This is a genomic window from Cellulomonas pakistanensis (genome assembly GCF_016862755.1).
Taxonomy (GTDB): domain Bacteria; phylum Actinomycetota; class Actinomycetes; order Actinomycetales; family Cellulomonadaceae; genus Cellulomonas; species Cellulomonas pakistanensis.
Genome location: NZ_BONO01000024.1, coordinates 1 through 56,208, shown reverse-complemented (window position 1 = coordinate 56,208; position 56,208 = coordinate 1). Strand labels below are relative to the sequence as shown.

Below are 56,208 nucleotides of genomic sequence, written 5' to 3'. Positions count from 1 at the left end.
GCCGCGGCGTTCGGCCCGGGCAACACCGCGGGCGGCGTCGACGGCGACCACACCGGCGACGCGCCGGGCGAGGTCGCCGGGGGCGACCAGGCGCTCTCGGTCACCGTGCCGGAGCAGCGGGCGGGCGAGCTCGTCTGGTCGCTCGAGGGCTCGTCCGGCCTCGTGAACCTCGGCGTCGCCGAGGAGCTCGAGGACCGGTACCGGGCGACCGGCGAGATCGTCCCGGTCCGGGTGCAGGACACCCGCGCGGGCGACCCGGAGTGGTCGATCACCGCGCAGGTCAGCGACTTCGTCGCCGGGGGCGAGACCCTGTCGTCGAAGTACCTGGGCTGGACGCCCGAGGTGCTCGAGAACGGCGGCGACGCCGTGGCCGGGCCCGCGGTGCCGTCCGGGTTCGAGGAGGGCGAGGGCCTGTCCGTCGCCCGCACGCTCGCCGAGGCCGAGGCCGGGCACGCCCGCGGCTCGTCCCTCGTCGGCGCGGACCTCGACCTGCAGCTCCCGCTCGACGCCCCGCAGGGCACCTACACCGCCACGCTGACGCTCACCGCGCTCAGCTGACGGACCCGCAGTCCCCGCTCCCGCCCGCCCGGTCCTCGTCCCGGGCGGGCGGGGGCGGACCCACCCGCTCCGCCGCGCGCCACCCGCGCCGAGCACGCGCCACCCGCACCTCGCACCACCCGCACCCGTCGTCACCGTCGACCCGGAGGCCCCGCCGTGACCCCGTCCCGCGTCCCCGCCGCCCTCGCCGCGCTGCTGGCCGCCGCCGCCCTCGGGCTCGGTGCCTCCGCGCCCGCCGGGGCCGCGCCCGCCGATGCCGCCGCGCGGGCGGTCGCCGTGCGGGCCGTCGGGCCGGTGCCGGCCGTGCCCGCCGCCGCCGTGCCCGCCGCCGTGCCGTCGGCCGCCGACCCGGCCGCGGACCCCGCAGCGCCGGCCGCCGATCCGGCAGCGCCGGCCGCCCCGGACCCGAGCACCCAGGTCACCTGGGGCGTGCGACCCGCGGACACCGTGCACGGCGCCGAGCGCCCCAACTTCGCGTACACCCTCCCGCCCGGCGGCACGCTCGCGGACGCGATCGTCGTGACCAACAAGGGCGACGCCCCGCTGTCCCTCGACGTGTACGCCGCCGACGGCTTCCTCACCGCGGACGGCACGCTCGACGTGCTGGAGGCGGGGGAGGAGTCCACCGCCCTCGGCGCGTGGGTCCGGGTCGAGACCCCCGAGATCGTCGTGCAGCCGGACGCCGCCGTCGAGGTGCCGTTCACCCTGACCGTCCCGGAGGACGCGCAGCCCGGCGACTACGCCGCGGGCGTCGTGTCCAGCCTGCTGGTCGAGAACGCCGAGGGCGTCTCCGTCGACCGGCGGCTCGGCTCCCGGGTCCACCTGCGGGTGTCCGGCGACCTCGCCCCGGCGCTCGCCCTGTCCGACGTGCGCGTCGACTACGACGCCGGCGGCAACCCCGTCGCCCCGGGCGCCGCGACGGTCTCGTTCACCGTCACCAACACCGGCAACGCGCGGGTCGCGCCGACCGAGGCGGTGCAGGTCGCCGGCCTGTTCGGCTGGGGCCGCGCGCGCGCCGAGGCCGTCGAGGTGCCGGAGCTGATCCCCGGCGCGTCCGTGCAGCGCAGCGTGCGGGTCGAGGGCGTCTGGCCGCTCGTCCGCACCTCCGCCCGGGTCGCGCTCGGCGGCGAGGTCGTCGCCCTCCCCGGCGCCGCGGCGACCGACGCCGCCCCCGCCGTGCCCGCCGTCGCCGCCTCCGCGGCCGCGTGGGCCGTCCCCTGGGCCGCCGTCGGCGCGCTCGCCCTGGTCGTCGCGCTGGTCGCCCTGCGGGTCGCCGCCGGCAGACGACGGAAGGTCCGGCACCAGCGCGCGGTCGACGCGGCCGTCGCCGACGCCCTCGCCCGGCAGGGGGCGACGACGTGACGTGACGACCCCGCGCCGGCGCACCACCCGCACCACCGAGCTCTCGACGAGGAGACGCACCATGACCCGCCCGATCACCCTGTTCACCGGCCAGTGGGCCGACCTGCCGTTCGAGGAGGTGGCCCGCCGCGCGTCGGAGTGGGGCTACGACGGCCTCGAGATCGCCTGCTGGGGCGACCACCTCGACCCCTGGCGCTGGGACGACGACGCCTACGTGCAGAGCCGGCTCGAGGTCCTCGACCGGTACGGCCTGAAGGTCTGGGCCATCTCGAACCACCTCAAGGGCCAGGCCGTCTGCGACGACCCGATCGACTTCCGGCACCAGGACATGCTGTCCGCCCGGGTGTGGGGCGACGGCGACCCCGAGGGCGTGCGGCAGCGCGCCGCGGAGGAGATGCAGCACACCGCCCGGCTCGCGGCGAAGCTCGGCGTCGACACCGTCGTCGGCTTCACCGGGTCGTCGATCTGGAAGTACGTCGCGATGTTCCCGCCGGTCCCGGCGTCCGCCATCGACGCGGGCTACCAGGACTTCGCGGACCGGTGGAACCCGATCCTCGACGTGTTCGACGAGGTCGGCGTGCGGTTCGCGCACGAGGTGCACCCGAGCGAGATCGCCTACGACTACTGGACGACCGTCCGGACCCTCGAGGCGATCGGGCACCGCGAGGCGTTCGGCCTCAACTGGGACCCGAGCCACATGGTGTGGCAGGACGTCGACCCGGTCGCGTTCCTCTGGGACTTCCGGGACCGGATCTACCACGTCGACTGCAAGGACACGAAGAAGCGGATGGGCAACGGCCGCAACGGGCGGCTCGGCTCGCACCTGCCGTGGGCGGACCCGCGCCGCGGCTGGGACTTCATCTCGACGGGCCACGGCGACGTCCCGTGGGAGGACGCGTTCCGGACGCTCAACAGCATCGGCTACACCGGCCCGATCTCGGTCGAGTGGGAGGACGCGGGCATGGAGCGGTTCCGCGGGGCGCCCGAGGCGCTGGCGTTCGTCCGCGGCCTGGCGTTCGACGCGCCCGAGGCCGCCTTCGACGCCGCGTTCTCCACCAAGGACGAGGCGTGACCGCCGACGCCCGCGCGCGCACCGGCCTGTGGCTCGTCGGCGCGCGCGGGTCGGTGGGCACCACCGCCGCGCTCGGCCTCGTGGCGCTGGCCGCCGGCCACGCGGGCGCGGCCGGCTGCGTGACGGCGTCGCCCGCGTTCGCGGGTCTGCCGCTGCCCGGCTGGGGCGACCTCGTCGTCGGCGGGCACGACGTCAGCGACGTCTCGCTCGCCAAGCGCGCGGAGGCGCTGGTCGACGCCGGGATGATCCCCGCGCCGCTGCTCGCCGCGACCGCGCACGCCCTCGACGTCGCGGACGCCGAGGTGCGGCCGGGACACCGCGGCCCGCTGGTGCCCGGCGGTTCGCAGCAGCAGGTGGCCGAGCGCCTGGCGGAGGACATCACGGCCTTCGCCGCGCGGCACGGGCTCGCCCGCGTGGTGGTCGTCGACGTGTCGTCCACCGAGCCGCCCGCGCACCCGAGCGCGGCGCACGACGACCCGGCCGCGCTGGCCGCCGCGGTCCGCGAGCCCGGGCGGGTCGTGCTGCCGCCCTCGTCGGTCGCGGCGTACGGCGCGGTGCTGGCGGGCGCCGCCTACGCCGGCTTCACGCCGTCCGCCGGGATGGGCCTGCCCGCGCTGCAGGCGCTGGCCGCCGAGGCGGGTGTGCCGGTCGCCGGGCAGGACGGCAAGACCGGCCAGACCTGGCTGCGCACGGTGCTCGCACCGGCGTTCGCCGACCGCGGGCTGCGGGTGCTGTCCTGGGCCGGGACGAACCTGCTCGGCGGGGGCGACGGGGCCACCCTCGCCGACCCGGAGGCGGTGCGGTCCAAGCTCGCGTCCAAGACGCGCGGGCTGCGCGACCTCACCGGGTCGGACGTCACCCCGCTGCACATCGACCACGTGCCCGACCTCGGCGACGTCAAGGTCGCGTGGGACCACGTGCACGCCGAGGGGTTCCTCGGGTCCCGGATCACCCTGCAGACCACCTGGTCCGCGTACGACTCCATGCTCGCGGCGCCGATGGTCCTGGACCTGGCGCGGCTGCTCGCGCTCGCGCACGCCGGCGGGGTCGCCGGGGTCGTGCCGGAGCTCGGGTTCTTCTTCAAGGACCCGTGGGGCTCGGACCGGCACGCCGCCGCGGACCAGGCGGACGACCTCGTGCGCTGGGCCCAGGGGCTGGCGGCGTGAGGCCGGCCACCGGCGGGCCGGCGGTGCTCCCGCGCGAGGTCGTCGGTTCCGCGCTCGGGGCCCCGGCGCGACCGACGACCTCGCGCGGAACCGACGACCTCGACGGGGCCTCGCCCGGTGCGGCCGCGCGGGGCACCCTGCGCGACCACCTCGAGCTCGTCCGCGCGCCCGCGGTGCTGACCGTGCTGGGGGACACCGTCGCGGGGGCGTCGTCCGCCGGGCTGCCGCTCGCCGGCCGGCGGGCGCTGCTGCCGCTGGCGTCCGCGTGCCTCTACGCGGGCGGCATGGCGCTCAACGACTGGGCCGACCGCGAGGTCGACGCCGTCGAGCGGCCCGAGCGCCCGATCCCGTCGGGGCGGGTCACGCCGGGGCGCGCCCTGGGCGTGGCGGCGGTGCTCGGCGCCGCGGGGCTGGCTCTGGCCGCGGCCGGCGGCGGCCGTCGCTCGCTCGCCGTCGCGGTCCCGCTCGCGGGGTGCATCTGGCTGTACGACGCCCGGCTCAAGGACACCGCCGCCGGACCGGTCGCGATGGCGGCGTGCCGGGGCCTCGACGTCCTGCTCGGCGCGGGTGTCGCCCACCTGCGCGCCGCGGCGCCCGCGGCCGCCGCGCTCGCCGCGCACACCGCCGGCGTCACCGTGCTGTCCCGCGGCGAGGTGCACGGCACGACCCGCGCGGTCGCCGGTGCGGTGGCGGCGGGCTCGCTCGCGGTGGCGGGCGCGGCCCTGGGTTCGCGCGCCGTCGAGTGGAAGATCCTGCTCGACACACCCGCGGCGTGTCGGGCAGGATCGTCCACTCGACCCCCGGTCGGCACCCGCGCGACGATCGCCGCCGCGCTGGCCGCCGCCGCGTACCTCGCGCAGTGCCTGCCCGCCCAGGTGCGGGCCGCGCGGACGCCGACGGCCCCGGCCGCCCGCGCCGCCACCGGCGCCGGCATCCGGGCGATGATCCCGCTGCAGGCCGCGTGGGCGGCGCGCGCCGGGCGGCCCGGTGCCGCGCTGGTGCTCGGCGCCGTCGCCGCCGCGGGCGCGCTGCTGCGCCGGGCCACCGGCCCGCGGGCGGTGAGCGAGACGTGACCGGCCTCCCGTTCGCCCTCGGCTACGGCACCAACGGCCTCGGCGACCACCCGCTGCCCGCGGCGCTCGACCTGCTCGAGGAGTCGGGGTACGACGCCGTGGCGCTGACCCTCGGCTTCCCGCACCTCGACCCGTGGGCCCCCGCCGCCGACCTCGCCGCCCTGCGCGACCGGCTGGCCCGCGCGCACGGCGGCCGCGGGATGCGGGTCGTCGTGGAGACCGGCACCCGGTACCTGCTCGACCCGCGCCGCAAGCACGCCCCGGCGCTCGTCGACGCCGACGCCACGCCCCGGGTCGCGTACCTGCGCCGGGCCGTCGAGGTCGCCGCCGCGCTCGGCGCCCCGGCGGTCCAGCTGTTCTCCGGCGTCCGGGGCGCGGACGTGCCCGCGACCGCCGCCGACCACCGGCTGCGCGAGCGCCTGCCCGGGCTGGTCCGGCACGCCGGGGACCACGGCGTCCGGCTGGCCCTCGAGCCGGAGCCCGGCATGCACGTCGAGACCGTCGCGGACGCCCTGCGGCTGCGCGCCGACCTCGGCGACCCGGCCGCCCTCGGCCTGACCGTCGACGTCGGGCACTGCCTCGTCGTCGAGCCCGGCGGCGTCGCCGGCGCCCTCGCCGCCGCGGGGCCGCACCTCGCGCACGTGCAGATCGACGACATGCCGCGCACCCACCACGACCACCGGCCGTTCGGGGAGGGCGACCTCGACCTGCCGGCGGCCCTGTCGGCGCTGGCGACCGCCGCGGCCGGGGCGTACGCGGGGGTCGTCTCCGTCGAGCTGCCCCGGCACTCGTGGGACGCGCCGCGGCAGGTCCGCGCCTCGTCCGCCGCGATCCGGGCGGCGTGGGTGCGGGCGACCGACCACGCGCCCGACCCCGACCCCCTGCCCGAACCCGCTCGCTGAGAGGGAGTGACCCCGTGACGCCGATGACGTCGTCCGACCCCGCCGCACCACCCGCCGCCCCGACGGGCGCAGTCCCTGCCGCCCCGTCCGGCGCGGGCGTCGCGGCACGACCGCCCGCGGCCCCGCCGGCGGCATCTCCGTCGCCCGCCGGCCCGCCGGCCGCAGCCCCGCCGGCCGCAGCCCCGCCGCCCCCAGCCCCGTCCTCCGCCGACTCGCCGGCAGGCCCGCGCGCCGCGACGCCCACCGCCGTGGTCGCCGCCGCGCGCGCCCCGCACGCCGGCTGGCTCGCCGACGCCCTCGCCGAGGTCCGGCGTGACCCCCGCGCCGCCGACGGCGTGTTCCCGCTCGCCGGCCGCCGGGTCGGCCGCGACCCGCTGCGCCCCGGCACCGACCCGGCCGGCGTCGTGCACGGCACCGTCGACGACGCCGCGCGCGCGGCGGTCGTCCTGGCCCTGGACGCCGCCCACCGCGGCGACGCCCAGCGGCTCGCCGAGCACCTCGCCGACCTGTACCGCGAGGGCGACACCGCCGAGCGCCGCGGGGTCCTCCGCGGCCTGGACGTCCTGACCCTCGCCGCGGGGCGCGACCTGCCCGGGCCGCTCGTCGCGGTCGGCCGGGACCTGGCCGCGGACGCGCTCCGGGCCAACGACACCTCCCTGGTCGCCGCCGCGGTCGGGCCGTTCGCCGCCGCGCACCTCGACCAGCACACCTGGCGGCACGCCGTCGTGAAGCTGGTGTTCCAGGGGACCAGCCTCGACGCGGTCGCCGCGCTGGACGAGCGGGCCGACGACGAGCTGGCCCGGATGGCCCGCGACCTCGCCGCCGAGCGCCGGGCCGCCGGCCGCGCCGTCCCCGACGACCTGGCCCGCCTGACCGCCCCGGCCCCCGCCGCCGACCGCGGCCCGGGCGCCGACGACCCGGGCGGCTTCGTCCCCGCCCCGACCCGCACCGCCGAGACCGAGGAGCCGTGATGCGCATCTTCGACCCGCACGTCCACATGACCAGCCGGACCACCGACGACTACGAGGCGATGTACGCCGCCGGCGTCCGCGCGATCGTCGAGCCCGCGTTCTGGCTGGGGCAGCCGCGGACCAGCGTCGGCTCGTTCGTCGACTACTTCGACGCCCTGCTCGGCTGGGAGCGGTTCCGCGCGGCGCAGTTCGGCATCCGGCACCACGCGACGATCGCCCTCAACCCGAAGGAGGCGAACGACCCCCGGTGCACCGAGGTCCTCGACCTCATCCCGCGGTACCTCGCGAAGGACGGCGTCGTCGCGGTGGGCGAGGTCGGCTACGACGCGATGACGCCCGCCGAGGACGAGGCGTTCGCCCGGCAGCTCGCCCTCGCGCGGGACGCCGGGCTGCCCGTCCTCGTGCACACGCCGCACCGGGACAAGCAGGCCGGCACGCGGCGGACCCTCGACGTCGTGCGCGAGTCGGGCCTGCCGCCGGAGCACGTGCTGGTGGACCACCTCAACGAGACCACCGTCGCCGCGGTCCGGGACGCGGGCGCGTGGGCCGGGTTCTCCATCTACCCCGACACCAAGATGGACGAGCACCGGATGGTCGCGATCCTGCGCGAGTACGGCACCGAGCGGATGATCGTGAACTCCGCCGCCGACTGGGGCCGGTCCGACCCGCTGAAGACCTGGCGCACCGGGATGACGATGCTCGAGCAGGGCTTCACCGAGGACGACGTCGACCGCGTGCTGTGGCGGAACCCCGTCGAGTTCTACGGGCAGTCCGGCAACCTCGTGCTCGACCCGGTCCCGGGCTTCGTCGCGGAGGCTCCTCCCGCGCCGGCGACGTTCGAGGGCTCCTCCGTGCTGCGCGGGGTACGCGCATGACCATGCCGCTGTCCTACTGCACCAACGTCCACCCGGCCGAGGACCTCGACGGCGTGCTGGCCCAGCTCGACCGGTACGCCGGGCCCGTGCGCGAGGCGGCGGGGCTCGACACCCTCGGCGTCGGGCTGTGGCTGCCCGCCGACCTCGCGCACCGGCTGGCCGCGAGCCCGGCCGACCGCGACCGGCTGCGGGCGGCCCTCGCCGCGCACCGGCTGACCGTGCACACCCTGAACGCGTTCCCGTACGGCGGCTTCCACGCCGAGGTCGTCAAGCACGCGGTGTACTCGCCGACCTGGGCGGACCCGGCTCGTGCGGCGTACACGCTGGCGTGCGCCGAGGTGCTCGCCGACCTGCTGCCGGACGGCGTCGACGGGTCGATCTCCACCCTGCCGCTCGCCTGGCGCGAGCCGTGGTCGGCGGCCGACGACGCCGCCGCGACCGGCGCGCTGGCCGAGGTCTCGGCCGGCCTCCGCGACCTCGCCGCGCGCACCGGGCGGACCGTGCGGCTCGCCGTCGAGCCCGAGCCCGGCTGCGTGCTCGACACCGTGGCCGACGTGGTCGGCTGGCTCGAGCCGCGCCTCGGCACCGCGCCGGGGCGGATCGACCCCGAGCACGTCGGCGTCTGCCTGGACACCTGCCACCTGGCCGTGTCGTTCGCCGACCCGGTCGCCGCGGTGCGCCGCATCCGGCAGGCGGGCCTGCGGGTCGTCAAGGTGCAGGCGTCCGCCGCCCTGCACGTCGAGCAGCCCGCCGACCCGGCCTCGCGCGCGGCGGTCGCCCGGTTCGCCGAGCCGCGCTACCTGCACCAGGTGCGCGAGCGCAGCGGGGGAGTCGTGCGCCGGGCCGACGACCTGCCCGACGCGCTCGCCGAGCCCGGCGGGCTGCCCGGGGACGGCCCCTGGCGGGTCCACGTGCACGTGCCGCTGCACGCCCGCCCGGCACCGCCGCTGTCCGCCACCACCGACGTCCTGCGCGACGCCGTCACCGCCGTCCTGCGCGGCCCGCACGGCGACGCCGCGCACCTCGACGTCGAGACCTACACCTGGGCCGTCCTGCCCGACGACCTCGCGGCACGCGCCGCGGACGACCTGGTGGCGGGGATCGCCGCCGAGGTCCGGTGGGCCGCCGACCACCTCGACCGCGCGTCCTGGTGGGACGAGGACCAGGACGCCCACGAGGGTCCCCACGAGCACCGCACCGTCCACCGGAGGACCGCATGAGGCCCCTGCTGCTGCTCGACGTCGTCGGGCTGACCCCGCGCGCCCTGACGCACATGCCGCGCCTGTCCCGCCTCGCCGACGGCGGCTGGCGGGCCGGCCTGCGCACGGTGCTCCCGGCCGTCACCTGCTCCGTGCAGTCGACGATGCTGACCGGCCTCGCCCCGGCGCAGCACGGCGTCGTCGGCAACGGCTGGTACTTCCGCGAGCTCGGCGAGGTGCACCTGTGGCGCCAGCACAACCGGCTGGTCGCGGGGGAGAAGGTCTGGGAGACCGCCCGCCGTGCCGAGCCGGGGTACTCCGCCGCGAACGTCTGCTGGTGGTACGCGATGGGCATGTCCACCGACGTCACCGTCACGCCCCGGCCGGTCTACCACGCCGACGGCCGGAAGTCCCCGGACGCCTACGTCCGCCCGCCGGCCCTGCACGACGAGCTGGTCGACCGGCTGGGCGACTTCCCGCTGTTCCAGTACTGGGGTCCGACGGCGTCGATCGCCTCGACCGAGTGGATCGTCGCGGCCACCCGGCACCTCATGGCGACGCGACCCGCGGACCTGACGATGGCGTACGTCCCGCACCTCGACTACGACCTGCAGCGGTTCGGGCCGCTCGACCCGCGGGCCGACGCCGCGGCGGCCGAGCTCGACCGGGCGCTGACCCCGCTGCTGGACGACGCCGAGGCCCGCGGTGCCACCGTGCTCGCGGTGTCGGAGTACGGCATCGAGCCGGCGTCCCGACCGGTGCACCTCAACCGGCTGCTCCGCGAGGAGGGCCTGCTGCACGTCTACACCCAGGCGAACGGCGAGCAGCTCGACCCGTGGACCTCCCGGGCGTTCGCCGTCGCCGACCACCAGGTGGCGCACGTCTACGTCGCCGACCCGGCCGACGTCCCGCGCGTCGCGGCGCTGCTGCGGGGCGTGCCCGGCGTCGACGAGGTGCTCGACCGCGCCGCGCAGGCCCGGTACGGCCTCGACCACGAGCGGTCCGGCGAGCTCGTCGTCGTCGCCGAGCCGGGCGCGTGGTTCACCTACTACTTCTGGCTCGACGACGACCGGGCGCCCGACTACGCGCGGGGCGTCGACATCCACCGCAAGCCGGGCTACGACCCGGCCGAGCTGTTCTTCGCCGACGGCGCCGCCAAGGCGCGCGCGGGGCTGAACCTGCTCAAGAAGAAGCTGGGCCTGCGGTACGCCATGTCGACCACGCCGCTCGACCCGGCCCGGGTGGCCGGCAGCCACGGGCGGCTGCCCACGTCGGTGGTCGACGCCCCCGTCGTGCTGTGCTCCGACCCGGACGTGCCGCCGACCGTCGCGGCCGCGCTGGCGGCGGGCGACGCGGTGCCGGCGGCGGCGATCCGCTCGGCGGTGCTCGAGCTGCAGGGCCTCGGGGCGGCGGCCGCAGTCTGACCTGCCCACCGCCCGGTTCTCGCGCCGCCGGATCGATCGGCCGGCGGCGCGAGGGTCCGGGGGCCGCGGACCGCGCGGACCCCGACGTCTGACCGGGGCCACCGCCGGGCACCCGCCCCGGTCCGGCCCTAGGCTCGCGGCGTGCCCCGACGCCACGTCCGTCTCCGCCCCGCGCCGACCGCCGCCGACGACGCCCGCCGGGTCGACGCCGCCGTCCGCGGGGGCCTCGACGCCCTGCGCGCCGAGCTCGACGTCCCCGCCGCGTTCCCCGCCGACGTGCTCGCGGAGGTCGACGCCGTCCTCGCGGAGGGCCCCGCGCCGGTGCCCGGCGGGGCGCCCGCCCGCGTCGACGCCACGGACGTCCCGTTCGTGACGATCGACCCCGAGGGGTCCCGCGACCTGGACCAGGCGGTGCACCTCGAGCGGCGCGGCGCGGGCTACCGGGTCCGGTACGCCATCGCGGACGTCGCCGCCTGGGTCCGCCCGGGCGGGGCGGTCGACGCCGAGGCGCGGCGGCGGGTCGTGACGCTGTACGCGCCCGACGGCCGCACCCCGCTGCACCCGCCCGCGCTGTCCGAGGGCGCCGCCAGCCTGCTGCCCGGCCAGGACGCGCCCGCCCTGCTGTGGGAGATCGACCTCGACGCGGACGGCGCGCCGACCGACGTCGGCGTGCGCCGGGCGACGGTCCGCAGCCGCGCCCAGCTCACCTACGACGGGGCGCAGCGGGCGCTCGACGACGGCAGCGCCGACGAGACCCTCGTCCTGCTGCGCGCGGTCGGCCGGCTCCGACAGGCCGCCGAGGTCGCCCGCGGTGGCCTGACGCTCCCGACGCCCGAGCAGGTCGTCGAGGTCGACGCCCGCGGGCGCTGGTCGCTCACCAGCCGGGCGACCCTGCCGGTGGAGGAGTGGAACGCCCAGATCTCGCTGCTCACCGGCATGTCGGCCGCGCGGCTCATGCTCGACGCCGGCGTCGGCGTCCTGCGCACCCTGCCGCCCGCCGACCCGCGCGACGTCGAGCGCCTCCGGTCGACCGCCCGCGTGCTCGGGGTGGCGTGGCCGGACGGCGCGGACCACGCGACCGTCGTGCGCGGGCTCGACGCCGCCGTCCCGGCGCACGCGGCGCTGCTGACCGAGGCGACCACGCTGCTGCGCGGCGCCGCGTACGTCGCGCTCGACGGCGGCGCGCCCGAGCAGCCGCTGCACGCCGCGATCGCCGCCCCGTACGCGCACACCACCGCGCCGTTGCGGCGGCTCGTCGACCGGTTCGTCGGCGAGGTCTGCCTCGCGGTGTCGGCCGGTACCGAGGTCCCCGCGTGGGCGCGGGACGCCCTGCCGGACCTGCCGGGCCTCATGACGGCGGGGGACCGGCGCGCCTCGGCCTACGAGCGCGGTTGCGTCGACCTGGTGGAGGCCGCGCTGCTCGGCGACCGGGTGGGCGAGGAGTTCGACGCCGTCGTGGTCGACGTGCGGGACGACGGCGGCACAGGAGTCGTGCAGCTCCGGGACCCGGCGGTCCGCGGGCGGGTCGCCGGCGCGGCGCTGCCGCTCGGGACGGACGTCCGGGTCCGGCTGGCCGAGGCGTCGGTGGCGGAGCGCACCGTGCGGTTCGCGCTCGACGGCGCGGCGCACTCGGGCTGACGCGCGCCCACCGGGGTGCCGGGGCCGCGCGTCGGGGCTAGCGTCGACGGCGTGCCGAAGTCCGCCTCCGTGGCCGCCTCCAGCCGGTGGACCGACCCCGACGGGGTCCGCGTCCCCGCCGGCGAGGTGCACGCCTGGGAGCCGGGCCGGAACGAGACCGTCTGCGGCCTGTCGCTGCACAAGTCGGGGCTCGAGAGGTTCGCGCACGTCCGGTGGGCCGACGTCCAGCCCGCGACCGGCCGGCACGCCGACGAGGTCGGCCGGGTGTGCCCGCGGTGCGCGGCGGGGATGGGGCAGCGGCGGGACGAGAAGCGCTGGCGCCGGGTCGACCCGCGTCCGTAGGAGGGCACCGGGTACCGCCGGGGCACCGTGGCCGCGGGCACGCGCGCCGCCTGCGCGACGCAGCGCTCGCGCACGCGGCGGCGCACGGCGTGACGGCGGTCGGCGTGGACACCGCCGAGCCCGCCGGGGATCTCCTCGGCCTCTACCGGCGGTGGGGCTTCGCGGACCGCGACGTGATCCGGTGGCCGGGGAAGACGTACGACAGCGTGGTGCTGGTCCGGGACCTCGCCGCGGCGTGACGCGGCGCGGTCAGGACGGGTCGGCCGCGCGTGCGGTGGCGTCCGCCGCGGGCCCGGCGCCGGGACGGGCCGCGCGGGCGCGTCGCTCCGCCGCCTCCTCGGCGTCGATCCGCCGGGCGTCGAGCATCCCGTCGCGCACGCCGCGGCGCACGACCGCGTACAGGAGGAACGCGACGACGACGGCCGGGACGACCCACAGCAGGAGCGGGAGGACCAGCGGGGTCAGCGAGCCGAACATGCGGCCACGCCAGCGCCCGGCGGCCCGGCCGGGCGGGCGTTTCCCGCCGCCACGTCCGGGGCGCCGCGCGTCGCCCGATCCGCGTTCTCGGGGCCCGGGGCGTCAGCCCGTCAGCAGCGGGGTGAGCGCCACGACGACCCCGTCGGCGGGGCGGGTGGCGCCGTCGGCGGTCGCGCGGTCGGCGGCCACCGCCTCCTGCAGGTCGTCGAGCGCCTGGGCCAGGTCGGCCGCGGCCCGGTCGGCGGCCTCCGCGTCCTCGGTGCCGGCGCCGGGTCCGTCGGGGCGCAGCGCGCGCACGAGGGCGGCGCCGGCCTCGATCGCCCTCGCCGTGCCCTCGCGGACGGCGTCCGCCCGCTCCTGGTCGCCGGCGCGCGCGAGGATCGGGACGTGCACCTCCCGCTCCTCGGGCGGGGTCGCGCCCGCGTCGGCGACCGTGCGGGCGGTGGCGACGGCACGCCGGACGTCCAGCGCCACGACGGCCGCGGCGTCCAGCGAGGCGGCGTGCTTGTCCTGCCGCTGCCGCCAGGACCGGTAGTGCCGGGCGGTCCAGTTGCCCCGCGCGGCCTCCTGCGCGTCCGCGACAGCCGCCGACGCCGCGGCCCGCGCGGTGCGGAGCGCTCCGTCCGCGGGCACGGGCTCGTCGTCGTCGCGGACGGCGGCGGCGAGGGCGTCCAGGTGCTCGGCGGTGGCCGTGCGCAGCCGGTCGAGCGACCGCTCCGCCGGGGTGAGCGGCAGCGGCGGGATCAGCAGGTTGACCCCGACGCCGACCAGCGCGCCGAACAGCGTCAGGCCCACGTACGCCGAGATGTACCCCACGGGGTCGGAGTTCCCCAGGATCAGTACGAACAGCGCGGCCGTCGGCACCCAGGACCCCATGTCGCCGAGCAGCCGCCAGCCGCTGAGCAGGACGCCCGCCAGCACCACCACCGCGATGCCGGCGACCCCCGGGAGGTCGACCGCGTCCGTGACCCGCGCGATCACCGCGCCGAGCGCGATCGCCACCACCGCCTGGACCGACCGCCGGGTGGTGCCGCGCACCGTCACGGAGGTCGCGATCACGGCGCCGAGCGGCGCGTAGTACGGGTACTCGCTCCACGGGCCGGGGATGAAGCGCACGAGCACCCAGGCGATCACCGCCGCGCCGGTGGTGCGGACGGCGCGGGTCAGCCACGGCCGCGCGGCGAGGAACCGGGACGCGGCGGTGCCGGCGGCGCGGAACCGCGGCAGGCGGCGGGCGGGGGGTCGGGGCTCGGGCTCGGGCTCGAGGGCGGTGCGGGAGGTCATCGTCCTCAGCGTCGCCCGCGGCGCCGCGCCGCGCACCCGGGGGGCACGGCGCGCGGACCCGCTGCCCGGGTCAGGGGGTGAGCACGGTCGCGCGGCGCCGGCGCAGGCGCGCGCGGACCAGCGCGTGCAGCCCGACGTTCAGCCACGCGGCTCCGACGGCGACGGCGACCAGCGCGGCCCCCGGCCACGACGTGGGCGCGGCGAGCAGGCCGAGCGTCCACGGCAGGCCGAACGGCAGGGTGGCGAGGAGCGCGATCCCGGCGCCGATGTTGGCGTCCTCGGTCGGCTGCAGCGCGAGCACGAGCAGCAGCACCGTGACGGCGGCGGCGACGGCCGCGTGGGCGACGAGCAGGCGAGGGACGCGGCGCGGGCCGGGAGCGGTCATGCCGCCATCATGCCCGGCCCGCGCCGCGTCGCCGCACGTCAGTACGTGAACGCCCCGACGCGCTGCCGGAGCTCCGCCGACATCCCGGCCAGGTCGCGCACGGCCTGCTCGACCTCCTGCAGCACCTCGGTCGACCGCTCGGCCGCGCCCGCGACGCCGGTGATGCTGGTGGCGATCTCACCGGAGCCGGTCGCCGCCTCGGCCACCGAGCGGGACATCTCGGTCGTCGTGGCGGTCTGCTCCTCGACGGCCGACGCGATCGTCAGCTGGTAGTCGTTGATGCTCGCGATGATCGAGGCGATCTCGCCGATCGCCGCGACCGCGCCGGTCGTGTCGCCCTGGATCGCCTCGATCCGGCGGGCGATGTCCTCCGTCGCCTTCGCGGTCTCCTGCGCCAGCTCCTTGACCTCGCCCGCGACGACCGCGAATCCCTTGCCGGCCTCCCCGGCCCGCGCGGCCTCGATCGTGGCGTTCAGGGCGAGGAGGTTCGTCTGCTCCGCGATCGAGGTGATGACCTTGACGACGTTCCCGATCTCCTGGGACGAGGTGCCGAGCCGCGCGACCTGGTCGTTCGTGACCGCCGCGGCGTCGGTGGCCTGACCGGCGACCTTCGCGGCCTGCGACGCGTTCTGCGCGATCTCCCGGATCGAGGCGCCCATCTCCTCCGCGCCCGCCGCGACGGTCTGCACGTTGCGGGAGACCTGCTCGGCCGCGGCCGCGACGACCCCGGCCTGCGCGGAGGTGTCCCGCGACCGGCCCAGGACCGCTCCGCTCGCGCCGCTCATCTGCTCCGCCGCGGCGGCGATCGTGGTCGAGACGCCGGCCACCGAGGCGAGCGTCGTGCGCAGCGACTCCTGCGCGGTGGCGAGCGAGCGGGCCATCCGGCCGAGCTCGTCCTCGGACCGGACCTCCGGGACCACGGTGAGGTCGCCGCGTGCGAGCGCGTCGAGCGAGCGGCCGACCTCGGCCACCGTGCGGACGATCTGCCGCGTCACCAGCCAGGCGAGCAGGAAGGCCGCAGCCACGCCGACGACGAGCGCCACGACCAGCGTGGTCCGGGTCGAGGAGACCTGCTCCTGGCCGGCGGCGAACTCCGCGGCCGCTGCCTCGGCCTTCGCCTGCGACTCGCTCGAGATCTCCTCGAGCGCACCGTCGGCGTTCGGGTAGACCCCGTCGGCGTAGATCGCGCTCAGCGCGGCGGGGGAGGCGTCCGCCTCCACCGCCGGGGCGAACTCCGTGACGAACGCGGCGTGGAAGTCCGCGGCGAACGCCCGGGCCCGCTCCACGCGTCCCGGGTCCGAGGCCAGCGGCTCGTACTCCTCCAGCAGGTCGGCCAGCGTGTCCTCGCGCGCCGCGATCTCGTCCGCCAGGGCCGGGCGGTCGGCCGCCGGGGTGAACGCGTACTGGTTCACGCGCACCCGGCTGCCCTGCAGCGTCCGCTGCACCTCGTCGAGCATGTCGAGCGGCCGGACGTCCTGCTCGTACAGCGCGGCCTGGCCGGCGCCGAGCCGCTGGACGCCCGCGATCGCCAGCACCCCCATGACGGCGGCGACCGCGGTGAGCACGGCGACGATCGCGCCGATCTTGACGGCGACGGGACGGCCGGCGAACCACGACGAGCGGGGCGCGGACAGGGGCGTGCGGGGCACGGGGTCTCCTGGGGTCGGTCGGGGCCACCGGGGGAGCGGGCGGCTTCGTCCTCCCGTTCGGCCGCGCGCCGCCTAGCATGACGGCGGGGCCCGGTGGGTGTCGTCACAGGGTGAAAGCCCTGGCCAAGCGCCTTCCCGGCTGGCGGGCAACCGGTTCCGCGTGCGTGCGGTGCAGGATCCGCGCAGGCGCCGGGCGCGTCCCGTGGAGCCGGCACCGGGCGCCGGTGCGCCGCCCTAGCGTCCGACGCATGACCTTCGACGCCTGGCTCGACCACTTCCGCGCCAACCCGGCCCGCCAGCGCGCGATCGAGGCGCAGGTCGACTGGGACGTGCCCTGCGCGCTCGACGAGCGGAGCCGACGGGCGTTCGTCCGGTCGTTCCAGCGGTTCGCGCTCGGGGAGGACGGCGACGGCCGGCGGCTGCTCGCCGAGGCGGAGCGGGCGGGCGACCTGGTCTACCTGGCGGCGCTGCGGCTGCTGGTGGCCGAGGAGCAGCGGCACGCCGCGCTGTTCCGGCGCGGGCTCGCGCACCTCGGCGGGGAGCCGCTCACGGCCCACTGGTCCGACGGCGCGTTCACCGCGCTGCGCCGCGCGCTCGGCCTGCGCACCGAGATCGCGCTGTTCCTGGTCGCCGAGGTGGTCGCGATGCGGTACTTCGTCGCGCTCGAGCGGTCGGCGCCCGACCCGGTGCTCCGCGGGATCGGGCGCCGGATCGCCACGGACGAGCGGAACCACCTGCGGTTCCAGATCGACCGGCTGCGGGAGGGGTTCGCGCGGACCCCGGGGCCGGTGCGCGCGTGCGTGGGCGCGGCGTGGGTCGCCGTGGCGGCCGGGGCGACCGTCGTCGTGGTGATCGACCACCGGGCGGCGCTGCGGGCCTGCGGGCTGCGCCCGGCCGCGTACGCCCGGACGGCGCTCTGGGACGCGCGGGCGGCGGTCCGCTCGGTGCTGGGGTCGCGGCGGCACGAGCGCCTCGGCCCGGCGACGGTGCGCTGACGGCGCGCCGCCCCGTGCGCGCAACCGGTGGTTGCGCATCCGTGCGCGGCGGTCTAGCGTGATGCGCAACCGATCGTTGCGATGACGCGAGGAGGCACCGTGGAACGCCGAGACACCGAGCCGGGCACCATCGAGCGCGAGATCCACGTGGCGGCGACGCCCGAGGTCGTCTACGAGGTGGTCAGCCGGCCCGAGCACCTGCGGGAGTGGTGGCCGGACGACGCCGAGCTGGGCGAGCCCGTACCGGGCGCGGAGGGGGAGATCGTGTTCGGCCGCCGCGGCGAGCCGGACGCCGTGGTGGAGCGCCTGACCGTCGTCGAGGCGGACCCGCCGCGCACCTTCTCGTTCCGCTGGACGCACGCCCCCGGGGAGGCCGCCACGGCGGCGACCTCGCTCCTGGTGACGTTCGCGCTGGAGGGGACGGCGACCGGGACGCGGGTCCGGCTCACCGAGACCGGGTTCCGCGAGCGCGGCTGGGAGGTCGCCGTCCTCGAGCAGCGGTACGCCGAGCACGTCGAGGGCTGGGACCACTTCGTCCCGCGGCTCCAGGCGTACCTCGACCGGCTGGTCCTGGCCCCGTGACCGTCGACGACGCCCTCTGGTCGGCCGTCGGCGACCCGACCCGGCGCCGGCTGCTCGACGCGCTGCTCGCCCAGGGCGGGGGCACCGCGACCTCGCTGAGCGCGGCCGTGCCGGTGACCCGGCAGGCCGTCGCGAAGCACCTCGCCGTGCTGGACCGGGCCGGCCTGGTGCACGGCGTCGCCGAGGGGCGGGAGCGGCGGTACCGGGTGGACGACGCGCAGCTCGCGCGGGCGGCCGCGCAGCTCGACGCGGTCGGCCGGACCTGGGACGCGCGGCTGCGGCGGATCGCGTCGCTGGCGGAGCGGATCCAGCAGGAGCGGGACCAGGAGCAGGGTCGATCCGGCCCTGCCGCGGCGCAGGAGGGGGACTGACGTGGTGGACATCCGGCACCGGGTCGGCGTGCGGGCTGCGCCCGCGGACGTGTCCGCGGCCCTCACCACGCGCGCGGGCGTCGCGGGCTGGTGGACGGACCGGGCGGCGGGCGACGGCGGCGCGGGCGGGCGGCTCGTCCTGCCGTTCCGCGGCGCGGCGGAGCCGTACGCGATGGACGTCCTGACCGCCGAGCCCGGTGCGCACGTGCGCTGGCGCGTGGCCGCCGGCCCGCCCGAGTGGCTCGGCACGCACGTCGACTTCCGGCTGCGGCCGTCGGGCCCGGGCACGGTCGTCCTGTTCACGCACCAGGGCTGGGCCGAGCCGGTCGAGTTCCTGCACCACTGCAGCACGAAGTGGGCGACGTTCCTGCTCAGCCTGCGCGAGCTCGTGGAGACGGGTCGCGGCCGGCCGCAGCCGCACGACCTCCGGGTCGACGAGTGGGGATGACGCCTGGCGCGCCCGGTGCCGTCCTCCGCGCACGTCAGGAGGGCGGCGCCGGGCGCGCCCGCACCGAGCCCGGCGTGCGGCCGACGGTGCGGGTGAACGCACGGCTGAACGCCGCCTCGGAGCGGTACCCCAGCGCGTCCGCGAGCGCCGCGACCGTCGCGTCGCCCGTGCGCAACCGGTCGTGCGCGAGCGCCATCCGCCACCGGGTCACGTACCGCATCGGCGGCTCGCCCACGAGGTCGGTGAACCGCGCGGCGAACGTCGTCCGCGACATCGCCGCCTCCCGGGCGAGCCCGTCGAGCGTCCACCCGCGCCCCGGTTCGGCGTGCACCGCGGCCAGCGCCCGGCCCACCTGCGGGTCGGCCAGCGCGCCGAGCCAGCCGGTCCGCGCCGCCGGGTCGCGGTCCAGCCAGGCGCGCACCGCCTGCACCACGAGCACGTCCGCCAGCCGGGTCGCGATCGCCTCGCCGCCCGGGCGGACCTCCGCGAGCTCCGCTGCCATCAGCCGCACCGTGTCGGCGACGGGGGTCGGCCCCGGGTCCGCGGCCGAGACGTGCACGACGGGCGGCAGCAGCGCCAGCAACTCGCGCGCAGCCGGCTCGTCGAACGCGACGACCCCGCACAGCAGGATCGTCGTGCCGGTGCGCCCGTCGCCTGCCGGACCGTCGCCGGACGGACCGCCGCCGGCCGTGCCGCCGCCGGCCGCACCGCCGCCCCCGTGGCGCAGGACCGAGAAGTGCGGGCTGACGTACCGCTGGGGGAGCAGGTCCACCCGCGGCGCGGGACCGTCGCCCGGCCCGCCGCGGAGCACGTGCCCCCGCCCGTGCGGCACCAGGGCGAGATCGCCCGGCCCCAGCGCCGACGACGTCGTGGCGTCGGGGCCCGCGACCTCGACCCGGCAGGAGCCGGCCACCAGGACGTGGAAGCTCACGGAGTCCGGCACCGCCGGCATCTCCAGCGCCCACGGGTCGGCGAGCGTCGCGTGGCAGTAGAACGTCCCGCGCATGCGCAGCCGGTGCAGCGTCTCGCCGAGCCGGTCCCGGGCGTCCCAGGGTGGCGTGCTCATGCGCACCTCCTCGGGGCGGACGCCGCCCGGGGTTCGAGCGGCGTCCGCCCGAGCCTGGCACGGGACGGGACGAACGAGCAAGGACCGCGCACCAGCGGGCATGGATCGTCCTGGACCGGCTCCGTAGCGTCGGTGTCTGGCGGGCGCACCCGCCCGCCGACCGCACCGACCACCAGGAGGCAGCCATGCACGTCGTCACCGGAGCCACGGGCCGCGTCGGGGGCGCGACCGCCGCCGCCCTGCTCGCCGCGGGGGCCGGCGTCCGCGTCGTGGTGCGGGACCCGGCGCGCGCGCCGCGCTGGGCGGCCCGCGGCGCGCAGGTCGCCGTCGCCGACCTGCGGGACCGGGCCGCGCTCGCCGCCGCGCTGGACGGCGCCGACGGGGCCTTCGTGCTGTCCCCGTTCGACCTCGACGCCGCGGACCCGCTCGCGCACGCCGCCGCGGTCGCCGACTCCGTGGCGGGCGCCGTCGCGGACGCCGGCGTCCCGCACGTCGTCGCCCTGTCGTCCGGCGGGGCCGACCTGCGCGCGGGCACGGGGCCGGTGCTCGGCCTGCACCGCCTCGAGGAGGCCCTGGGCGGCACCGGCGCGGTCGTCACCGCCCTGCGCGCGTGCCACTTCCAGGAGAAGGTCGGCGACGTCCTCGACCTCGCCCGCGAGCAGGGGGTGCTGCCGGTGCTCGGCGGCTCCGCCGACCACGCCCGCCCGCAGGTCGCGACGCGGGACGTCGGCGCCGTCGCGGCGCGCGCCCTGCTGGCGCCGCCCGCCCGCTCCGAGGCCGTGGACGTCCTCGGGCCGGCGATCTCGGAGCGCGAGGTCGCCGAGGTGCTGACCCGCGCGCTGCGCCGCCCGGTCCAGCCGGTCGTCGTCGCCGAGGCGGCGTGGGTGCCGGCCCTGGCCGACGCCGGCCTGCCGCCCGCCGCAGCCGAGCTCGTCGCCGAGCTGTACCGCGCCGACGAGCGCGGCCTGCTCGCGCCGCGCGGCGACCGGGTCGTCGTCGGCACCACGTCGCCCGCGGACACCGTCGCGGCGTTGGGCGCCGTGGCGGCGGTGGCGTGATGCCGGGCTGGCTGCCGGGCGCCGTGCTCGGCGCGGCGGCCCTCGCCTCCGGGCTGCTCGCCGGCCTGCTGTGGGGCTTCGCGTGCGCGGTCGTCCCGGGGATGCGGCGCGCGGGTCCGGACGCGGCCGTCGCGGTGTTCCGGGGCGTGAACGCCGTCATCGTCCGGCCGGTGTTCCTGCTCGTGCTGCTCGGCGCCCCGGTCCTCGCCGCCGCGGGCGTGGGGCTGGCCGCGGCGGGCGCGCCCGTCGCCGTCCCGTGGGCCGCCGCCGGGCTGGCCGGGGTCCTGGCGACTCTGGCGGTCACGAGCGCGGTCAACGTCCCGATCAACGACCGGCTCGCGCGGGCTGCGCTCGACGGCGCCGACGCCCGTCGGTCGGCGTGGGCGCAGGTGGACGGCGCCTGGCACCGGGCGAACCGCGCGCGCACGGCGACCGCGACCGCAGGCACCGCGCTGCTCCTGGTGGCGGCGCAGCTCGCCGCCTGACGCGGAGGCGCACGCGACACGCCCCGGGTGCCCCCCGGAGGGCACCGCCGACGTGCCCGTGCACCCCGGTGGCGTCCGACCCGCGCCGCTACGGTGGCGGCATGGGCGGGCGGATCACGGCGGAGGAGTTCCGGGCGGCCGAGGGGGTCGCCGACTGGCGGGTGGGGCCGGGCGGGGTGCACGCGCGCTTCCGCACCGGGTCGTTCGCCGCGGGGGTCGAGCTGGTCGACGCGATCGGCGAGCTCTCCGACGCCGCGGACCACCACCCGGACGTCGACCTGCGGTACGCCACGGTGGCCGTGCGGCTCGTCTCGCACGACGTCGCCGGGCTCAGCCACCGGGACGTCGCCCTCGCCCGTCGGATCTCCGCAGCGGCGCGCGAGCTCGACCTGCCCACGGAGCCCGTCGCGGACGCCGCGCCGGTCATCGACGACGAGGGGCGCCCGGAGCCGCCGACCGCCGGCGACGAGGTCGACACGCTGCTGGGCTTCCTCGAGTTCCACCGCGCGACCCTCGAGTGGAAGACCCGCGGCCTCGACGCCGCCGGCCTCGCCACGACCGTCGGCACCTCCACGATGACGCTGGGCGGCCTGCTCAAGCACCTGGCCTACGTCGAGGACGACTGGTTCTCCCGGTCCCTGCACGGCCGGGACCGTGCCGAGCCGTGGGCGTCCGTCGACTGGGCGGCCGACCGGGACTGGGACTGGCACTCCGCCGCCGACGACGCCCCGGACGACCTGCGGGCGCTGTGGCTCGCGGCGGTCGAGCGGTCGCGCGCGGACCTCGCCGCGGCACTGGCGGCGGGCGGCCCGGACGCCCCGGCGCGCCGGGCCTGGCCGGACGGGCGTGCCCCGAGCGTGCGCTGGGTGCTCACCCACATGGTCGAGGAGTACGCCCGGCACAACGGGCACGCCGACCTGCTGCGCGAGGCGGTCGACGGCCAGGTGGGCGAGTAGCCCGGGCCTCCCGCTCGCTGCCCCGCGCGTGGCCGGGCCGGTGCTCAGGCCGTCGCGACCGCCGCGGTGAGGAGCGCGAGCACCAGGCACGTCGGCGCCATCGTCCGCGCCTCGGCGCGGCTGCGGGAGACCGCGTTGAGCAGGACGCCCACCGCGAAGTAGCCGACCAGCACCCAGGTCGCCGCGCGCGCGAAGCCGTCCGGCAGCACCGTCACGAGCCCGGAGCGGTCGAGCACCACGACCGCCATGCCGGCGTACAGCGCCACCGACACCGCGCTGCCCACCCTCAGCCGGGCCGGCAGCACGTCGTGCCCGCCGCCCCAGACGAACCGCCCGAGCGGCGCACCGAGGGCGACCAGCACCTGCAGGACGCCGAGCGCGCCCAGCACCACGACCACGAGCACCGCCGCTACCTCCGCCATGCGGTCACCGTCACCTATCTGGCAGATATAGTCAAGCCATGCCCCGGCCGCCCGCGCAGACCGACCTCGCCGTCCTCGGCGCCCTCTCGCTCGCGCCCATGTCGGGCTACCGCGTGCGCCAGGAGATCGTCAGCACCCTCGGCCACTTCTGGACGGAGAGCTTCGGGCAGATCTACCCGGCGCTCGCCCGGCTCGAGGCGCGCGGGGACGTGGGCCGCGACGACGCCGGACGGTTCACCCTCACCCCGGCGGGTCGCGGCCGGCTGCGCGCGCTGCTGCAGACGCCGCCCGAGATCGGACCGCCCCGCAACGGCCTGCTGCTGCGGCTGTTCTTCGGCCGCGAGGCGGGCCGCCGGACCTGCCTCGACCTGCTCGCGGAGACCGAGCAGGAGGTGACCCGACGCCTGGCCGGGCTCGCGGAGACCCGCGCGACGCTCGACCCGACGGACCCCGACGAGCGGTACGCCCTGCTCACCCTGTCCGCCGGCGAGCACCAGGGGCGGGCGACGCTCGCCTGGATCGCGGAGACGCGCGCCGCGCTGGAGTCCTGGCCCGACTGACGATTCGCACGACGGGTCCCGGAGGCAGGCCCGACGGGCCGGTCCCGGTCGACCCCCTTGGGCGACCTCTGGGCGGCCCCCGGGGCGACACCCGCCGTTCACCGCCGTTCACCCGCGCCGGGTACCGTCGAGGGAGCACCCGCCCGCACCAGCCTGGAGCCGCACGCCGTGAACGACGCCCGTCCCGCCCTGCCCGCCGCCGTCCTCTGGGACATGGACGGCACGCTGGTGAACACCGAGCCGCTCTGGATGGCGGCGGAGACCGAGCTGGTCGAGTCGTGGGGCGGCACCTGGACGCACGAGGACGGCCTCACTCTGGTCGGCAACCCGATGAAGGTGTCGGGCGCGGTCCTGCAGGGCCGCGGCGTCGGCCTGTCCGTCGACGAGATCGTCGACTTCCTCAACAAGCGCGTCGCAGCCGCCGTCGCCGAGGACACCCCGTGGCAGCCCGGGGGCCGCGAGCTGCTCGCCGCGCTGGCCGAGGCGGGCGTGCCGCAGGCGCTGGTCACGTCGTCGTACCGGGAGCTCGCCGACCCGTTCGCCCGGGTCGCCGGCGTGTTCGCCACGGTCGTCGCCGGCGACGAGGTCCAGCGGCCCAAGCCCGACCCGCAGCCCTACCTCCTCGCCGCCGAGCGGCTGGGCGTCGACATCGCCGACTGCGTCGTCGTCGAGGACTCGCCGACCGGCATCACGTCGGGCGTCGCCTCGGGTGCGCGCGTGCTGGCGGTCGAGGTGTTCCGCGAGCTGCCGCAGATCGAGGGCCTGAACAAGACCGGGAGCCTCGCGGACGTGTCGCTCGACGACTTCGCCCGGATCCGCTCGGGCGCGGTTCTCGACCTGCTGGGCTGATCCGCCCGGGGTGCCCGTCAGGAGGCCTGCGCCACCGGCACGACCCCGATCGCCCGCTCCACCGCGCCCTCCGGCACCTCAGGCGGCGTCCCGCCCCACGCGGGGCACACGGCCCGGTGCGCGCACCAGTCGCACAGCCGGGACTTCCGCGGCCGCCACTCGCCGGTGCGCGCGGCCTCCTCGACCTGCGCCCACAGCGAGCGCAGCCGCAGCTCCAGCGTCCGCATCTCCGCCTCGGACGGGGCGTGCCGGAGCACCTGGCCGTCTCCGAGGTAGACGAGCTGCAGCATCTTGGGCAGCACCCCGCGCTCGCGCCACAGGACGTACGCGTAGAACCGCATCTGGAACAGGGCCGACCCCTCGAAGCCGGGGTTCGGCGACCTGCCGGTCTTGTAGTCGACGACCCGCAGCGCCCCGTCGGGGGCGACGTCGAGCCGGTCGACGATCCCGCGCAGCTGCGGCCCGTCCTCCATCAGCGTCCGCACCGCGAGCTCCCGGTCGCCGGGCTGCAGCCGGTTCGGGTCCTCGAGCGTGAAGTACGTGTCGAGCAGCAGCCGCGCGCTCCCGATCCACGCCTCCCGCTCGTCGTCCGTGGCGAACATGGTCACGACCTCGGGCGACCGCTCCAGGAGCGCGTCCCAGGCCGCCGGGACGAGGCCGTGCGCCGCTGCGGGCGTCCGCTCGCCGAGAGGCAGGTCGTACAGCCGCTCGAGCACCGTGTGCACGAGCGTGCCGCGCGCGGCGGCGAGGCTGGGCGGTTCCGGCAGCTTGTCGACCACCCGGAACCGGAACAGCAGCGGGCACTGCTGGAAGTCGTTGGCGCGCGACGGCGACAGACCCGGGACGCGCGGCTCGGGCGCGGCCTCGACGTCGCCGGCGTCGGCGCCGTCGGCGGACACGGGGGCGAGCAGCTGCGGGTCGGTGGTCGTCACGGTGACAAGGCTAGGCGCCACCACCGACACGCCCGCCCGCCACGCGGCTGTCCGCGTCGCACCCGACGAACCCCCGCGGGGCCCGGCGCCGGCACCGCACGCGCCGCACGCGGGCCAGCGCCGCGGCGCACCCACCGCGGCCACGTAGCCTTCCACCCGTGGCAGAGAGAACGCGGGGCTGGGTCGTCGGGCGCGTGGCGGGGACGCCGGTCGTCCTGAGCCCGAGCAGCCTGCTCGTCGTGGCGGTCATCGCCCTGGTGTTCGCCCCGTCGGTGCGGTACCGCGCGCCGGGCCTCGGCACGGGCTCGACCTACGTCGTCGCGCTCGTCGTCGGCCTGCTCCTGCTGCTGTCGGTGCTGGTGCACGAGCTCGCGCACGGTCTCACCGCCCGCGCCCGCGGCCTGCAGGTGCGGGAGTACGCGCTCACGCTGGTCGGTGGCCACACCGCGTTCCACGGCCGGATCACCCCGCTCACCGAGGGCGTGGTGGCCGTCGTCGGCCCCGTCGCCAACCTCGCCCTCGCCGGCGTCTTCTGGGTGGTCGCCCAGGGCGTCGACCCCTTCGGCCTGCCCGCGCTCGTGCTGTTCGCCGCCGCGTACAGCAACGCGTTCGTCGGTCTGTTCAACCTGGTGCCGGGCCTGCCGCTGGACGGCGGCATGGTGCTGGAGTCGATCGTGTGGGGCGCGACGGGGGACCGGCGGCGCGGCTCGCTGGTCGCCGGCTGGGTCGGCCGGGTGTTCGCGGTCGGCTTCGCCGCCTGGGTGATCCTGCTCCCGATGCTCCGCGGCGGCCGGCCGGACCTGTGGGCGGTCGCGTGGGCGGCGATCGTCGGCGCGTTCCTCTGGTCCGGCGCGTCCGAGGCCATCAAGGGCGCCCGCGCGGGCCGCGCCGTCGACGCCCTGCACGTCGGCGCGGTCGGCACCCGCGCGGTCGGCGTCCCGGCGACCGCCGTGCTCGCGGAGGCCGACGCCGCGCGCGGGCGGGCGGGCGCCGACGCCGTCGTCCTGCTGGCCCCCGACGGCCGCCCCGCCGCGTACGTCGACCCGCAGGCCGCGAACGCCGTGGCGGCGGCCGACCGCGCGCGCGTCCCGCTCACCGCGGTGGCCGTCACGCTGCCCGCGGGCGCGGTGGTCGACGCGGACCTCCGCGGCCCCGAGCTGGTCCGTGCCGTCGCCGCGACCGCGCAGTTCTCGCCGGTCGTGGCGGCCGTCCGGGACGGCCAGGTGGTGGCCCTCGTGCGCAGCGCGGACGTGGCGGCGGCGCTGCGCTCCTAGACTCGACCCCCGTGACCGAGCAGACCCCCGCGCCCGAGCCCGCCGCCGACCCCGCCCCGACGGGCGCCGACCAGCGCCGCGGGCCCCTGCGCGTGGGGGAGCGCGTCCAGCTCACCGACCCGCGCGGCCGGCTGCACACGATCACGCTGGCCCCCGGCGCGACGTTCCACACGCACAAGGGCTACTTCCGGCACGAGGAGCTCATCGACCAGCCCGAGGGCACGGTCGTGACGTCCAACGGCGGGGTCGAGTACCTCGCGCTGCGGCCGCTGCTGTCCGACTACGTCCTGTCGATGCCGCGCGGCGCAGCCGTGGTGTACCCGAAGGACGCCGGCCAGATCGTGCAGATGGCCGACATCTACCCGGGCGCCCGCGTGGTCGAGGCCGGCGTCGGCTCCGGCGCGCTCACCATGTCGCTGCTGCGCGCCGTCGGCGACGGCGGGCGCCTGCACTCGATCGAGCGCCGCGAGGACTTCGCCGCGATCGCCCGCGGCAACGTCGAGACGTTCTTCGGCGGCCCGCACCCCGCGTGGCGGCTGTCCGTCGGCGACCTGGCGGACGTCCTGCCCGTCGCCGAGGGGCCGGGCCAGGTCGACCGCGTCGTGCTCGACATGCTCGCGCCCTGGGAGAACCTCGACGCCGTCGCCACCGCCCTCGCGCCCGGCGGCGTGCTCATCGCCTACGTGGCCACCGCCACCCAGCTGTCCCGGCTCGCGGAGGACCTGCGGGCCGACGGTCGCTACACCGAGCCGCAGGCGTGGGAGTCGATGGTCCGCGGGTGGCACCTCGAGGGGCTCGCCGTCCGCCCGCAGCACCGGATGATCGGCCACACCGGCTTCCTGCTCACCACGCGCCGGCTCGCCGACGGCGTCCTCCCGCCGCTGCGCAAGCGCCGCCCGGCCAAGGGCTCGCAGCCGGGCCAGACCGCCGAGGCGGCGCTCGTGGACGAGGTCGGCGACGTCGTGACCAGCAGGTCCTTCCAGGAGGTGCCCGACGCGGAGTGGACACCCGAGGCGCTCGGCGAGCGCGCCGTGTCCGACAAGAAGGTGCGCCGCGTGCGCCGCGACGTCGGGCAGGCGCCCGAGGCCGAGTGAGGCCGGCGCGGGCAGGACTCCGCGCCGGGGTCGACTCCCGTCGGCCCCGGCGAGGCGCCGCCGCTGCGATTGACACGTGTGGTTAGGGTCTCCCCACGACAGCCCCACAGCGCCGTGAGGTCGACCCGCGATCGGAGGTACCGGCGATGACGGAACCGACACCACGCGACCTGCAGCGCGAGCTCGCGCTCCTGGCCGCCAAGAACGAGCGCATGTCCGACGCGCTCGTGGCGGCGCGCGACCAGATCATCGAGCTCAAGCGGCAGATCGACGACCTCGCCAAGCCCCCGGGCACGTTCGCCACGTTCCTCGCCGCGCGCGAGGACGGCACGGTCGACGTCGTCTCGTCCGGCCGGAAGATGCACGTCGGCGCCAGCCCGGCGATCGACGTGCACCGCCTGCGCCCGGGCCAGGAGGTCATGCTCAACGAGGCCCTCACGGTCGTCGAGGCCGGCGGCTACGAGCAGGTCGGCGAGCTCGTCACGGTGAAGGAGCTCCTCGGGCGCGACCGCGCGCTCGTCGTGGGCCGCGGCGACGAGGAGCGCGTCGTGCGCCTGGCCGGCCAGGTCCTCGACGGCTCCGTGCGGGTCGGCGACGCGCTCACCGTCGAGGCGCGCAGCGGATTCGTGTTCGAGCGGGTGCCGCGGGCGGAGGTCGAGGACCTCGTGCTCGAGGAGGTCCCGGACATCGACTACGCCGACATCGGCGGCCTCGGCCCGCAGATCGAGGCCATCCGCGACGCCGTCGAGCTGCCCTTCCTGCACCCCGACCTGTTCCGCGAGCACGGCCTCAAGCCGCCGAAGGGCGTGCTGCTCTACGGCCCGCCCGGGTGCGGCAAGACGCTCATCGCGAAGGCCGTCGCGCACTCGCTCGCCGCGACGTCGGCCCGCGCGCGCGGCGAGGAGGTCACCGAGGCCAAGTCGTACTTCCTCAACGTCAAGGGCCCCGAGCTGCTCAACAAGTACGTCGGAGAGACCGAGCGGCACATCCGGCTGATCTTCTCCCGGGCGCGCGAGAAGGCGTCCCAGGGGCACCCCGTCGTGGTGTTCTTCGACGAGATGGAGTCGCTGTTCCGCACCCGCGGCACCGGCGTGTCCAGCGACGTCGAGACGACGATCGTGCCGCAGCTGCTCGCCGAGATCGACGGCGTCGAGCGGCTGGAGAACGTCATCGTCATCGGCGCCTCCAACCGCGAGGACATGATCGACCCGGCGATCCTGCGGCCCGGCCGGCTCGACGTGAAGATCAAGATCGAGCGCCCCGACGCCGAGGGCGCCCGCGAGATCTTCGCGAAGTACCTGACCCCGGACCTGCCGATCCACCCCGACGACCTCGCGGAGCACCACGGCTCGACCGCCGCCGCCGTCGACGCGATGATCGCCCGGGCCGTCGAGCGGATGTACTCGGAGAACGAGGAGAACCGGTTCCTCGAGGTCACCTACGCGAGCGGCGACAAGGAGGTCCTCTACTTCAAGGACTTCAACTCCGGCGCGATGATCCAGAACGTCGTCGACCGCGCGAAGAAGTCCGCGATCAAGGACCTCCTCGCGACCGGGCAGCGCGGCCTGCGCGTCGAGCACGTGCTCACCGCGTGCGTCGACGAGTTCAAGGAGAACGAGGACCTGCCGAACACCACCAACCCCGACGACTGGGCGCGCATCTCCGGCAAGAAGGGGGAGCGCATCGTGTTCATCCGCACGATCGTCCAGGACAAGAAGGGCGAGGAGGCCTCGCGCCGGATCGAGAACGTCACGAGCACGGGGCAGTACCTGTAGGCGAGCCCGGGTGGCCCCGCCCGTCGCCGACATAGGGTGGGCCGGGTGACCGTGCGCCGCGTGATGGGGATCGAGACCGAGTACGGCGTGCTGCAGCCCGGCCGCCCGACCGCCAACCCGATGCTCCTGTCCAGCCACGTCGTGGCCGTGCACGCGGCGGCCCGCCAGGGCGGGCGCGCGAAGGCCCGCTGGGACTACGACGACGAGGACCCGCTGCAGGACGCCCGGGGCTTCCACCTGCAGCGGGCGTCGGCGCACCCGTCCCTGCTCACCGACGACCCTGCCCGCCCGGCCCCGTCCGGCGACGCCGCGGCCGACGGCCCGCAGGAGGTCGCCCGGTCGCTCGTCGAGGAGTACGAGGACCCGGGCGCCGCGAACGTCATCCTCACCAACGGCGCCCGGCTGTACGTCGACCACGCGCACCCCGAGTACTCCTCGCCCGAGGTGACGAACCCGCTGGACGCCGTCCGCTGGGACCGTGCGGGCGAGCTCGTCATGCTCGCCTCGGTGCGCGCCCTGGCGTCGAGCCCCGCCCTGCCCGACGTCGCGCTGTACAAGAACAACGTCGACGGCAAGGGCGCCACGTACGGCACCCACGAGAACTTCCTCGTCGAGCGGTCCGTCCCGTTCGCCGACCTCGCGGCGCGTCTGACCCCGTTCCTCGTCACCCGGCAGGTGTTCACCGGCGCCGGCCGCGTCGGCCTCGGCCAGCGCGGCGAGGAGCCCGGCTTCCAGCTCTCCCAGCGGGCCGACTACATGGAGGCGGAGGTCGGCCTCGAGACGACCCTGCGCCGGCCCATCGTCAACACCCGCGACGAGCCGCACGCCGACCCCGACCGCTGGCGGCGGCTGCACGTCATCATCGGCGACGCCAACCAGCTCGAGGTCGCCACGTACCTCAAGCTCGGCACGACGTCGCTCGTCCTGTGGCTGATCGAGCGGGCCGCCGACGGGTCCGCCACGGACCTCGGGGCGGCCCTCGACCGCCTGGCCCTGGCCGACCCGGTCGGCTCCGTGCACGCCGTGAGCCACGACCTGACCCTCACGCGGAAGCTGCACCTCGCCGACGGGCGGCTGCTCACGGCGATCGAGATCCAGCAGGAGTACCTGGCCGCCGTGCGCACCGCCCTCGGCCGGTCCGTCGGCGCGGGCGCGGGCGACGGGCCCGACGCCCAGACCGCCGACGTCCTCGCGCGGTGGGGCTCCCTGCTCGACCGCCTCGCGACCGACCCGGCGTCCTGCGCCCGGGAGGTCGAGTGGCTCGCCAAGATGCGGCTGCTCGAGGGCCTGCGCCGCCGCGACCGGCTCGACTGGGACCACCCGCGCCTCGCCGCCGTCGACCTGCAGTGGTCCGACGTCCGCCCCGAGCGCGGCCTCTACCACCGGCTCCTCGAGGCGGGCGCCGTCGAGCGGCTCGTCGCCGACGACGACGTGCGCGCCGCGGTCACCGCGCCGCCCGAGGACACCCGCGCGTACTTCCGCGGCCGGACCATCGCCCGGTTCGGCGCGCACGTGTCCGCGGCCAGCTGGGACTCCGTGGTGTTCGACGTGCCCGGCGCGCCGACCCTGCAGCGCGTGCCCATGCGCGACCCGCTGCGCGGGACGCGGGCGCACGTCGAGGCCCTGCTGGAGTCCTCGCCGGACGTCGGCAGCCTGCTGGACGCGCTCGGCTCCTGACCGGGCGCGGCGACGCGCCCCGGCCCCACGGGAACCCGCGCCGACCAGGGCCTAGGGTGGTGCCACTGCGGGTCGCCGCCTCGTGCGCGCGGCCCGTGCCCGACTACCGCCGGAGGTGCACATGGCTGGTCAGGAGCGCGCTCGGGACCGTCGCGAGGACGACGAGCCCGTCGACGGGCCCGACGTCGAGCAGGCCACGGCCGCCGCGCAGCAGCGCGACGCCGAGGTCGACGCCCTCCTCGAGGAGATCGACGACGTCCTCGAGACCAACGCGGAGCAGTTCGTGCGCGGGTTCGTGCAGAAGGGCGGGCAGTGACGCGTGCCGACGGACCCGCTGATCCCGGCGGGGCGGCTGCCCGGGGCGTTCACCACCCCCGGGTCGTCGTCCTTCGTCGACTTCCTCGCCCAGCACGCCCCGGACCTGCTCCCCGGGCGGCGCGCCGCGCTGCCGGTCGGTGACGTGAGCCCCTCCGCCGCAGCCCCGCACGCGACGACCATCGTCGCGCTGGCCTTCGCGGGCGGCGTCGTCATGGCCGGCGACCGGCGGGCCACCATGGGCTCGCAGATCGCCTCCCGGGACATCGAGAAGGTGTTCCCGGCCGACGAGTACTCCGCGATCGGCATCGCCGGCACCGCGGGACTCGCCGTCGAGCTCGTCCGGCTGTTCCAGCTCGAGCTCGAGCACTACGAGAAGATCGAGGGCACCCTGCTCTCGCTCGACGGCAAGGCCAACCGCCTCGCCACCATGATCCGCGGCAACCTCGGCCTCGCCCTGCAGGGCCTCGCCGTCGTCCCGCTGTTCGCCGGCTTCGACCTCGACCGCGGCACCGGGCGGATCTTCTCCTACGACGTCACCGGCGGCCGGTACGAGGAGCACCAGCACCACAGCGTCGGGTCGGGCTCCGTCTTCGCGCGCGGCTCGCTCAAGAAGCTCTGGCGGCCGGGGCTCGACACCGACGCTGCCGTGCGGGTCGCCGTCGAGGCGCTCGTCGACGCCGCCGACGACGACTCCGCCACCGGCGGGCCGGACCAGTCCCGGCGGATCTGGCCGGTCGTCGCCACCGTCACCGCCGCGGGCTACCTGCGGGTGCCCCAGGACGACCTCGGCGAGGTGGTGGCCCGCGTGCTGGCCGACCGCGCCGAGGGCCACGCCCGCGCCCGCGCGCACGAGGAGGCCGACCGATGAGCATGCCGTTCTACGTCTCGCCCGAGCAGCTGATGAAGGACCGGGCGGACTACGCGCGCAAGGGCATCGCCCGCGGCCGGTCCGTGGTCGTCCTCGCGTACGAGGACGGCATCGCGTTCGCCACGGAGAACCCGTCCCGCGCCCTGCACAAGGTCTCCGAGATCTACGACCGCATCGCGTTCGCCGCCGTCGGCAAGTACAACGAGTTCGAGAACCTGCGCGTCGCCGGCGTCCGCTACGCCGACCTGCGCGGCTACTCCTACGACCGGCGGGACGTCAATGCCCGGGGCCTGGCCAACGCCTACGCCCAGACGCTCGGCACCGTGTTCACCACCGAGTCCAAGCCGCTCGAGGTCGAGATCGTCGTCGCCGAGGTCGGCGAGGACGCGGCGACCGACCAGATCTACCGGCTGTCGTACGACGGGTCCGTCGCCGACGAGCGCGGCTTCGTCGTCATGGGCGGCCAGGCCGAGCGGCTGCGCGAGGAGGTGGCCGGCGCGTGGGTGCCGGACATGCCGCTCGCCGACGTGCTCGCGCTCGCCGTGCGCGTGCTCGGCGCGCCCGCCGACGGGGCCGACGAGGACGACCGCCGCGTCATCCCCGCCGCCCAGCTCGAGGTCGCGGTCCTCGACCGCACGCGCCCGCGCCGCGCGTTCCGGCGCCTGTCCGGCGTGGTCCTCGAGGACCTGCTGGGCTCGGCCGCAGCACCCGACCTGCCCTGAGGAGCCGCACCATGGACCGACGGATCTTCGGCCTCGAGACCGAGTACGGCGTCACCTGCGCCGCCGAGGACGGCCGCGGCCTGTCCGCGGACGAGGTCGCGCGTTACCTGTTCCGCAAGGTCGTCGCGTGGGGCCGGTCGTCGAACGTCTTCCTGCGCAACGGGTCGCGCCTCTACCTCGACGTCGGCTCGCACCCGGAGTACGCCACCGCCGAGTGCGACGACTGGCGCCAGCTCGTCACCCACGACCGCGCGGGCGAGCGCATCCTCGAGGGCCTCGTCGCCGACGCCCAGCAGCGGCTCGAGCACGAGGGCCTGTCCGGCCGGATCCACCTGTTCAAGAACAACACCGACTCCGCCGGCAACTCCTACGGCTGCCACGAGAACTACCTCGTGCGCCGGCAGGGCGACTTCGCGCGCCTGTCCGACGTCCTCGTGCCCTTCCTCATCACCCGGCAGATCCTCACCGGTGCCGGCAAGGTCCTCGCCACCCCGCGCGGCGCCGTGTTCTGCCTGTCGCAGCGTGCCGACCACATCTGGGAGTCGGTGTCCTCGGCCACCACCCGGTCGCGGCCGATCATCAACACCCGCGACGAGCCGCACGCCGACGCCGAGCACTACCGCCGGCTGCACGTCATCGTCGGCGACTCCTCGATGTCCGAGACGACGACCATGCTCAAGGTCGGCTCCACCGACCTCGTCCTGCGGCTCGTCGAGGCCGGCCTGCCCATGCGCGACCTCACCCTCGAGAACCCCATCCGGGCCATCCGGGAGATCAGCCACGACGTCACCGGCCAGCACCCCGTGACCCTCGCGACCGGCCGCACCGTCACCGCGATCGACCTCCAGGAGGAGTACCTCGGTCGCGTGCAGGACTTCGTCGCGGGGGAGACCGACGCCGGGCCCGAGCTCAAGCAGGTGCTGGACCTGTGGGAGCGCGGCTTGCGCGCCCTGCGCACCGGCGACCTGTCGCTCGTCGAGCGCGAGCTGGACTGGGTCATCAAGTACCGCCTCATCGAGCGGTACCGCGCCAAGCACGGGCTCGACCTGTCCGACGTCCGCGTCGCGCGCATGGACCTCGCGTACCACGACATCTCGCGCACCGAGGGCCTGTACAACCTGCTCGCCCAGCGCGGGCTCGTCGAGCGCGTGACGACCGACGTCGAGGTCTTCGAGGCCACCTCCGTGCCGCCGCAGACCACCCGCGCCAAGCTGCGCGGCGAGTTCGTCCAGGCCGCGCAGGAGGCCCGGCGGGACTACACCGTCGACTGGGTGCACCTCAAGCTCAACGACCAGGCCCAGCGCACCGTGCTGTGCAAGGACCCCTTCCGGAACGTCGACGACCGGGTGGAGCGGCTCATCGAGTCCATGTGAGGCGAGCGGGCCACCGCGTCCGCCCCGGGTCTTCACCGGACGCGCGTCCGGGGCGCCCCGCCGGGACCCGTACAGTGGGCGCGCACCTTGCTGGACGCTCGGAAGGAACGACGTGCGACGACTCGTGGCCGCGTGCGCCGCCGCGGCGATGCTGCTGCTGGCGGCCTGCTCGACGCAGGACCCGGAGCCGCCGGAGGTCGTCGTCACCGGCGAGGCCGGCACCGCGCCGACCGTCACCTACCGCACCCCGCTCCAGGTCGCCGAGCCGCTCAACGAGGTCGTGTGGCCGGGCAGCGGGCCCGACCTCGTCGAGGGTCGGCCCGTCCTGCTCGACTTCTGGCTCGAGGACGCCTCCGACGCGTCCCTCGTCAAGGAGTCCTACTCGTCCAGCCCCACGCCGCGGCTGCTCACCGAGGAGGACCTCGGCAAGGACCTGTACGCCGCGCTGTCCGGGCAGAAGGTCGGCGCGCGGCTGCTGCAGATCAGCCCGGCGTCCGACGCCAGCGCGTCGTCCTACCCCACCGTCACCGTGCTGGACGTCCTGCCCGTCCGGGCCGCCGGCGAGCCCGTCGCCCCGCGCGAGGGCATGCCCGCCGTGACCCTCGACGACGACGGCGCGCCCTCCCTCGCCCCGACCGGCACCGAGCCGCCGTCCGACCTCGTCGTCCAGCCGCTGCTGCGCGGCACCGGGGACCAGGTCGCCGAGGGCGACGTCATCACCGTGCAGTACACCGGCTTCGTCTGGGCCACCGGCGAGCCCTTCGACTCCACCTGGACGAGCGGCAGCCCCACCACCTTCCCGCTCAGCGACGTGCCCGCCTGGTCCGAGGCCCTCGTCGAGCAGGCCGTCGGGAGCCAGGTCATGGTCGTCGTCCCGCCGTCCTACGCCCTCGGCGCCACCCAGAGCGAGGAGCTCCAGGGGCAGACCATCGTCTTCGTCATCGACCTGCTGGCCACCCGCGCACCCGCGGACCCGGCCGCCGACCCGAGCGCCACCGCCGCGCCGGAAGGGGAGTGAGCGTGTCCGTCGCCCTGCGGGTCATCCCGTGCCTGGACGTCGACGCGGGCCGCGTCGTCAAGGGCGTCAACTTCGAGAACCTGCGCGACGCCGGCGACCCCGTCGAGCTCGCCCGGCGGTACGACGCCGAGGGCGCCGACGAGGTTACCTTCCTCGACGTCTCCGCGTCCTCGGGTGACCGCGAGACCACCTACGACGTCGTGCGGCGCACCGCCGAGGAGGTCTTCGTGCCGCTCACCGTCGGCGGCGGCGTCCGGTCGGCCGACGACGTCGACCGGCTGCTGCGCGCCGGCGCGGACAAGGTGGGCGTCAACACCGCCGCCATCGCGCGGCCCGAGCTCATCGCCGAGATCGCCCAGCGGTTCGGCAGCCAGGTCCTCACCCTGTCCGTCGACGCCCGGCGCGTCACCGGCGACACCCGCACCGACTCCGGCTACGAGGTCACCACCCACGGCGGGCGCCGGGGCACCGGGATCGACGCCGTCGCGTGGGCCGTGCGAGCAGCCGAGCTCGGGGCGGGGGAGATCCTGCTGAACAGCATGGACGCCGACGGCACCGAGGCCGGGTTCGACCTCGCGATGCTCCGCGACGTCCGGCGCGAGGTGCGCATCCCGCTCATCGCCTCGGGCGGCGCGGGCACCGTCGAGCACTTCGCCGACGCCGCGTCCGCTGGAGCCGACGCCGTCCTCGCCGCGAGCGTGTTCCACTTCGGGCAGCTCACCGTCGGGCAGGTCAAGGACCACCTGCGGGCGGCGGGGCACACCGTCCGCTGACGGGTGCGCCGCGCGTGGCGCGGACGCCTGGCGTCGCCGTTCCGGGAAGCGCGCGTCCTGATCGCCCGCGCCGCGCGGGTGCGTCTGCCAGGCTCGGCGAATGCGGGACACCGACATCTCGACCAGGCGGCTGCGGATCAACCTCGTCGCAGCGCCGGTCCTCGCGATCGGCGGGGGCTACCTGGGCGTGGTCGCCGCGCAGGAGGGGCGGACGGTCGGCGTCGCCGTCGCGGCCCTCCAGGTCACTCTCGGCGTCTACCTGCTCGTGTGGTCGCTCCGGCAGCTGCGGCGGCGCCGGCGGCGCGACGGCCGGTGAGGTGCGGCCCTGCGCCCCGGCACGGCACGATGGTCCGATGCAGCGCATCGGACTGACCGGGGGGATCGCGGCCGGCAAGTCGGTCGCGGCGGAACGCCTCGCCGCGCGCGGGGCGGTGCTCATCGACTACGACGTCCTGTCGCGCGAGGCGGTCGCGCCGGGATCCGCCGGGCTCGCCGCCGTCGTGGACGCGTTCGGCGAGAGCGTGCTCCTGCCCGACGGGAGCCTGGACCGGCCCGCGCTCGGCGCGGTGGTGTTCGCCGACGCGGGCGCCCGCGAGCGGCTGAACGGCATCGTGCACCCGGTCGTCCGTCGGCTGGCCGCCGAGCGGGAGGCCGCGGCGGCCGCCGCCGACGCGGGGGCGGTCGTCGTCCACGACGTGCCGCTGCTCGTGGAGACCGGACGCGCAGAGTCGTTCCACCTGGTCGTGGTCGTGCACGCCCCCGCCGTCCTGCGCGTCGAGCGGCTGGTGCGGACGCGGGGGCTCGACCGGGCCGAGGCCGAGCGGCGCATCGCCGCGCAGGCGGGGGACGACGAACGGCTCGCCGTCGCCGACGTCGTGCTCGACGGCTCGGGTGACCCCGAGGAGCTGCGGCGGCAGGTCGACGCGCTGTGGGACCGGCTGGCCGCGGAGCGGCACGACGAGCAGGAGGTGGACGCCCCGTGACCGGAGGCGCTGTGCAGGTGGACGCGACGAGTGGCGGTGCGGGAGCTGAGCGCGCCGAGCGCGGCGGTGGCGCGCCGGGTGGTGGCGCGGTACCGACGGTGCTCCTGACCGGGTTCGAGCCGTTCGAGCAGCAGGAGGTCAACGCCTCGTGGGCTGCCGTGCGCGCGGTGGCGGACTCGTGGGACCAGGCCGCCGAGGGCGCGGCGCTGGTGACCGCGCTGCTGCCGGTGTCCTTCGCCCGCGCGCCTCGCCGTCTCGCCGAGCTGCTGCTCGACGTGCGGCCGTCCCTCGTCGTGGCGGTCGGCGAGGCGGGCGGGCGCGCGAACGTCTCCGTGGAGCGCGTCGCGGTCAACGTCCAGGACGCACGCATCCCGGACGAGGACGGCGCCCAGCCCGTCGACGTCCCGGTCGTCCCGGGGGGCGACGCCGCGCACTTCTCGAGCCTGCCGATCAAGGCGTGCCTCGCGGCGCTGCGCGAGGCCGGGGTGCCGGGGGAGGTGTCCAACACGGCGGGGACCTTCGTGTGCAACACGATCGCCTACGCCCTGGCGGACCAGCTCGCCGCAGGGCACGCCCCTGGCGCGCGCGGCGGCTTCGTGCACGTGCCGCGGCTGCCCGAGCAGGTGCCGGCGAGGGCGGCGTCGCTGGGGGTCGAGGGCGCGGCGGAGGGGCTGAGGGCGGTGCTGCGCGCGGCGCTGCGGACGACGGAGGACGTCACCCTGGCGGCGGGCACGCTGTCCTGACCGGCGTGCGCCGGCCTCCCGGTCGGCCAGCACACCGCGGGTCGCTCCGCGGTCCCACCGGGCCGCAGCCACGCTAGTACGGGGGCAGTGCCGGCCTCGGGGTCGGGGCCGACGCTCCGGTGAGGTGGACGGCGGGTTCCTCGGTCCCGGCGCGCACCCGGAAGCTGTGGCCGCTCGGCGTCCGCCAGACGAACTCGCCGGCGGTGGGCTGGCGCACGCGCAGGATCCCGGCGGTCTTGAGCCGGTGGTGGGTGCGGCACAGCGGCCCGAGGTTGTGCGCGCAGGTGGTGCCGAGCGGCCGCGGCGGGGAGCCCTCGGGCGGTGGGTGGTACTCGATGGTGTGGTCGAGGTCGCAGCGCGTGGCGGGCACGGGGCACCCCGGCGCGGTGCAGTACTTGTCACGGTGCCGGACGTGGTCGGCGAGGGCCGCCGGCGGGCGGTAGGTGGTGCGCCCGACGTCGAGCACGGTCCCCGAGAGCGGGTCGGTGACGATCCGCCGCCACGTCGAGCCGAGGTCCAGGGCCATGGCGCGGGCCTGCTGGGCGTCGACGGGTCCGTACCCGGCGAGGTCCGCGGGCTCGTCGTCGGCACCCATCAGGGTCGCGAGGGACACGGTCACGTGCACGACGGTGCGCGGAGCGCTCGACCACGGGTGGCCCGGCTCACCGGGTACGGACTCGGCCGGCGCCGCGGGCCCGGGCGGACCGGCGGCGGCGCGGTCGTGCGCGTCGACACCGCCGGGAGACCCGGGCGCGTCACCGGCGGCCGACCCCGGCGCGTCCGCCGTCGGCACCGATCGAGTCTCGACCGGGCCAGCGGCCCGACCCAGCGCGCCGTCGGTCGGCAGCCCGAACGGCCCGACCTGCTCGTGCGCCCCGCCGCGCCGCGACGGCAGCACCGTGCCGTCGTGCGCGACCAGGTGCTCAGACCTCCCCAGCATCCGGTCCACGAGCTCGTCGGCTCGCAGCTGGTCGAGCGTGCGTGCGTCTCCGGCCTCCCGGGACCGGCGCGCGAGCGCGTCCAGGACGCCGTCCACCTGCACGGCCTCGGCCGCCGGGAGCACGGCCCAGATCCCGGCCATCCCGTCCTGGAGGACCTTCGGCCGGGAGACGGCCCGGCAGGACCGCGCGGTGCGGTGCCGGTCGGCGGCGCCGTCCGGGTCGACGTGGTTCAGCGCGCGCGCGACGTCGGTGCGGACCTGGGCCACGGACCGGCCGGCGGCCCGGGGGAGGACCTCGGCCTCGACCGCGGCGGCCACGTGCGCGGGCTCGTCGCCGGCGCCCCGCACGAGGGCCCTCGCCTTGGCGGGCTCGATGCGCCCGTCGGCCAGCGCCGCGCCGGTCTCCGCGAGGGGTCCGGCGTACGCCGTGCCCTCGCGGATGAGCAGCTTCGCCTCGGCCGGCGGGACGAGCAGCCGCGCGGAGAGCTCGGCGGCGGCGACGTCGGCGTGCACGAACGCGGTGCCCTCGGGCAGGGACCGGCACACCGCGGCCAGGTCGGGGTGGTGCATGTCGGGGTGCCGGGCGAGGGCGGCGGCCGCGGCGGTCTCGATGGCGTGCCCGAGCGCGACGATGCGCCGCCCCTGGGCCGCGACCTCGCTCAGCTCGTACGAGGGCAGCGCGGCGAGGTCCAGCTGCTCCAGCTCGGCCAGGAGGGCGGCGCCGGCGGGCATCGCGTCCAGCCGCTCCCCGAGGCCCGCACCCGCACCCGCGCCCAAGCCCGGCGCATCGAACCCGCCCGCGCGACCCCCACCGCCCGCGTCACCGGCAGCACCGACCGCGACACCTCGGGTGTCGTCGTCGGCGCGCTCCAGCGGGTCATCGGGCATGCGGCGACCCTAGGGACGCCCACCGCCACCGCGGCCGGACCGCACATCCGTCCTGGGGACGACGCACCGCCCGACGCCTGTGGAGGACTCGCCGCCCGCCCGCCGGGCCGCACGCACCGCCGCTCCCGCCACGCCCTCGGCGAACCCCCACCCCCGGCCGGGGCGCGTGTCAGACCCGCGTCGTACGGTGGACGCATGCGTCCCGTGACCGACCTGCAGCGCACCGTCGCCCCTTTCGAGGTGGTGTCCGAGTTCCAGCCCTCCGGCGACCAGCCGCAGGCGATCGCCGAGCTCGCCCAGCGCATCCAGGCGGGGGAGAAGGACGTGACGCTGCTGGGCGCCACCGGTACCGGAAAGTCGGCGACGACGGCCTGGCTGATCGAGAAGCTCCAGCGCCCGACGTTGGTCATGGCGCCGAACAAGACCCTCGCCGCCCAGCTGGCCAACGAGTTCCGCGAGCTGCTGCCGAACAACGCGGTCGAGTACTTCGTCTCGTACTACGACTACTACCAGCCCGAGGCGTACATCGCCCAGACGGACACGTACATCGAGAAGGACTCGTCGATCAACGACGAGGTCGAGCGCCTCCGGCACTCCGCGACGTCCTCGCTGCTCACGCGCCGCGACGTGGTCGTGGTCGCCTCGGTGTCCTGCATCTACGGCCTCGGCACGCCGCAGGAGTACGTCGACCGCATGGTCACGCTGGACGTCGGCGACCAGGTGGACCGGGACGCCCTGCTGCGCCAGTTCGTGTCGATGCAGTACTCCCGCAACGACATGGCGTTCACCCGTGGCACGTTCCGGGTCCGCGGCGACACCGTGGAGATCATCCCGGTGTACGAGGAGCTCGCGATCCGCATCGAGTTCTTCGGCGACGAGATCGAGGCCATCCAGACGCTGCACCCGCTGACGGGCGAGGTCGTCCGCAACGAGCAGCAGGTGCATGTGTTCCCGGCCACGCACTACGTCGCCGGCCCGGAGCGCATGGAGCGCGCGATCAACGGCATCGAGCACGAGCTCGAGGAGCGGCTCAAGGACCTGGAGCGCGCGAACAAGCTGCTCGAGGCCCAGCGCCTGCGCATGCGCACGACCTACGACATCGAGATGATGCGCCAGATCGGATCCTGCTCCGGCATCGAGAACTACTCCCGGCACATCGACGGCCGGGCGCCCGGCACGGCGCCGAACACGCTGCTCGACTACTTCCCCGAGGACTTCCTGCTCGTCATCGACGAGTCGCACGTGACGGTCCCGCAGATCGGCGCGATGTTCGAGGGCGACATGTCCCGCAAGCGCAACCTGGTCGACTTCGGCTTCCGGCTGCCCAGCGCGATGGACAACCGCCCGCTCCGCTGGGAGGAGTTCGTCGAGCGCATCGGCCAGACGGTGTACCTGTCGGCGACGCCCGGCGACTACGAGCTGGCGATGTCCGACGGCGTGGTCGAGCAGATCATCCGCCCGACCGGCCTGGTCGACCCCGAGGTCGTCGTGAAGCCGACGAAGGGCCAGATCGACGACCTGCTGGAGGAGATCCGCCTCCGCGTCGAGAAGGACGAGCGCGTCCTGGTCACGACGCTGACCAAGAAGATGGCCGAGGACCTGACGGACTACTTCCTGGAGAAGGGCGTCCGGGTGCGGTACCTGCACTCGGAGGTCGACACGCTCCGCCGCGTCGAGCTGCTCCGCGAGCTGCGCATGGGCGAGTACGACGTCCTGGTCGGCATCAACCTGCTCCGCGAGGGCCTGGACCTGCCCGAGGTGTCGCTGGTCGCGATCCTCGACGCCGACAAGGAGGGCTTCCTCCGCTCGGGCAAGTCGCTGATCCAGACGATCGGCCGCGCGGCCCGCAACGTGTCGGGCCAGGTGCACATGTACGCGGACAAGATCACGCCCGCGATGCAGCTCGCCCTGGACGAGACGGACCGCCGCCGCGAGAAGCAGATCGCCTACAACACGGAGCGCGGCATCGACCCGCAGCCGCTGCGCAAGAAGATCGGCGACATCACCGACCTGCTGGCGCGCGAGGACGCGGACACGGCGGAGCTGCTCGGCGGCGCCGGCCGGCAGGCCAGCCGCGGGAAGGCCCCGGTGCCCGGGCTGGGCTCGAAGGCCGGACCGCCGACGGAGCGCACGAAGCTGGCGGGGGCCGCGGCGGGCGAGCTCGCCGGGCTCATCCAGGAGCTCACGGACCAGATGCACGTGGCGGCGGGCGAGCTCCAGTTCGAGCTCGCGGCACGCCTCCGTGACGAGATCTCCGGCCTGAAGAAGGAGCTCCGGCAGATGCACGCCGCGACGGCCTGACCAGGCCGCTCGCCCCCGACCGGGCCACCGCGCCACGACCCGCACGACGACCGACGACCGACGACCGACGACCGACGACCGGAGGCTCGCATGGCGCTCGAGGTGCAGGTGGTGTTCGACGCGGGCTCGCCCCGCGCGCTGGGGACGTTCTGGGCGCTCGCCCTCGGGTACGTCGAGGAGCCGCCACCCGCGGGGTTCGACGACTGGGACGCCGCGCTGGACGCGTGGGGCATCGGCCCGGAGGACCGCGACATGGCGTACGCGCTCGTCGACCCGCAGGGCGCGGGCCCCCGCGTCTTCTTCCAGCGGGTGCCCGAGGGGAAGACGGCGAAGAACCGCGTGCACCTCGACGTGCGCTACTCGGACGCGCAGGGCGTCGACCGGGAGGACCGCGCGGCCAAGCTCGCCGCCGCGCGCCGGCACGCCGAGACGCTGGTCGCCGCCGGCGGGCGGGTGCTGAACGAGGTCGACGACCCGCGCGAGGGCGCCTGGGTGGTCATGGCCGACCCCGAGGGGAACGAGTTCTGCGTGACCTGACCCGCCCGCGAGACGGCTCCCACGCCTGCCGCGCCGGGCCGGCGAGACGGGCGTCACACCGGGCGGGTGCGCCGCCGTCCGGTGCGACCAGGACCCATGTCCTATGCTGGCGCACGCAGTGGAGGGGAGTATCCCGACACGACGCCCCCGTCATCACGGTCGTCGACGACGCCGACCCGGGACGTCGGCCCGGTCATCATCGGGTGGGAGAGACCTCCGGTACTCAGACGTCTCTTCAACCGCCCTGTACCGGAGGAATCACCTATGTCCGTGGACCTGTGGGTCTGGGTCGTCACCGCGGTGGCGATCGTCGGCATGATCCTGTTCGACTTCTTCGCGCACGTCCGCACGCCGCACGCGCCCTCGTTCCGCGAGGCCGCCACGTGGTCGGCGATCTACATCGTGCTCGCCATCGTGTTCGGCATCGGTCTCGGCATGGTGTGGGGCTGGGACCACGGCACGGAGTACTTCGCGGGGTACGTCACCGAGAAGAGCCTCTCGGTCGACAACCTCTTCGTCTTCCTCATCATCATGACGAAGTTCGCGGTGCCCCGTGAGTTCCAGCAGAAGGTGCTGCTGGTCGGCGTCGTGATCGCGCTGGTGCTGCGCACCGTGTTCATCCTGGCCGGCGCCGCCGCGATCGAGCGCTGGTCCTGGGTCTTCTACATCTTCGGCGCGTTCCTGGTCTACACCGGCATCAAGCTGGCCAAGGAGAAGCACGAGGCCGACGAGCTGTCCCACGCCGACGAGCAGAAGGACGGGCTCGCGGTCCGGCTGCTCAAGAAGGCCGTCCCGACGGTGGACGAGTACCACGGCGACCGCCTGACGACGAAGATCGACGGCAAGCGCTTCATCACCCCGATGCTCGTCGTCATGGTCGCGATCGGCGCCACGGACATCCTGTTCGCGCTCGACTCGATCCCCGCGATCTACGGCCTGACGCAGGAGCCGTACATCGTGTTCACGGCCAACGCGTTCGCGCTGCTGGGCCTGCGCCAGCTGTACTTCCTCATCGGCGGCCTGCTGGAGCGCCTGGTGTACCTCAACAAGGGCCTCGCGTTCATCCTCGCCTTCATCGGCGTGAAGCTGGTCCTGCACGCGATGCACGAGAACGAGCTGCCGTTCATCAACGGCGGCGAGCACATCGAGTGGGCGCCGGAGATCCCGACGTGGCTCTCGCTGCTCGTCATCCTCGGCACGCTCACGGTCGCCACCGTCGCGAGCCTCGCGAAGACCCGCCGCGACCGCGCCGAGATCACCACCGACCCCGCCGCCGTCGAGGCCCAGGAGCCCGTCACCCACAAGGAGAGCTGACCCCCGCATGGACGTCTCGCCGCTCGTCTGGGCGGTCTCGCTGGGGCTCGCCGCCGCCGTCCTGATCGTGGACGTCGCGGTGGTGGGCCGGAGGCCGCACATCCCGTCGACGGCGGAGTGCCTGCGGTACCTGGGGGTCTACGTCGGGCTCGCGCTCGTGTTCGCCGTGGTCGTCGCCCTCGTGTGGGGCGGCGACCCGGCGGGCGAGTTCGTCGCCGGGTGGCTGACCGAGTACTCGCTCTCGGTCGACAACCTGTTCGTGTTCCTGCTGATCATGAGCCGGTTCGCCGTGCCGCGGCAGTACCAGCAGACGGCGCTGCTGATCGGCATCATCCTGGCACTGGTGTTCCGCGGGGTGTTCATCGGGATCGGCGCCGCCGCGATCGCGTCGTTCTCCTGGGTGTTCTACCTGTTCGGCGCGTTCCTGGTGTGGACGGCCACGAAGGTCGCCCGGGAGGGGGTCGGCGAGGACGCGGACGAGGCGGCGGAGGACTACCGGCCGCCGGCGCTGGTCCGGGCGGTGCAGCGGGTGCTGCCCACGACGGACCGCTACGACGGCGTGCGGCTGACCTCGAAGGTCGAGGGCCGCCGGCACGTCACGCCGATGCTGCTGGTGCTGGTGGCGATCGGCGCGACGGACCTGCTGTTCGCCTTCGACTCGATCCCCGCCGTGTTCGGCCTGACGCAGGAGCCGTACCTGGTCCTCATGGCGAACGTGTTCGCCCTGATGGGGCTGCGCCAGCTGTACTTCCTGCTCGGCGGGCTGCTGACGCGCCTGCGGTACCTGAACGTCGGCCTGGGCGTGCTGCTCGGGTTCATCGGCGTCAAGCTCGTCCTGCAGGCGCTGCACGAGAACACGCTGCCGTTCGTCAACGGCGGCGAGCCGGTCGGCTGGGCGCCGGAGCTGCCGTCCTGGGTGTCGCTCGCGGTCATCGTGGTGACGCTCGGCGTCACCGCGGTGACGAGCCTCGCGGCGTCGCGGCGCGACGAGCGCCGGGCCGCGGCGGGCGAGGGCGGCCGGCGCGCCTGACCGGCCCGCCCGCCTGACCGGCCCGCCCGCCCGACCGGCCCGGCCGGCCCGACCGCGCCGGCGTCAGGCGCCCGCCGCCCAGGGGCCGAGGAGCAGGTTCCACCCGCGGATCTCGACGTCCGCGATGACGCCGGCCCGCGCGAACGGGTCGTCGGCCAGCAGCACCTCGAGCGCGGCTGCGTCGGTGGTCTCGAACACCAGCAGCGCGCCGGCGGCGCCGTCGGTGAACGGGCCCGACCCCCGCAGCAGGCCCCGGTCGCCGAGCTCGCGCAGGTACGCGCGGTGCTCGGGGCGGACCTCGTCCTGCAGGTCGGCGCGCTGGTCGTAGGTGTACCGGACGGCGAAGGTGGCCATGCCGCCATCATGCCCGACGTGCCACAGTGGGCGGATGAGCACCCCGCGCACCCTGCTGACCGACGACGTGCTGGCCCGGGTGGCCGAGCGGGCGCCGGTGCACGACCGGGAGAACACCTTCCCGCACGCCGACCTGGACGACCTGCGCGAGGCCGGCTACCTGCGCGCGTGCGTGCCGGAGGCGCTGGGCGGCGCGGGGCTGACGCTCGAGGAGGTCGCCCGGGAGCAGGTGCGGCTGGCCGGCGCGGCGCCCGCGACGGCGCTGTCGGTGAACATGCACCTGGTCGTCACGGGCATGGCCGCCGTGCTGGCGGCCCGCGGCGACGACTCCCTGGAGTTCGTGCTGCGCGACGCCGCGGCGGGGGAGGTGTTCGCGTTCGGGAACTCGGAGGCGGGCAACGACCTCGTCATGTTCGGGTCGCGCACGCGCGCCGAGCGGCAGCCCGACGGCGGGTACCGGTTCCACGGCACGAAGATCTTCACGTCCCTCGCGCCGGTGTGGACCCGGCTGGCGACGTTCGGGCTCGACGAGGCGCACCCGGACGGGCCGCGCCTGGTGCACGGCGTGGTCGCGCGCTCCGACGGCGGGATCGAGACGAAGGACGACTGGGACACGCTCGGCATGCGCGCGACGCAGAGCCGCACGACGGTGCTCGACGGTGCGTACGCCGCTCCCGACCGGGTGTTCCGCGCGCTGCCGCCGGGGCCGAGCGCGGACCCGTACGTGCTCGCGCTGTTCCAGGTGTTCGAGATCCTGCTGGCCGCGGTCTACACGGGCATCGGCCGGCGCGCGCTGGAGCTCGCGGTCGCCGCGGCGCACCGGCGCACGTCGATGAAGAACGGCGGCCGCTCGTACGCGCAGGACCCCGACATCCGGTGGCGGGTGGCCGATGCGGCGATCGCGCAGGACGGGATCGAGCCGCAGGTGTGGGCGCTCGCCCGTGACGTCGACGAGGCGGTCGACCACGGGCCGCTGTGGTTCGCGAAGGTGGTCGGGCTCAAGGTGCGGGCCACGGAGACGGCGCGCGAGGTCGTCGACCGGGCGATCCGGGTGTCGGGCGGCGGGTCGTACTTCTCCCGCAGCGAGCTCGGCCGGCTGTACCGGGACGTCCTCGCGGGGCTGTTCCACCCGTCCGACGACGAGTCGGCGCACAGCACGGTCGCGAACGCCTGGCTGGGGCCGGTCGACCGCTGACGCCCGCGTGCCGGCACCGCGCCGGCGCGGGCGCGCGGACGGCCCCGGGCACGTGGACGGTCCCGGGCACGCGGACGGCCCCGGGGCGCGTCGCCCCGGGGCCGTCGTCGTCGGTCGCGCGGTGTCAGGCGCCGGCGCCCGAGGTGTCGCAGTAGTACTCGCCCGTGGTGGTCCCGCCGCAGGTCTCGCCGAACGCCTCGTACTCCGTGCCGGCCGGCGCGGACATGTACAGCGTGTCGCACGACGCCATGTCGCCCGCCGCGCAGGCGTCCCACAGGGCGTCGAGGGCCGCGTCGTCGCCGTAGGTCTGGGCGCCGGTGGTGCCGGCGCCGCCGTCGGTGCCCTCGTCCGCGCCGTCCTCGGTCCCGCCCTCGGTCTCGCCCGAGCCCTCGGACAGGTCCAGGCCGACGCAGTAGTCGGTGGTCTCGACGCGCCCGCCGCAGGTCGCGCCGAACTCCTCGTTCTCGGACCCCAGGGGCGACTCGTCGAACAGGTCGTCGCAGGCCTGCATGTCGCCCGCGGCGCAGGCGTCGCGCAGGTCGCCGAGGCGGTTGTCGTACGCGCCGATCGCGGTCGTGACGATCACGGCGGTGACGATCCAGCCGATGACCCCCAGACCACCGAGGACCAGGCCGGCGATGGCGAAGCCGCGGCCCTTGGTGCCGTTCTTCTTGGTGCGGCGCAGGCCGAGCACGCCGAGGATGATCGCCACCACGCCCGTGCCGAGGAGGCCGGTGACGAGTGCGGCGATCGAGACGCCGTCCGTCTGGGTGCCCGGGCCGGGGTACTGGTTCGGCGCGTAGGGCTGCGCCGCGCCCGGGTGGCCGCCGCCCTGGTAGCCGCCGCCCTGCTGGGGGTAGCCCGCCGAGGGGTACCCCGACGACGCCGGGACGCCGGCGCCCTGCGGCTGGCTGGCGCCGGCCTGGGGGTAGCCGCCCTGGGGGTAGCCCGTGCCCTGCGGGTAGCCGGTGCCCGCCTGGTCGCCGCCGGTCGCCTGCCCGCCCGAGCCGGGCGCGGCGTACGGCGACGGCGCGCTCTCGCCCGCGGACCAGGACGGGGCCGAGCCCGTGCCCGCCGTGCCGGAGCCCGACGTGCCGGAGCCGCTCGACCCGGTGCCCGGCGCCGCCGGCCAGGCCGCGGTGGGCGTGGTCGGGTAGGCGGCGGTCGGGGCGTCGGAGCCGGGCGCGGTCGGGTACGCGGCGGTGGGCGCGTCCGACGACGGGGACGCGGGGTAGGCGGCGGTCGGCGCGTCGGAGCCCGAGGGCGCGGACGGCCAGGACGGCGCCTCGTGGCCCGAGGGCGCCGGGCCGGAGGACGACGACGCCTCGTAGCCGGAGGGGGCGGGGGCGGTGGGCTGCTCGCCCGTCCCGGGCTGCTGGCGGCCGGGCTCCGGCGCGGTGCCGTCGTTCGACATGGACGTCCTCTCGGTGCGTGTGAAGTTCCTGTGCGTCACTCTGGCAGAACGTCCGCGACCTGGGCCAACCCGTCCATACCGGGACACGCGGTGTTCACCCGCCCGCCGCGACCGCGCGGCTCCCGCTCCCGCCGCGCGGCCTCACCAGCCGCGGGCTCGCCACTCGTCGAGGTGCGGGCGCTCGGCGCCGAGCGTGGTGTCCCGGCCGTGCCCCGGGTACACCCACGTGTCGTCACCGAACCGCCCGAAGACGCGGTCCTCCAGGTCGGCCATGAGCGACGCGAACGCGGCCGGGGTGGTGGTGCGCCCTGGGCCGCCCGGGAACAGCGAGTCGCCCGTCAGCAGGTGCACCCGCCCCGGGACGGCGCCGGGTGCCGACGCGTCGCCGGGCTCGCGGTACGCCAGGGCGACGGCGCCGGGGGTGTGCCCGCGGAGCGCGACGACCTCGAGCCGCAGCGCGCCCACCTCGACCACGTCGCCGTGCGCGAGCGGCCGCGGCGGCGGGGTGCCCGCGTCCGCCGCCACCGCCTCCGCGTCGTCCGCGCCGGCGGCGTGCGGGGCGCCCGTGGCGTCGAGCACGGCGGCCAGCGCGCCGAGGTGGTCGCGGTGCCGGTGGGTGGTGACGACGAGCGCGAGGTCGCCGTCCGGGTCGCCGGGCACGCCCGCCCGCGCGAGGTCGAGGAGACGGTCCGGTTCGGCGGCGGCGTCCACGAGCAGCCGTGCGCCGGACCGCCGGCACGCCAGGACGTACGCGGCGTTGTCCATGGGCCCGACCGAGAGCTTGCGCAGCACGACGTCGTCGAGCACCCGCACCGCGGCCGGCCCGCCGGGCGCCGCGACGCCGGTGTACCGGCCCGCGCCGCGGCCGTCGCCCACGCCGGCCCCGCCCACGCCGGCCCCGCCCACGCCGGCCCCGCTCACGCCCGCCCCGCTCACGCCCGCCCCACCGTCTCGGCCCGCGGCTCCGGCGCGCCCCGGCGCCGCAGCGCCTCGTCGTGGCTGTGCACGGCCCGCACGAGCGCGAGGTGCGAGAGCGCCTGCGGCACGTTCCCGATCATGCGCCCGGTGACCGGGTCGTACTCCTCGGCGAGCAGACCCACGTCGGTGCGCAGCCCGTCGAGGACGTCCAGCACGGCCGCGGCCCCGTCGACGTCGCCCTGCCGCGCCAGCGCGTCCGCCAGCCACCCGGAGCACGCGAGGAACGGGTGCTCGGAGCCGTGCAGCCCGTCGTCGGTGCGCTCGGTGCGGTAGCGGAGCAGCAGCCCGGGGGCGACCTCCAGCTCGGCCCGGATCGCGGCGACGGTGCCGACCAGCCGCTCGTCGCCCGGCGGCAGGAACCCGACGAGCACGAGCTGGAGCAGCGACGCGTCGGTGTGCGTCGCCCCGTGGTGCTGGACGAACGTGCCGCGCTCCGCGTCCCAGCCGTGCGCGAGCACGTCGGCGTGCACGGCGTCCCGCTCGCGCCGCCACCGGTCGACCGGACCGGGCAGCCCGTGCTCCTCGACGCCGCGCACGGCGCGGTCCAGCGCGACCCAGGCCATGACCTTGGAGTGGGTGAAGTGGCGCGGCTCGCCGCGCACCTCCCAGATGCCGCTGTCCGGCCGGCGCCAGGTCGCGCACAGGTGGTCGACGAGCCGGGTCTGCAGCGACCAGGAGTCGGCACCCTCGGCCACGCCGGTCGCCCGGGCGAGGTGCAGCGCGGCCATCACCTCGCCGAGCACGTCGTTCTGCACCTGCGACACGGCGGCGTTCCCGACCCGCACCGGGCGCGAGCCGGCGTAGCCGGGCAGGTGGTCGAGGGTGCGCTCGGGCAGCTCCCGCGACCCGTCGACGCCGTACATGATCTGCACCTGAGCGGGGTCTCCGGCGACCGCCCGGAGCAGCCACTGCCGCCAGGCCTCGGCCTCGTGCCGGTAGCCGTGCTCGAGCAGCGCCTCGAGCGTCATGGCGGCGTCGCGCAGCCAGCAGTACCGGTAGTCCCAGTTCCGCTCGCCGCCCGGGTCCTCCGGGAGGGACGTGGTCGCGGCCGCGACGATGCCGCCGGTCTCGGAGTCGGTCAGCAGCCGCAGGACGAGCAGCGACCGCACGACGGCGTCGCGGTAGGTGCCGCGGTACCGGGCGGCCCGCGCCCAGCGCGCCCACTGGTGCTCGGTGACCTCGACCCGGTGCGCCGGCCGCGGGGCGCGGGGGACCGGGGCCCAGGACGGCACCCAGGTGAGCGACAGTTCGACGGTCTCGCCCTCCGTCAGCGTGAACGCGTCGGCGTGCCCCCGGTGGGGGCCGTCGCCGGGGCGAGGGAGGCGGTCGCCGCGGAGCACGAGGCTGTCCGGCCCGGCGACCGCGCGGATGACCTCGGTGCCCTCGGCGTCCGCCACCCGGTGCACCCACGGGACGACGGCGCCGTACCCGAACCGCACGACCCACTCGTGCCGCACCCGGACGGACCCGCGCACCGCGGTGAGGCGTCGGACGAGGTCGCAGCGTCCGTCGCCGAGCGGCATGGCGTCGAGCAGCACGGCGGTGCCCGTGGGCGTCTCGAAGGTGGTCTCGAGGACGAACGAGTCGTCGAGGTACCGCCGGGTGACGCGGGTCGCGTCCGGCGCGGTCAGCAGCCAGCGGCCGTGCTCGGGCCCGCCGAGCAGCGCGGCGAAGCAGGCGGGGGAGTCGAACCGCGGCGGGCAGAGCCAGTCGACGGACCCGGCGCGCGACACCAGCGCGGCGGTGCGGCCGTCGCCGAGCACGGCGTAGTCGCCGATGGGGGTCGGGACGGGGGTGGTGTCGGTCACCGCTGCGTCGTCGGGCACGGTCCCCATCATGCGCCCACCAGCGGCGACGCCGCAGGTGGGACGGCCTGCACGGTTCGAACACATGTGCGCATGTCGGTGGCTCGCCGTAGCATGCTCGGCGTGAACGATCGTCTGGTGGTCCAGGGGGCCCGCGAGCACAACCTGCGCAACGTCGACCTGGACCTGCCGCGCGACAAGCTCATCGTCTTCACGGGCCTGTCGGGGTCCGGCAAGTCCTCGTTGGCGTTCGACACCATCTTCGCCGAGGGCCAGCGCCGGTACGTCGAGTCGCTGTCCGCGTACGCGCGCCAGTTCCTCGGCCAGATGGACAAGCCCGACGTCGACTTCATCGAGGGCCTGTCGCCCGCGGTGTCGATCGACCAGAAGTCGACCAACCGCAACCCGCGGTCGACCGTCGGGACCATCACCGAGGTCTACGACTACCTGCGCCTGCTGTTCGCGCGTGCCGGCACGCAGCACTGCCCGGTGTGCGGCGAGCGCGTGACGGCCCAGACCCCGCAGCAGATCGTCGACCGGCTGCTCGAGCTGCCCGAGGGCACGCGCTACCAGGTGCTCGCGCCGGTGGTCCGCGGCCGCAAGGGCGAGTACGCCGACCTGTTCAAGGAGCTGCAGGCCAAGGGCTTCGCCCGAGCCCGCGTCGACGGCGAGGTCGTCCAGCTCGCCGAGCCGCCGACCCTCGAGAAGAAGCTCAAGCACGACATCGAGGTCGTCGTCGACCGCCTGGTGTCCCGCGAGGGCGTCCAGCGCCGGCTCACCGACTCGGTGGAGACCGCGCTGGGCCTGGCCGGCGGCCTGATCCTCGTCGACATGGTCGACCTCGACGCCGACGACCCGGAGCGCGAGCGCCGGTTCTCCGAGAACCGGGCGTGCCCGAACGACCACCAGCTCACGCTGGACGAGATCGAGCCGCGGACGTTCTCGTTCAACGCCCCCTACGGCGCCTGCCCGGAGTGCACCGGCATCGGGTCCCGCCTCGAGGTCGACCCCGAGCTCGTCGTGCCGGACGACGACCTGTCGCTCCGCGACGGCGCGGTGGCCCCGTGGGCGCAGATCTCGTCCGAGTACTTCGAGCGCGTGCTCACCGCGCTGGCCGACGACCTCGGGTTCTCCATGGACCAGCCGTGGCGCGCGCTGCCGGAGCGGGCCCGCAAGGCCGTGCTGTACGGCGAGAACCACAAGGTCCACGTCAAGTACAAGAATCGCTGGGGCCGCGAGCGGCAGTACTCCACGGGCTTCGAGGGCGTGGTGACGTTCCTGGAGCGCCGGCACGGCGAGACCGAGTCGGAGTGGAGCAAGGAGAAGTACGAGGCCTACATGCGGGAGGTGCCGTGCCCCGTCTGCGACGGGACGCGGCTCAAGCCCGAGGTGCTGGCCGTGCGGGTCGGCGGCAAGTCGATCGCCGAGGTCTGCGCGCTGCCCATCCGCGAGGCCAAGGAGTTCCTCGACGCCCTCGAGCTCGGGGTGCGCGAGCGGCAGATCGCCGAGCAGGTGCTCAAGGAGATCCAGGCCCGCCTCGGCTTCCTGCTCGACGTCGGCCTCGACTACCTGTCGCTGATGCGCGCCGCGGCGACGCTGTCCGGCGGCGAGGCCCAGCGCATCCGGCTCGCGACCCAGATCGGCTCCGGCCTGGTGGGCGTGCTGTACGTCCTGGACGAGCCGTCGATCGGCCTGCACCAGCGCGACAACCGCCGGCTCATCGACACGCTCACCCGGCTCCGCGACCTCGGCAACACGCTGATCGTCGTCGAGCACGACGAGGACACCATCCGCACCGCGGACTGGATCGTCGACGTCGGCCCCGGCGCGGGCGAGCACGGCGGCAAGGTCGTGCACTCGGGCGACCTCGACGGGCTGCTGGCGTCCCGCGAGTCGATGACCGGCGCGTACCTGTCCGGCCGACGTGCGATCCCCATGCCCGCGCAGCGCCGCAAGGTCGACAAGAAGCGCCAGGTCACCGTGCACGGCGCCCGCGAGCACAACCTCAAGAACGTCGACGTGTCCTTCCCGCTCGGGACGTTCACGGCCGTCACCGGCGTGTCCGGCTCGGGCAAGTCGACGCTCGTCAACTCGATCCTCTACACGGTCATGGCCAACGAGCTGAACGGCGCCCGCCGGGTGGCCGGCCGGCACAAGCGGGTCAGCGGCCTGGACCAGCTCGACAAGGTCGTGCACGTCGACCAGGGCCCCATCGGACGCACCCCGCGGTCCAACCCGGCGACCTACACCGGCGTCTGGGACCGGATCCGCAAGCTGTTCGCGGAGACGACCGAGGCGAAGGTGCGCGGCTACACGGCCGGGCGGTTCTCGTTCAACGTCAAGGGCGGCCGCTGCGAGGCGTGCTCCGGCGACGGCACGCTGAAGATCGAGATGAACTTCCTGCCGGACGTGTACGTCCCGTGCGAGGTCTGCCACGGCGCGCGGTACAACCGCGAGACGCTCGAGGTGCACTTCAAGGGCAAGACGGTCGCCGACGTGCTGGACATGCCGATCGAGGAGGCCGCGGAGTTCTTCGCCGCGGTGCCCGCGATCGCCCGGCACCTCACGACGCTCGTGGACGTCGGCCTCGGCTACGTCCGGCTCGGCCAGCCCGCGCCGACGCTGTCCGGCGGCGAGGCGCAGCGCGTCAAGCTCGCGACCGAGCTGCAGCGCCGGTCGACCGGCCGCACGGTCTACGTGCTGGACGAGCCGACCACCGGCCTGCACTTCGAGGACATCCGCAAGCTGCTCGGCGTGCTGCAGGGCCTGGTCGACAAGGGCAACAGCGTCATCGTCATCGAGCACAACCTCGACGTCATCAAGAACGCCGACTGGGTCATCGACATGGGCCCCGAGGGCGGGTCCGGCGGCGGAACGGTCGTCGCGCAGGGCACGCCCGAGCAGGTGGCGCGGGTCGAGGCGAGCCACACCGGCACGTTCCTGGCCGAGGTGCTCGCGGACCCGGCGGCGGAGCGCGTCAGCGCCTGACGCCCCGCGCGGCCGGCGCTCGGCCCCGGCGGGTCGGCGCTCAGCCCAGCGGGTCGGCGCCCGTGGTCTCCAGGACCGCGGGCGCCGGCTCCGTCAGCACCGCGAACGTGACGGACCGCGCGATGAAGCAGTGCTCGTGCGCCCGCCGGTGCAGGTCGGCCAGCTGGGCGTCCAGGCCGGCGCCGTCCTCGGCCGCCGCGGCGCCCGGCCGGACGGTCACGTGCGGCCGCAGCACCACCTGGGTGAACTGCCCGTGGCCCGCCGCCTCGACCCGCATGGTCCCGGTCGCGCGGTCCGTGTACCCGACGACCGTCACGCCCGACGTGGCGGCGAAGTGGAGGAACCAGAGCATGTGGCACTCGGCCAGGGCCGCGACGAGCAGCTCCTCGGGGTTGTGCCGGGCCGGGTCGCCCCGGAACGCCGGGTCGGCCGACCCGAGGACCGTCGCCTTGCCGGCGACGCGGATCTCGTGGTCGCGGCTGTACGCGGCGTACCCGGTGGTCCCGGTCGCGCCCGCGCCCGTCCACACGACGTCGGCGGCGTACTCGTGCAGCAGTCCCATGCGGCCGACGGTACCGGGGCGGCGGGCGGCCGGCGCGGGTGCCGGCGCGCGCGTGCCGGCTGTCGGCGCGGCGAACTACGGTGGCACGCATGGCTGATCCCGCGACCTACCGGCCCGCGCCGGGGGAGATCCCGGACCAGCCGGGCGTGTACCGGTTCCGCGACAAGGACGGCCGGGTCGTCTACGTCGGCAAGGCGAAGAGCCTGCGGTCCCGGCTGAACTCGTACTTCCAGGACGTCGCCGGTCTGCACCCGCGCACCCAGCAGATGGTGACGACGGCGGCGTCGGTGCAGTGGACCGTCGTCGGCACCGAGGTCGAGGCGCTGGCGCTCGAGTACTCCTGGATCAAGGAGTTCGACCCGCGGTTCAACGTGAAGTACCGCGACGACAAGTCGTACCCGTACCTGGCGGTGACGCTGGCCGACCAGTTCCCGCGCGTCCAGGTGATGCGCGGCGCCAAGCGGCCCGGCACTCGGTACTTCGGCCCGTACGCGCACGCGTGGGCGATCCGGGAGACCGTCGACCTGCTGCTCCGGGTGTTCCCGGTCCGCACCTGCTCGGCGGGCGTGTTCAAGCGCGCGAAGCAGCAGGGCCGCCCGTGCCTGCTCGGCTACATCGACAAGTGCTCCGCGCCGTGCGTCGGGAAGATCTCCCAGGAGGACCACCACGTCCTCGCGGAGGAGTTCGCCGACTTCATGGCCGGGGACACCGCGCGGTTCACCAAGCGCCTGACCCAGCGGATGCAGGAGGCGTCGGCGGAGCTGGACTTCGAGCGCGCCGCCCGGCTGCGCGACGACATCGGCGCCCTCAAGCGCGCCACGGAGAAGAACGCGGTGGTGCTGTCCGACGGCACGGACGCGGACATCTTCGCGCTGGCCGGCGACGAGCTCGAGGCCGCGGTGCAGGTGTTCCACGTCCGCGGCGGCCGGATCCGCGGCCAGCGCGGCTGGGTCGTCGAGAAGGTCGAGGACCTGACGGACGCCCAGCTGGTCGAGCACCTGCTCCAGCAGGTCTACGGCGACGTGCCGGGCGGCGACCCGGCCGCGGCCTCGGGCGCGGCGGCGGGCTCGGTCCCGCGCGAGGTGCTCGTCCCGGTGCTGCCGGACGACCTCGACCAGGTGCAGACGTGGCTGTCCGGGCTGCGCGGCAGCCGGGTGCAGGTGCGGGTCCCGCAGCGCGGCGACAAGCACGAGCTCGCGGAGACCGTGCGGAAGAACGCCGAGCACGCGCTCGCCCTGCACCGCACCCGCCGGGCCGGCGACCTGACGACCCGCAGCCAGGCGCTCCAGGAGATCCAGGAGGCCCTCGGGCTCGACTCCGCGCCGCTGCGCATCGAGTGCTACGACGTGTCGCACAACCAGGGCACGTACCAGGTGGCGTCGATGGTCGTGTTCGAGGACGGGCTGGCGCGCAAGAGCGAGTACCGCACGTTCGGCATCCGCGGCCCCGAGGGCACCGGCGCGCGCGACGACACCGCCGCGATGCACGAGGTCATCACCCGCCGGTTCCGCCGGTACCTCGCCGAGCGCGAGCAGGCCGGCGACCTCGAGCTCGGCCTGGGGGAGGACCAGGTCGCCGAGGCGCTGGCCGACGCCGACGCCGGCCCCGTGCGGTCCGGGCCGATCGACGAGACGACCGGCCGCCCGCAGCGGTTCGCGTACCCGCCCAACCTCGTCGTGGTCGACGGCGGCCCGCCCCAGGTCGCCGCCGCGGCGGCGGCGCTGGCGGAGCTCGGCATCGACGACGTCGCGCTGTGCGGCCTGGCCAAGCGGCTCGAGGAGGTGTGGCTGCCGGGGGAGGACTACCCGGTGATCCTGCAGCGCTCCTCGGAGGGGCTGTACCTGCTGCAGCGCGTCCGCGACGAGGCGCACCGGTTCGCGATCACCGCGCACCGGAAGAAGCGCAGCAAGGGCATGACGGTGTCGGCGCTCGACACGGTCCCCGGCCTCGGCCCCGCGCGGTCCGCGGCGCTGCTCAAGCACTTCGGGTCGCTGAAGCGGCTCAAGGCCGCGTCGGCCGAGGAGATCGCGTCGGTCCCGGGCATGGGCGCGCGCACCGCGGCGGCGGTGGTGCAGGCGCTGGCGGGTCCGGGTGCGGCGGACGCCGGCGCCGCGGCGCAGGCCGACGCCCCGGCGCCGGCCCCCGCTCCCGCGGACGGCTCGGCCGCCGGTGCCCCCGACGCC

55 protein-coding genes and 1 pseudogene (1 of these 56 only partly in view) are annotated in these 56,208 nt (G+C 76.1%); 43 read left to right on the top strand and 13 right to left on the bottom strand.

The window, feature by feature from the left end:
- The 14 genes and pseudogenes from Cpa01nite_RS14860 to Cpa01nite_RS18910 all read left to right on the top strand — a co-directional run.
- A protein-coding gene (locus Cpa01nite_RS14860; RefSeq protein ID WP_203669528.1) for a hypothetical protein crosses the window boundary here: on the top strand, window positions 1–558 show its final stretch. The gene continues 717 nt to the left of window position 1, outside the view; only the last 558 of its 1,275 coding nucleotides appear in the window; its start codon lies off the left edge, out of view; it ends in the stop codon at window positions 556–558.
- A 156-nt stretch (window positions 559–714) separates the two neighbouring features.
- Complete coding sequence (locus Cpa01nite_RS14855) at window positions 715–1,920, top strand: COG1470 family protein (protein ID WP_203669527.1); 1,206 nt, start codon at window positions 715–717, stop codon at window positions 1,918–1,920.
- A 61-nt stretch (window positions 1,921–1,981) separates the two neighbouring features.
- Complete coding sequence (locus tag Cpa01nite_RS14850; protein ID WP_203669526.1) at window positions 1,982–2,992, top strand: sugar phosphate isomerase/epimerase family protein; 1,011 nt, start codon at window positions 1,982–1,984, stop codon at window positions 2,990–2,992.
- A complete protein-coding gene (locus tag Cpa01nite_RS14845) occupies window positions 2,989–4,158 on the top strand; it encodes an inositol-3-phosphate synthase (protein ID WP_203669525.1) in 1,170 nt (389 codons plus the stop codon). The genes Cpa01nite_RS14850 and Cpa01nite_RS14845 overlap by 4 nt, the downstream gene beginning before the upstream one ends.
- A complete protein-coding gene (locus Cpa01nite_RS14840; protein WP_239068814.1) occupies window positions 4,155–5,231 on the top strand; it encodes an SCO3242 family prenyltransferase in 1,077 nt (358 codons plus the stop codon). Before Cpa01nite_RS14845 ends, Cpa01nite_RS14840 begins: the two co-directional genes overlap by 4 nt.
- On the top strand, window positions 5,228–6,133 hold the full coding sequence (locus Cpa01nite_RS14835; protein ID WP_203669524.1) for a sugar phosphate isomerase/epimerase family protein: 906 nt from the start codon (window positions 5,228–5,230) through the stop codon (window positions 6,131–6,133). The genes Cpa01nite_RS14840 and Cpa01nite_RS14835 overlap by 4 nt, the downstream gene beginning before the upstream one ends.
- A gap of 248 nt (window positions 6,134–6,381) precedes the next feature.
- Complete coding sequence (locus Cpa01nite_RS14830) at window positions 6,382–7,104, top strand: EboA domain-containing protein (RefSeq protein WP_203669523.1); 723 nt, start codon at window positions 6,382–6,384, stop codon at window positions 7,102–7,104.
- A complete protein-coding gene (locus Cpa01nite_RS14825) occupies window positions 7,104–7,979 on the top strand; it encodes a TatD family hydrolase (protein WP_203669522.1) in 876 nt (291 codons plus the stop codon). The genes Cpa01nite_RS14830 and Cpa01nite_RS14825 overlap by 1 nt, the downstream gene beginning before the upstream one ends.
- Window positions 7,976–9,199 (top strand): metabolite traffic protein EboE, encoded by a 1,224-nt coding sequence (gene eboE, locus Cpa01nite_RS14820; RefSeq protein ID WP_239068813.1) that lies wholly within the window; start codon window positions 7,976–7,978, stop codon window positions 9,197–9,199. The genes Cpa01nite_RS14825 and eboE overlap by 4 nt, the downstream gene beginning before the upstream one ends.
- Entirely contained in the window at window positions 9,196–10,602 is a 1,407-nt protein-coding gene (locus tag Cpa01nite_RS14815; RefSeq protein WP_203669521.1) for an alkaline phosphatase family protein, read from the top strand. Before eboE ends, Cpa01nite_RS14815 begins: the two co-directional genes overlap by 4 nt.
- A gap of 141 nt (window positions 10,603–10,743) precedes the next feature.
- Window positions 10,744–12,240, top strand: a complete 1,497-nt coding sequence (locus tag Cpa01nite_RS14810; RefSeq protein WP_203669520.1) for an RNB domain-containing ribonuclease — start codon at window positions 10,744–10,746, stop codon at window positions 12,238–12,240.
- Between the two features lie 51 nt (window positions 12,241–12,291).
- Window positions 12,292–12,582 carry a hypothetical protein gene (locus Cpa01nite_RS14805; RefSeq protein WP_203669519.1) on the top strand — a complete coding sequence of 97 codons (291 nt, stop codon included), beginning with the start codon at window positions 12,292–12,294 and terminating at the stop codon, window positions 12,580–12,582.
- Window positions 12,507–12,683 (top strand): annotated as a pseudogene (locus Cpa01nite_RS18980) (hypothetical protein); the annotation flags it as partial. The gene Cpa01nite_RS14805 and the pseudogene Cpa01nite_RS18980, both read left to right, overlap by 76 nt.
- A 3-nt stretch (window positions 12,684–12,686) precedes the next feature.
- Window positions 12,687–12,821, top strand: coding sequence for a hypothetical protein (locus tag Cpa01nite_RS18910; RefSeq protein WP_275406259.1), 135 nt, complete (start codon window positions 12,687–12,689; stop codon window positions 12,819–12,821).
- A gap of 10 nt (window positions 12,822–12,831) precedes the next feature.
- Here the strand turns inward: Cpa01nite_RS18910 and Cpa01nite_RS14800 are convergent, their stop codons facing one another.
- The 4 genes from Cpa01nite_RS14800 to Cpa01nite_RS14785 form a co-directional block, all read right to left on the bottom strand.
- Window positions 12,832–13,059 (bottom strand): hypothetical protein, encoded by a 228-nt coding sequence (locus Cpa01nite_RS14800; protein ID WP_203669518.1) that lies wholly within the window; start codon window positions 13,057–13,059, stop codon window positions 12,832–12,834.
- A 102-nt stretch (window positions 13,060–13,161) separates the two neighbouring features.
- Window positions 13,162–14,343, bottom strand: a complete 1,182-nt coding sequence (locus Cpa01nite_RS14795; RefSeq protein ID WP_203669517.1) for an FUSC family protein — start codon at window positions 14,341–14,343, stop codon at window positions 13,162–13,164.
- 70 nt (window positions 14,344–14,413) lie between these two features.
- Window positions 14,414–14,728: a hypothetical protein gene (locus Cpa01nite_RS14790; RefSeq protein WP_203669516.1), complete on the bottom strand. Its 315-nt coding sequence runs from the start codon at window positions 14,726–14,728 to the stop codon at window positions 14,414–14,416.
- Window positions 14,729–14,766: 38 nt separating this feature from the next.
- Window positions 14,767–16,377: a methyl-accepting chemotaxis protein gene (locus Cpa01nite_RS14785; RefSeq protein WP_239068812.1), complete on the bottom strand. Its 1,611-nt coding sequence runs from the start codon at window positions 16,375–16,377 to the stop codon at window positions 14,767–14,769.
- 248 nt (window positions 16,378–16,625) lie between these two features.
- On the opposite strand from Cpa01nite_RS14785, the gene Cpa01nite_RS14780 reads away from it, so the two are divergent.
- The 4 genes from Cpa01nite_RS14780 to Cpa01nite_RS14765 all read left to right on the top strand — a co-directional run bounded on the left by Cpa01nite_RS14780 (window position 16,626) and on the right by Cpa01nite_RS14765 (window position 18,773).
- A complete protein-coding gene (locus Cpa01nite_RS14780; protein ID WP_203669515.1) occupies window positions 16,626–17,372 on the top strand; it encodes a ferritin-like domain-containing protein in 747 nt (248 codons plus the stop codon).
- 99 nt (window positions 17,373–17,471) lie between these two features.
- Complete coding sequence (locus Cpa01nite_RS14775) at window positions 17,472–17,954, top strand: SRPBCC domain-containing protein (RefSeq protein ID WP_239068811.1); 483 nt, start codon at window positions 17,472–17,474, stop codon at window positions 17,952–17,954.
- Window positions 17,951–18,325, top strand: a complete 375-nt coding sequence (locus tag Cpa01nite_RS14770) for an ArsR/SmtB family transcription factor (RefSeq protein ID WP_203669513.1) — start codon at window positions 17,951–17,953, stop codon at window positions 18,323–18,325. Before Cpa01nite_RS14775 ends, Cpa01nite_RS14770 begins: the two co-directional genes overlap by 4 nt.
- A 4-nt stretch (window positions 18,326–18,329) precedes the next feature.
- Window positions 18,330–18,773 (top strand): SRPBCC family protein, encoded by a 444-nt coding sequence (locus Cpa01nite_RS14765; RefSeq protein ID WP_239068810.1) that lies wholly within the window; start codon window positions 18,330–18,332, stop codon window positions 18,771–18,773.
- 34 nt (window positions 18,774–18,807) lie between these two features.
- On the opposite strand, the gene Cpa01nite_RS14760 is transcribed toward Cpa01nite_RS14765, so the two are convergent.
- Window positions 18,808–19,839: an AraC family transcriptional regulator gene (locus Cpa01nite_RS14760; protein ID WP_203669511.1), complete on the bottom strand. Its 1,032-nt coding sequence runs from the start codon at window positions 19,837–19,839 to the stop codon at window positions 18,808–18,810.
- 185 nt (window positions 19,840–20,024) lie between these two features.
- On the opposite strand from Cpa01nite_RS14760, the gene Cpa01nite_RS14755 reads away from it, so the two are divergent.
- The 3 genes from Cpa01nite_RS14755 to Cpa01nite_RS18945 all read left to right on the top strand — a co-directional run bounded on the left by Cpa01nite_RS14755 (window position 20,025) and on the right by Cpa01nite_RS18945 (window position 22,338).
- Window positions 20,025–20,897: an NmrA family NAD(P)-binding protein gene (locus tag Cpa01nite_RS14755; RefSeq protein ID WP_203669510.1), complete on the top strand. Its 873-nt coding sequence runs from the start codon at window positions 20,025–20,027 to the stop codon at window positions 20,895–20,897.
- The gene (locus Cpa01nite_RS14750; RefSeq protein WP_203669509.1) at window positions 20,897–21,382 is read left to right on the top strand and encodes an anthrone oxygenase family protein; all 486 of its coding nucleotides are present in this window, start codon (window positions 20,897–20,899) and stop codon (window positions 21,380–21,382) included. Before Cpa01nite_RS14755 ends, Cpa01nite_RS14750 begins: the two co-directional genes overlap by 1 nt.
- Window positions 21,383–21,483: 101 nt before the next feature.
- A complete protein-coding gene (locus Cpa01nite_RS18945; RefSeq protein ID WP_308439391.1) occupies window positions 21,484–22,338 on the top strand; it encodes a mycothiol transferase in 855 nt (284 codons plus the stop codon).
- Window positions 22,339–22,382: 44 nt separating this feature from the next.
- Here the strand turns inward: Cpa01nite_RS18945 and Cpa01nite_RS14735 are convergent, their stop codons facing one another.
- On the bottom strand, window positions 22,383–22,760 hold the full coding sequence (locus Cpa01nite_RS14735) for a hypothetical protein (RefSeq protein WP_203669508.1): 378 nt from the start codon (window positions 22,758–22,760) through the stop codon (window positions 22,383–22,385).
- A gap of 38 nt (window positions 22,761–22,798) precedes the next feature.
- Here Cpa01nite_RS14735 and Cpa01nite_RS14730 point away from each other — a divergent pair, with 38 nt between their 5' ends.
- Together Cpa01nite_RS14730 and Cpa01nite_RS14725 are read left to right on the top strand one after the other, a co-directional pair.
- Window positions 22,799–23,320 (top strand): PadR family transcriptional regulator, encoded by a 522-nt coding sequence (locus tag Cpa01nite_RS14730; protein WP_203669507.1) that lies wholly within the window; start codon window positions 22,799–22,801, stop codon window positions 23,318–23,320.
- A gap of 168 nt (window positions 23,321–23,488) precedes the next feature.
- Complete coding sequence (locus Cpa01nite_RS14725; protein ID WP_239068809.1) at window positions 23,489–24,169, top strand: HAD family hydrolase; 681 nt, start codon at window positions 23,489–23,491, stop codon at window positions 24,167–24,169.
- A gap of 17 nt (window positions 24,170–24,186) precedes the next feature.
- On the opposite strand, the gene Cpa01nite_RS14720 is transcribed toward Cpa01nite_RS14725, so the two are convergent.
- Window positions 24,187–25,068, bottom strand: coding sequence for a RecB family exonuclease (locus tag Cpa01nite_RS14720; RefSeq protein ID WP_239068819.1), 882 nt, complete (start codon window positions 25,066–25,068; stop codon window positions 24,187–24,189).
- 191 nt (window positions 25,069–25,259) lie between these two features.
- On the opposite strand from Cpa01nite_RS14720, the gene Cpa01nite_RS14715 reads away from it, so the two are divergent.
- The 13 genes from Cpa01nite_RS14715 (at window position 25,260) to pcp (ending at window position 37,719) form a co-directional block, all read left to right on the top strand.
- A complete protein-coding gene (locus Cpa01nite_RS14715) occupies window positions 25,260–26,375 on the top strand; it encodes a site-2 protease family protein (protein ID WP_203669506.1) in 1,116 nt (371 codons plus the stop codon).
- 11 nt (window positions 26,376–26,386) lie between these two features.
- Window positions 26,387–27,469, top strand: a complete 1,083-nt coding sequence (locus tag Cpa01nite_RS14710; RefSeq protein WP_203669505.1) for a tRNA (adenine-N1)-methyltransferase — start codon at window positions 26,387–26,389, stop codon at window positions 27,467–27,469.
- 146 nt (window positions 27,470–27,615) lie between these two features.
- Window positions 27,616–29,244 (top strand): proteasome ATPase, encoded by a 1,629-nt coding sequence (gene arc / locus Cpa01nite_RS14705; RefSeq protein ID WP_203669504.1) that lies wholly within the window; start codon window positions 27,616–27,618, stop codon window positions 29,242–29,244.
- A 45-nt stretch (window positions 29,245–29,289) separates the two neighbouring features.
- Window positions 29,290–30,921, top strand: a complete 1,632-nt coding sequence (gene dop / locus Cpa01nite_RS14700) for a depupylase/deamidase Dop (protein WP_275406257.1) — start codon at window positions 29,290–29,292, stop codon at window positions 30,919–30,921.
- 121 nt (window positions 30,922–31,042) lie between these two features.
- A complete protein-coding gene (locus Cpa01nite_RS14695) occupies window positions 31,043–31,237 on the top strand; it encodes a ubiquitin-like protein Pup (protein ID WP_146837158.1) in 195 nt (64 codons plus the stop codon).
- Window positions 31,238–31,240: 3 nt separating this feature from the next.
- Window positions 31,241–32,107: a proteasome subunit beta gene (gene prcB, locus Cpa01nite_RS14690; RefSeq protein ID WP_373307436.1), complete on the top strand. Its 867-nt coding sequence runs from the start codon at window positions 31,241–31,243 to the stop codon at window positions 32,105–32,107.
- Complete coding sequence (prcA, locus tag Cpa01nite_RS14685) at window positions 32,104–32,829, top strand: proteasome subunit alpha (protein WP_203669503.1); 726 nt, start codon at window positions 32,104–32,106, stop codon at window positions 32,827–32,829. Before prcB ends, prcA begins: the two co-directional genes overlap by 4 nt.
- Before the next feature lie 11 nt (window positions 32,830–32,840).
- Entirely contained in the window at window positions 32,841–34,202 is a 1,362-nt protein-coding gene (gene pafA / locus Cpa01nite_RS14680; protein WP_203669502.1) for a Pup--protein ligase, read from the top strand.
- 112 nt (window positions 34,203–34,314) lie between these two features.
- Window positions 34,315–35,220: an FKBP-type peptidyl-prolyl cis-trans isomerase gene (locus Cpa01nite_RS14675; protein ID WP_203669501.1), complete on the top strand. Its 906-nt coding sequence runs from the start codon at window positions 34,315–34,317 to the stop codon at window positions 35,218–35,220.
- Between the two features lie 2 nt (window positions 35,221–35,222).
- Complete coding sequence (gene hisF, locus Cpa01nite_RS14670; protein WP_203669500.1) at window positions 35,223–35,993, top strand: imidazole glycerol phosphate synthase subunit HisF; 771 nt, start codon at window positions 35,223–35,225, stop codon at window positions 35,991–35,993.
- A gap of 100 nt (window positions 35,994–36,093) precedes the next feature.
- Window positions 36,094–36,309 (top strand): hypothetical protein, encoded by a 216-nt coding sequence (locus tag Cpa01nite_RS14665; RefSeq protein WP_203669499.1) that lies wholly within the window; start codon window positions 36,094–36,096, stop codon window positions 36,307–36,309.
- 37 nt (window positions 36,310–36,346) lie between these two features.
- Window positions 36,347–36,976 carry a dephospho-CoA kinase gene (coaE, locus tag Cpa01nite_RS14660; RefSeq protein ID WP_203669498.1) on the top strand — a complete coding sequence of 210 codons (630 nt, stop codon included), beginning with the start codon at window positions 36,347–36,349 and terminating at the stop codon, window positions 36,974–36,976.
- Window positions 36,973–37,719, top strand: a complete 747-nt coding sequence (gene pcp / locus Cpa01nite_RS14655; protein WP_239068808.1) for a pyroglutamyl-peptidase I — start codon at window positions 36,973–36,975, stop codon at window positions 37,717–37,719. Before coaE ends, pcp begins: the two co-directional genes overlap by 4 nt.
- A gap of 73 nt (window positions 37,720–37,792) precedes the next feature.
- Here pcp and Cpa01nite_RS14650 read toward each other — a convergent pair whose 3' ends face one another.
- A complete protein-coding gene (locus Cpa01nite_RS14650; protein ID WP_203669497.1) occupies window positions 37,793–39,547 on the bottom strand; it encodes an HNH endonuclease signature motif containing protein in 1,755 nt (584 codons plus the stop codon).
- A 195-nt stretch (window positions 39,548–39,742) separates the two neighbouring features.
- Here Cpa01nite_RS14650 and uvrB point away from each other — a divergent pair, with 195 nt between their 5' ends.
- The 4 genes from uvrB (at window position 39,743) to Cpa01nite_RS14630 (ending at window position 44,729) form a co-directional block, all read left to right on the top strand.
- Window positions 39,743–41,848 carry an excinuclease ABC subunit UvrB gene (gene uvrB / locus Cpa01nite_RS14645; RefSeq protein WP_203669496.1) on the top strand — a complete coding sequence of 702 codons (2,106 nt, stop codon included), beginning with the start codon at window positions 39,743–39,745 and terminating at the stop codon, window positions 41,846–41,848.
- A 90-nt stretch (window positions 41,849–41,938) separates the two neighbouring features.
- The gene (locus Cpa01nite_RS14640; RefSeq protein ID WP_203669495.1) at window positions 41,939–42,385 is read left to right on the top strand and encodes a VOC family protein; all 447 of its coding nucleotides are present in this window, start codon (window positions 41,939–41,941) and stop codon (window positions 42,383–42,385) included.
- Between the two features lie 264 nt (window positions 42,386–42,649).
- On the top strand, window positions 42,650–43,699 hold the full coding sequence (locus Cpa01nite_RS14635; RefSeq protein WP_203669494.1) for a TerC family protein: 1,050 nt from the start codon (window positions 42,650–42,652) through the stop codon (window positions 43,697–43,699).
- 7 nt (window positions 43,700–43,706) lie between these two features.
- Complete coding sequence (locus tag Cpa01nite_RS14630; RefSeq protein ID WP_203669493.1) at window positions 43,707–44,729, top strand: TerC/Alx family metal homeostasis membrane protein; 1,023 nt, start codon at window positions 43,707–43,709, stop codon at window positions 44,727–44,729.
- A 63-nt stretch (window positions 44,730–44,792) separates the two neighbouring features.
- On the opposite strand, the gene Cpa01nite_RS14625 is transcribed toward Cpa01nite_RS14630, so the two are convergent.
- Window positions 44,793–45,083 carry a YciI family protein gene (locus tag Cpa01nite_RS14625; protein WP_203669492.1) on the bottom strand — a complete coding sequence of 97 codons (291 nt, stop codon included), beginning with the start codon at window positions 45,081–45,083 and terminating at the stop codon, window positions 44,793–44,795.
- Window positions 45,084–45,117: 34 nt separating this feature from the next.
- Between Cpa01nite_RS14625 and Cpa01nite_RS14620 the strand changes: the two genes are divergently transcribed.
- Window positions 45,118–46,278, top strand: coding sequence for an acyl-CoA dehydrogenase family protein (locus tag Cpa01nite_RS14620; protein ID WP_203669491.1), 1,161 nt, complete (start codon window positions 45,118–45,120; stop codon window positions 46,276–46,278).
- A 124-nt stretch (window positions 46,279–46,402) separates the two neighbouring features.
- Here the strand turns inward: Cpa01nite_RS14620 and Cpa01nite_RS14615 are convergent, their stop codons facing one another.
- From Cpa01nite_RS14615 to Cpa01nite_RS14605, 3 genes are all read right to left on the bottom strand, one after another.
- The gene (locus Cpa01nite_RS14615; RefSeq protein ID WP_203669490.1) at window positions 46,403–47,692 is read right to left on the bottom strand and encodes a DUF4190 domain-containing protein; all 1,290 of its coding nucleotides are present in this window, start codon (window positions 47,690–47,692) and stop codon (window positions 46,403–46,405) included.
- 141 nt (window positions 47,693–47,833) lie between these two features.
- Entirely contained in the window at window positions 47,834–48,568 is a 735-nt protein-coding gene (locus Cpa01nite_RS14610) for an MBL fold metallo-hydrolase (RefSeq protein WP_239068818.1), read from the bottom strand.
- Window positions 48,569–48,624: 56 nt separating this feature from the next.
- Window positions 48,625–50,505, bottom strand: coding sequence for a glycoside hydrolase family 15 protein (locus Cpa01nite_RS14605; protein WP_203669537.1), 1,881 nt, complete (start codon window positions 50,503–50,505; stop codon window positions 48,625–48,627).
- 84 nt (window positions 50,506–50,589) lie between these two features.
- Between Cpa01nite_RS14605 and uvrA the strand changes: the two genes are divergently transcribed.
- Complete coding sequence (gene uvrA, locus Cpa01nite_RS14600; RefSeq protein WP_373307440.1) at window positions 50,590–53,463, top strand: excinuclease ABC subunit UvrA; 2,874 nt, start codon at window positions 50,590–50,592, stop codon at window positions 53,461–53,463.
- 40 nt (window positions 53,464–53,503) lie between these two features.
- Here the strand turns inward: uvrA and Cpa01nite_RS14595 are convergent, their stop codons facing one another.
- Window positions 53,504–54,025 carry an OsmC family protein gene (locus Cpa01nite_RS14595; RefSeq protein ID WP_203669488.1) on the bottom strand — a complete coding sequence of 174 codons (522 nt, stop codon included), beginning with the start codon at window positions 54,023–54,025 and terminating at the stop codon, window positions 53,504–53,506.
- Between the two features lie 89 nt (window positions 54,026–54,114).
- Between Cpa01nite_RS14595 and uvrC the strand changes: the two genes are divergently transcribed.
- On the top strand, window positions 54,115–56,208 hold a 2,094-nt coding region (gene uvrC / locus Cpa01nite_RS14590; RefSeq protein ID WP_203669487.1), incomplete at its 3' end, for an excinuclease ABC subunit UvrC.

Coding starts and splice junctions, on each gene's coding strand:
- Cpa01nite_RS14750 (WP_203669509.1), top strand. CDS start 20,897: ATGCCGGGCTGGCTGCCGGGCGCCGTGCTCGGCGCGGCGGCCCTCGCC.
- arc (WP_203669504.1), top strand. CDS start 27,616: ATGACGGAACCGACACCACGCGACCTGCAGCGCGAGCTCGCGCTCCTG.
- Cpa01nite_RS14825 (WP_203669522.1), top strand. CDS start 7,104: ATGCGCATCTTCGACCCGCACGTCCACATGACCAGCCGGACCACCGAC.
- Cpa01nite_RS14850 (WP_203669526.1), top strand. CDS start 1,982: ATGACCCGCCCGATCACCCTGTTCACCGGCCAGTGGGCCGACCTGCCG.
- coaE (WP_203669498.1), top strand. CDS start 36,347: ATGCAGCGCATCGGACTGACCGGGGGGATCGCGGCCGGCAAGTCGGTC.
- Cpa01nite_RS14630 (WP_203669493.1), top strand. CDS start 43,707: ATGGACGTCTCGCCGCTCGTCTGGGCGGTCTCGCTGGGGCTCGCCGCC.
- uvrA (WP_373307440.1), top strand. CDS start 50,590: ATGCTCGGCGTGAACGATCGTCTGGTGGTCCAGGGGGCCCGCGAGCAC.
- Cpa01nite_RS14815 (WP_203669521.1), top strand. CDS start 9,196: ATGAGGCCCCTGCTGCTGCTCGACGTCGTCGGGCTGACCCCGCGCGCC.
- Cpa01nite_RS14795 (WP_203669517.1), bottom strand. CDS start 14,343: ATGACCTCCCGCACCGCCCTCGAGCCCGAGCCCGAGCCCCGACCCCCC.
- Cpa01nite_RS14650 (WP_203669497.1), bottom strand. CDS start 39,547: ATGCCCGATGACCCGCTGGAGCGCGCCGACGACGACACCCGAGGTGTC.
- Cpa01nite_RS14730 (WP_203669507.1), top strand. CDS start 22,799: ATGCCCCGGCCGCCCGCGCAGACCGACCTCGCCGTCCTCGGCGCCCTC.
- Cpa01nite_RS14760 (WP_203669511.1), bottom strand. CDS start 19,839: ATGAGCACGCCACCCTGGGACGCCCGGGACCGGCTCGGCGAGACGCTG.
- Cpa01nite_RS14615 (WP_203669490.1), bottom strand. CDS start 47,692: ATGTCGAACGACGGCACCGCGCCGGAGCCCGGCCGCCAGCAGCCCGGG.
- Cpa01nite_RS14755 (WP_203669510.1), top strand. CDS start 20,025: ATGCACGTCGTCACCGGAGCCACGGGCCGCGTCGGGGGCGCGACCGCC.
- uvrB (WP_203669496.1), top strand. CDS start 39,743: ATGCGTCCCGTGACCGACCTGCAGCGCACCGTCGCCCCTTTCGAGGTG.
- Cpa01nite_RS14735 (WP_203669508.1), bottom strand. CDS start 22,760: ATGGCGGAGGTAGCGGCGGTGCTCGTGGTCGTGGTGCTGGGCGCGCTC.
- prcA (WP_203669503.1), top strand. CDS start 32,104: ATGAGCATGCCGTTCTACGTCTCGCCCGAGCAGCTGATGAAGGACCGG.
- eboE (WP_239068813.1), top strand. CDS start 7,976: ATGACCATGCCGCTGTCCTACTGCACCAACGTCCACCCGGCCGAGGAC.
- Cpa01nite_RS14790 (WP_203669516.1), bottom strand. CDS start 14,728: ATGACCGCTCCCGGCCCGCGCCGCGTCCCTCGCCTGCTCGTCGCCCAC.
- Cpa01nite_RS14640 (WP_203669495.1), top strand. CDS start 41,939: ATGGCGCTCGAGGTGCAGGTGGTGTTCGACGCGGGCTCGCCCCGCGCG.
- Cpa01nite_RS14595 (WP_203669488.1), bottom strand. CDS start 54,025: ATGGGACTGCTGCACGAGTACGCCGCCGACGTCGTGTGGACGGGCGCG.
- Cpa01nite_RS14800 (WP_203669518.1), bottom strand. CDS start 13,059: ATGTTCGGCTCGCTGACCCCGCTGGTCCTCCCGCTCCTGCTGTGGGTC.
- pafA (WP_203669502.1), top strand. CDS start 32,841: ATGGACCGACGGATCTTCGGCCTCGAGACCGAGTACGGCGTCACCTGC.
- Cpa01nite_RS14605 (WP_203669537.1), bottom strand. CDS start 50,505: ATGGGGACCGTGCCCGACGACGCAGCGGTGACCGACACCACCCCCGTC.
- Cpa01nite_RS14625 (WP_203669492.1), bottom strand. CDS start 45,083: ATGGCCACCTTCGCCGTCCGGTACACCTACGACCAGCGCGCCGACCTG.
- Cpa01nite_RS14620 (WP_203669491.1), top strand. CDS start 45,118: ATGAGCACCCCGCGCACCCTGCTGACCGACGACGTGCTGGCCCGGGTG.
- Cpa01nite_RS14665 (WP_203669499.1), top strand. CDS start 36,094: ATGCGGGACACCGACATCTCGACCAGGCGGCTGCGGATCAACCTCGTC.
- Cpa01nite_RS14635 (WP_203669494.1), top strand. CDS start 42,650: ATGTCCGTGGACCTGTGGGTCTGGGTCGTCACCGCGGTGGCGATCGTC.
- Cpa01nite_RS14780 (WP_203669515.1), top strand. CDS start 16,626: ATGACCTTCGACGCCTGGCTCGACCACTTCCGCGCCAACCCGGCCCGC.
- Cpa01nite_RS18945 (WP_308439391.1), top strand. CDS start 21,484: ATGGGCGGGCGGATCACGGCGGAGGAGTTCCGGGCGGCCGAGGGGGTC.
- Cpa01nite_RS14695 (WP_146837158.1), top strand. CDS start 31,043: ATGGCTGGTCAGGAGCGCGCTCGGGACCGTCGCGAGGACGACGAGCCC.